The 55,812-nt window shown below is 70.8% G+C and carries 53 protein-coding genes and 3 pseudogenes; 14 read left to right on the forward strand and 42 right to left on the reverse strand.

What is annotated here, in order from left to right; genetic code table 11:
* Positions 1–289: 289 nt before the first annotated feature.
* Positions 290–703, reverse strand: a complete 414-nt coding sequence (locus tag ACFY2A_RS25480) for a DUF4440 domain-containing protein (RefSeq protein ID WP_363924180.1) — start codon at positions 701–703, stop codon at positions 290–292.
* 114 nt (positions 704–817) lie between these two features.
* On the opposite strand from ACFY2A_RS25480, the pseudogene ACFY2A_RS25485 reads away from it, so the two are divergent.
* A pseudogene (locus ACFY2A_RS25485) lies at positions 818–1,138 on the forward strand (winged helix-turn-helix transcriptional regulator); the annotation flags it as partial.
* A pseudogene (locus ACFY2A_RS25490) lies at positions 1,126–1,440 on the forward strand (IS5/IS1182 family transposase); the annotation flags it as partial. The pseudogenes ACFY2A_RS25485 and ACFY2A_RS25490, both read left to right, overlap by 13 nt.
* A gap of 20 nt (positions 1,441–1,460) precedes the next feature.
* Here ACFY2A_RS25490 and ACFY2A_RS25495 read toward each other — a convergent pair.
* Together ACFY2A_RS25495 and ACFY2A_RS25500 are read right to left on the reverse strand one after the other, a co-directional pair.
* Positions 1,461–1,868: a RidA family protein gene (locus ACFY2A_RS25495; protein WP_387175175.1), complete on the reverse strand. Its 408-nt coding sequence runs from the start codon at positions 1,866–1,868 to the stop codon at positions 1,461–1,463.
* A gap of 43 nt (positions 1,869–1,911) precedes the next feature.
* Positions 1,912–2,110: pseudogene (locus ACFY2A_RS25500) on the reverse strand (transposase); the annotation flags it as partial.
* A gap of 93 nt (positions 2,111–2,203) precedes the next feature.
* Between ACFY2A_RS25500 and ACFY2A_RS25505 the strand changes: the two are divergent.
* Positions 2,204–2,812, forward strand: coding sequence for a class I SAM-dependent methyltransferase (locus ACFY2A_RS25505; protein ID WP_363924023.1), 609 nt, complete (start codon positions 2,204–2,206; stop codon positions 2,810–2,812).
* Between the two features lie 54 nt (positions 2,813–2,866).
* On the opposite strand, the gene ACFY2A_RS25510 is transcribed toward ACFY2A_RS25505, so the two are convergent.
* The 3 genes from ACFY2A_RS25510 to ACFY2A_RS25520 all read right to left on the reverse strand — a co-directional run bounded on the left by ACFY2A_RS25510 (position 2,867) and on the right by ACFY2A_RS25520 (position 4,668).
* Entirely contained in the window at positions 2,867–3,244 is a 378-nt protein-coding gene (locus ACFY2A_RS25510) for a nuclear transport factor 2 family protein (RefSeq protein WP_387175177.1), read from the reverse strand.
* A gap of 79 nt (positions 3,245–3,323) precedes the next feature.
* The gene (locus ACFY2A_RS25515) at positions 3,324–4,127 is read right to left on the reverse strand and encodes a CPBP family intramembrane glutamic endopeptidase (protein WP_387175179.1); all 804 of its coding nucleotides are present in this window, start codon (positions 4,125–4,127) and stop codon (positions 3,324–3,326) included.
* 232 nt (positions 4,128–4,359) lie between these two features.
* Positions 4,360–4,668: a hypothetical protein gene (locus ACFY2A_RS25520; RefSeq protein ID WP_387175181.1), complete on the reverse strand. Its 309-nt coding sequence runs from the start codon at positions 4,666–4,668 to the stop codon at positions 4,360–4,362.
* Between the two features lie 76 nt (positions 4,669–4,744).
* Here ACFY2A_RS25520 and ACFY2A_RS25525 point away from each other — a divergent pair, with 76 nt between their 5' ends.
* The gene (locus ACFY2A_RS25525; RefSeq protein WP_387175183.1) at positions 4,745–5,530 is read left to right on the forward strand and encodes an ArsR family transcriptional regulator; all 786 of its coding nucleotides are present in this window, start codon (positions 4,745–4,747) and stop codon (positions 5,528–5,530) included.
* Entirely contained in the window at positions 5,527–5,937 is a 411-nt protein-coding gene (locus ACFY2A_RS25530) for a VOC family protein (protein ID WP_387175185.1), read from the forward strand. The genes ACFY2A_RS25525 and ACFY2A_RS25530 overlap by 4 nt, the downstream gene beginning before the upstream one ends.
* Before the next feature lie 12 nt (positions 5,938–5,949).
* Here ACFY2A_RS25530 and ACFY2A_RS25535 read toward each other — a convergent pair whose 3' ends face one another.
* Positions 5,950–6,495, reverse strand: coding sequence for a hypothetical protein (locus ACFY2A_RS25535; RefSeq protein WP_387175187.1), 546 nt, complete (start codon positions 6,493–6,495; stop codon positions 5,950–5,952).
* Between the two features lie 220 nt (positions 6,496–6,715).
* On the opposite strand from ACFY2A_RS25535, the gene ACFY2A_RS25540 reads away from it, so the two are divergent.
* Positions 6,716–7,282, forward strand: coding sequence for a TetR/AcrR family transcriptional regulator (locus ACFY2A_RS25540; protein WP_387175189.1), 567 nt, complete (start codon positions 6,716–6,718; stop codon positions 7,280–7,282).
* Complete coding sequence (locus ACFY2A_RS25545; RefSeq protein WP_387175191.1) at positions 7,282–8,028, forward strand: class I SAM-dependent methyltransferase; 747 nt, start codon at positions 7,282–7,284, stop codon at positions 8,026–8,028. The genes ACFY2A_RS25540 and ACFY2A_RS25545 overlap by 1 nt, the downstream gene beginning before the upstream one ends.
* Positions 8,029–8,156: 128 nt before the next feature.
* Here ACFY2A_RS25545 and ACFY2A_RS25550 read toward each other — a convergent pair whose 3' ends face one another.
* Positions 8,157–8,912: an isocitrate lyase/phosphoenolpyruvate mutase family protein gene (locus ACFY2A_RS25550; protein ID WP_387175193.1), complete on the reverse strand. Its 756-nt coding sequence runs from the start codon at positions 8,910–8,912 to the stop codon at positions 8,157–8,159.
* Positions 8,909–9,571: a hypothetical protein gene (locus tag ACFY2A_RS25555; protein ID WP_387175195.1), complete on the reverse strand. Its 663-nt coding sequence runs from the start codon at positions 9,569–9,571 to the stop codon at positions 8,909–8,911. Before ACFY2A_RS25555 ends, ACFY2A_RS25550 begins: the two co-directional genes overlap by 4 nt.
* A 64-nt stretch (positions 9,572–9,635) precedes the next feature.
* Between ACFY2A_RS25555 and ACFY2A_RS25560 the strand changes: the two genes are divergently transcribed.
* A complete protein-coding gene (locus ACFY2A_RS25560) occupies positions 9,636–10,331 on the forward strand; it encodes an ArsR/SmtB family transcription factor (RefSeq protein ID WP_387175197.1) in 696 nt (231 codons plus the stop codon).
* Between the two features lie 92 nt (positions 10,332–10,423).
* On the opposite strand, the gene ACFY2A_RS25565 is transcribed toward ACFY2A_RS25560, so the two are convergent.
* Genes ACFY2A_RS25565 through ACFY2A_RS25585 form a run of 5 tightly spaced genes read right to left on the reverse strand, consistent with a single transcriptional unit; the run spans position 10,424 to position 15,503 of the window.
* On the reverse strand, positions 10,424–11,386 hold the full coding sequence (locus ACFY2A_RS25565) for a carbohydrate ABC transporter permease (RefSeq protein WP_387175316.1): 963 nt from the start codon (positions 11,384–11,386) through the stop codon (positions 10,424–10,426).
* A 13-nt stretch (positions 11,387–11,399) separates the two neighbouring features.
* Positions 11,400–12,341 (reverse strand): carbohydrate ABC transporter permease, encoded by a 942-nt coding sequence (locus ACFY2A_RS25570; protein ID WP_093407322.1) that lies wholly within the window; start codon positions 12,339–12,341, stop codon positions 11,400–11,402.
* Between the two features lie 23 nt (positions 12,342–12,364).
* A complete protein-coding gene (gene ngcE, locus ACFY2A_RS25575; protein WP_387175199.1) occupies positions 12,365–13,768 on the reverse strand; it encodes an N-acetylglucosamine/diacetylchitobiose ABC transporter substrate-binding protein in 1,404 nt (467 codons plus the stop codon).
* Between the two features lie 26 nt (positions 13,769–13,794).
* Positions 13,795–14,544 carry a sugar isomerase domain-containing protein gene (locus tag ACFY2A_RS25580; RefSeq protein ID WP_387175202.1) on the reverse strand — a complete coding sequence of 250 codons (750 nt, stop codon included), beginning with the start codon at positions 14,542–14,544 and terminating at the stop codon, positions 13,795–13,797.
* Complete coding sequence (locus tag ACFY2A_RS25585) at positions 14,541–15,503, reverse strand: MurR/RpiR family transcriptional regulator (RefSeq protein WP_363924006.1); 963 nt, start codon at positions 15,501–15,503, stop codon at positions 14,541–14,543. The genes ACFY2A_RS25580 and ACFY2A_RS25585 overlap by 4 nt, the downstream gene beginning before the upstream one ends.
* Before the next feature lie 310 nt (positions 15,504–15,813).
* Here ACFY2A_RS25585 and ACFY2A_RS25590 point away from each other — a divergent pair, with 310 nt between their 5' ends.
* Positions 15,814–17,178 (forward strand): acyltransferase, encoded by a 1,365-nt coding sequence (locus ACFY2A_RS25590; protein WP_387175204.1) that lies wholly within the window; start codon positions 15,814–15,816, stop codon positions 17,176–17,178.
* On the opposite strand, the gene ACFY2A_RS25595 is transcribed toward ACFY2A_RS25590, so the two are convergent.
* The 5 genes from ACFY2A_RS25595 to murD all read right to left on the reverse strand — a co-directional run bounded on the left by ACFY2A_RS25595 (position 17,150) and on the right by murD (position 23,201).
* Positions 17,150–18,640, reverse strand: coding sequence for a CoA-acylating methylmalonate-semialdehyde dehydrogenase (locus ACFY2A_RS25595; RefSeq protein WP_387175206.1), 1,491 nt, complete (start codon positions 18,638–18,640; stop codon positions 17,150–17,152). The two genes, ACFY2A_RS25590 and ACFY2A_RS25595, sit on opposite strands and share 29 nt — an antisense overlap.
* Positions 18,637–19,941 carry an aspartate aminotransferase family protein gene (locus tag ACFY2A_RS25600; RefSeq protein ID WP_387175209.1) on the reverse strand — a complete coding sequence of 435 codons (1,305 nt, stop codon included), beginning with the start codon at positions 19,939–19,941 and terminating at the stop codon, positions 18,637–18,639. Before ACFY2A_RS25600 ends, ACFY2A_RS25595 begins: the two co-directional genes overlap by 4 nt.
* A gap of 99 nt (positions 19,942–20,040) precedes the next feature.
* Positions 20,041–20,814, reverse strand: coding sequence for a hypothetical protein (locus ACFY2A_RS25605; protein ID WP_387175212.1), 774 nt, complete (start codon positions 20,812–20,814; stop codon positions 20,041–20,043).
* Positions 20,815–20,821: 7 nt separating this feature from the next.
* Complete coding sequence (locus ACFY2A_RS25610) at positions 20,822–21,679, reverse strand: hypothetical protein (RefSeq protein ID WP_387175214.1); 858 nt, start codon at positions 21,677–21,679, stop codon at positions 20,822–20,824.
* Between the two features lie 172 nt (positions 21,680–21,851).
* Positions 21,852–23,201, reverse strand: a complete 1,350-nt coding sequence (gene murD, locus ACFY2A_RS25615) for a UDP-N-acetylmuramoyl-L-alanine--D-glutamate ligase (RefSeq protein ID WP_363924000.1) — start codon at positions 23,199–23,201, stop codon at positions 21,852–21,854.
* 83 nt (positions 23,202–23,284) lie between these two features.
* Here murD and ACFY2A_RS25620 point away from each other — a divergent pair, with 83 nt between their 5' ends.
* On the forward strand, positions 23,285–24,640 hold the full coding sequence (locus tag ACFY2A_RS25620; RefSeq protein ID WP_363923999.1) for a hypothetical protein: 1,356 nt from the start codon (positions 23,285–23,287) through the stop codon (positions 24,638–24,640).
* A gap of 139 nt (positions 24,641–24,779) precedes the next feature.
* Here the strand turns inward: ACFY2A_RS25620 and ACFY2A_RS25625 are convergent, their stop codons facing one another.
* From ACFY2A_RS25625 to ACFY2A_RS25650, 6 genes are read right to left on the reverse strand one after another with little or no spacing between them, the layout of a single operon-like run.
* A complete protein-coding gene (locus ACFY2A_RS25625; RefSeq protein WP_387175217.1) occupies positions 24,780–26,819 on the reverse strand; it encodes a PucR family transcriptional regulator in 2,040 nt (679 codons plus the stop codon).
* A 27-nt stretch (positions 26,820–26,846) separates the two neighbouring features.
* A complete protein-coding gene (locus ACFY2A_RS25630) occupies positions 26,847–27,704 on the reverse strand; it encodes a TrmH family RNA methyltransferase (protein WP_387175219.1) in 858 nt (285 codons plus the stop codon).
* Positions 27,705–27,753: 49 nt separating this feature from the next.
* Positions 27,754–28,140: a VOC family protein gene (locus ACFY2A_RS25635; RefSeq protein ID WP_387175318.1), complete on the reverse strand. Its 387-nt coding sequence runs from the start codon at positions 28,138–28,140 to the stop codon at positions 27,754–27,756.
* A complete protein-coding gene (locus tag ACFY2A_RS25640) occupies positions 28,140–28,436 on the reverse strand; it encodes an ArsR/SmtB family transcription factor (RefSeq protein WP_387175221.1) in 297 nt (98 codons plus the stop codon). The genes ACFY2A_RS25635 and ACFY2A_RS25640 overlap by 1 nt, the downstream gene beginning before the upstream one ends.
* Before the next feature lie 32 nt (positions 28,437–28,468).
* A complete protein-coding gene (locus tag ACFY2A_RS25645) occupies positions 28,469–29,014 on the reverse strand; it encodes an RNA 2'-phosphotransferase (protein ID WP_387175223.1) in 546 nt (181 codons plus the stop codon).
* On the reverse strand, positions 29,011–29,874 hold the full coding sequence (locus tag ACFY2A_RS25650) for a LysR family transcriptional regulator (RefSeq protein ID WP_387175225.1): 864 nt from the start codon (positions 29,872–29,874) through the stop codon (positions 29,011–29,013). The genes ACFY2A_RS25645 and ACFY2A_RS25650 overlap by 4 nt, the downstream gene beginning before the upstream one ends.
* A 70-nt stretch (positions 29,875–29,944) precedes the next feature.
* Between ACFY2A_RS25650 and ACFY2A_RS25655 the strand changes: the two genes are divergently transcribed.
* Positions 29,945–30,469, forward strand: a complete 525-nt coding sequence (locus ACFY2A_RS25655; RefSeq protein WP_363925265.1) for a hypothetical protein — start codon at positions 29,945–29,947, stop codon at positions 30,467–30,469.
* 15 nt (positions 30,470–30,484) lie between these two features.
* Here ACFY2A_RS25655 and ACFY2A_RS25660 read toward each other — a convergent pair whose 3' ends face one another.
* From ACFY2A_RS25660 to ACFY2A_RS25695, 8 genes are all read right to left on the reverse strand, one after another.
* Positions 30,485–30,862 (reverse strand): hypothetical protein, encoded by a 378-nt coding sequence (locus tag ACFY2A_RS25660; RefSeq protein WP_387175320.1) that lies wholly within the window; start codon positions 30,860–30,862, stop codon positions 30,485–30,487.
* 389 nt (positions 30,863–31,251) lie between these two features.
* Positions 31,252–33,504, reverse strand: a complete 2,253-nt coding sequence (locus tag ACFY2A_RS25665) for an ATP-binding protein (RefSeq protein WP_387175227.1) — start codon at positions 33,502–33,504, stop codon at positions 31,252–31,254.
* A 149-nt stretch (positions 33,505–33,653) separates the two neighbouring features.
* On the reverse strand, positions 33,654–35,114 hold the full coding sequence (locus ACFY2A_RS25670; protein WP_387175229.1) for a hypothetical protein: 1,461 nt from the start codon (positions 35,112–35,114) through the stop codon (positions 33,654–33,656).
* The gene (locus ACFY2A_RS25675; protein WP_387175231.1) at positions 35,111–36,475 is read right to left on the reverse strand and encodes an MFS transporter; all 1,365 of its coding nucleotides are present in this window, start codon (positions 36,473–36,475) and stop codon (positions 35,111–35,113) included. Before ACFY2A_RS25675 ends, ACFY2A_RS25670 begins: the two co-directional genes overlap by 4 nt.
* The gene (locus ACFY2A_RS25680; protein ID WP_363925261.1) at positions 36,430–37,170 is read right to left on the reverse strand and encodes a hypothetical protein; all 741 of its coding nucleotides are present in this window, start codon (positions 37,168–37,170) and stop codon (positions 36,430–36,432) included. Before ACFY2A_RS25680 ends, ACFY2A_RS25675 begins: the two co-directional genes overlap by 46 nt.
* 4 nt (positions 37,171–37,174) lie before the next feature.
* The gene (locus ACFY2A_RS25685; RefSeq protein ID WP_387175233.1) at positions 37,175–37,651 is read right to left on the reverse strand and encodes a glycine-rich domain-containing protein; all 477 of its coding nucleotides are present in this window, start codon (positions 37,649–37,651) and stop codon (positions 37,175–37,177) included.
* A gap of 82 nt (positions 37,652–37,733) precedes the next feature.
* Positions 37,734–37,865 (reverse strand): hypothetical protein, encoded by a 132-nt coding sequence (locus ACFY2A_RS25690; protein WP_275410415.1) that lies wholly within the window; start codon positions 37,863–37,865, stop codon positions 37,734–37,736.
* 272 nt (positions 37,866–38,137) lie between these two features.
* Positions 38,138–39,229 carry a DNA glycosylase AlkZ-like family protein gene (locus ACFY2A_RS25695; protein ID WP_387175236.1) on the reverse strand — a complete coding sequence of 364 codons (1,092 nt, stop codon included), beginning with the start codon at positions 39,227–39,229 and terminating at the stop codon, positions 38,138–38,140.
* A gap of 172 nt (positions 39,230–39,401) precedes the next feature.
* Here ACFY2A_RS25695 and ACFY2A_RS25700 point away from each other — a divergent pair, with 172 nt between their 5' ends.
* Positions 39,402–40,004 carry a DUF998 domain-containing protein gene (locus tag ACFY2A_RS25700; protein WP_387175237.1) on the forward strand — a complete coding sequence of 201 codons (603 nt, stop codon included), beginning with the start codon at positions 39,402–39,404 and terminating at the stop codon, positions 40,002–40,004.
* A gap of 91 nt (positions 40,005–40,095) precedes the next feature.
* On the forward strand, positions 40,096–41,946 hold the full coding sequence (locus tag ACFY2A_RS25705) for a thiamine pyrophosphate-requiring protein (RefSeq protein ID WP_387175239.1): 1,851 nt from the start codon (positions 40,096–40,098) through the stop codon (positions 41,944–41,946).
* Between the two features lie 144 nt (positions 41,947–42,090).
* On the opposite strand, the gene ACFY2A_RS25710 is transcribed toward ACFY2A_RS25705, so the two are convergent.
* The 9 genes from ACFY2A_RS25710 to ACFY2A_RS25750 form a co-directional block, all read right to left on the reverse strand.
* Positions 42,091–44,280 (reverse strand): transglycosylase domain-containing protein, encoded by a 2,190-nt coding sequence (locus ACFY2A_RS25710; RefSeq protein WP_387175241.1) that lies wholly within the window; start codon positions 44,278–44,280, stop codon positions 42,091–42,093.
* A 95-nt stretch (positions 44,281–44,375) separates the two neighbouring features.
* Positions 44,376–44,765 (reverse strand): hypothetical protein, encoded by a 390-nt coding sequence (locus ACFY2A_RS25715; protein WP_363925255.1) that lies wholly within the window; start codon positions 44,763–44,765, stop codon positions 44,376–44,378.
* On the reverse strand, positions 44,762–47,494 hold the full coding sequence (locus ACFY2A_RS25720) for a hypothetical protein (RefSeq protein ID WP_387175244.1): 2,733 nt from the start codon (positions 47,492–47,494) through the stop codon (positions 44,762–44,764). Before ACFY2A_RS25720 ends, ACFY2A_RS25715 begins: the two co-directional genes overlap by 4 nt.
* Before the next feature lie 65 nt (positions 47,495–47,559).
* Positions 47,560–49,059, reverse strand: coding sequence for a class I SAM-dependent methyltransferase (locus tag ACFY2A_RS25725; RefSeq protein ID WP_387175245.1), 1,500 nt, complete (start codon positions 49,057–49,059; stop codon positions 47,560–47,562).
* A 13-nt stretch (positions 49,060–49,072) separates the two neighbouring features.
* Positions 49,073–49,927 carry an L-histidine N(alpha)-methyltransferase gene (locus ACFY2A_RS25730; protein ID WP_387175247.1) on the reverse strand — a complete coding sequence of 285 codons (855 nt, stop codon included), beginning with the start codon at positions 49,925–49,927 and terminating at the stop codon, positions 49,073–49,075.
* A 364-nt stretch (positions 49,928–50,291) separates the two neighbouring features.
* Positions 50,292–51,305 (reverse strand): hypothetical protein, encoded by a 1,014-nt coding sequence (locus ACFY2A_RS25735; protein ID WP_387175249.1) that lies wholly within the window; start codon positions 51,303–51,305, stop codon positions 50,292–50,294.
* A 281-nt stretch (positions 51,306–51,586) separates the two neighbouring features.
* Positions 51,587–52,396 (reverse strand): hypothetical protein, encoded by an 810-nt coding sequence (locus ACFY2A_RS25740; RefSeq protein ID WP_387175251.1) that lies wholly within the window; start codon positions 52,394–52,396, stop codon positions 51,587–51,589.
* A gap of 410 nt (positions 52,397–52,806) precedes the next feature.
* Positions 52,807–53,916: an SPFH domain-containing protein gene (locus ACFY2A_RS25745; RefSeq protein WP_363925249.1), complete on the reverse strand. Its 1,110-nt coding sequence runs from the start codon at positions 53,914–53,916 to the stop codon at positions 52,807–52,809.
* A 4-nt stretch (positions 53,917–53,920) separates the two neighbouring features.
* Positions 53,921–54,391 (reverse strand): NfeD family protein, encoded by a 471-nt coding sequence (locus tag ACFY2A_RS25750; RefSeq protein WP_387175253.1) that lies wholly within the window; start codon positions 54,389–54,391, stop codon positions 53,921–53,923.
* A gap of 83 nt (positions 54,392–54,474) precedes the next feature.
* Here ACFY2A_RS25750 and ACFY2A_RS25755 point away from each other — a divergent pair, with 83 nt between their 5' ends.
* A complete protein-coding gene (locus tag ACFY2A_RS25755) occupies positions 54,475–55,794 on the forward strand; it encodes a serine hydrolase domain-containing protein (protein ID WP_387175255.1) in 1,320 nt (439 codons plus the stop codon).
* Positions 55,795–55,812 lie beyond the last annotated feature (18 nt).

Below are 55,812 nucleotides of genomic sequence, written 5' to 3' on the forward strand. Positions count from 1 at the left end.
GTGAACGGGAAAATCCACTCCTGGCGGGCTACCGAGATCACCTGCACCCCGACATGATCCATCATGGACGGCCGACGGAGTTACGAGACGTCCCTAAGACAGGCTCATCCGGTCGCGGCCGACCGTGACGACGCGTAGCGGCCGGATGAGGGATCCCACCGACACGCTGATCTCGGCCGCGTCCGGGCCGCGCTGGGCGGCGGGTGCCCGACGACGATGCCTTGCCGTTCGAAGCCGGCCACACCTCGCGACGTACGGTCAGCGGCTGTGGCAGGGCGTCGGCGTCGGCCTACAACCTCGCGGTGCCGAATGGATTGTCGATGACGTACCGCCAGCGGCCGTCAGGGCCGCGGCGTGCCACGTCGGTAGCGGTGCCTTCCAGGTGCACGGGCTGCCCGTCGGCGCCCCGGCCGTCGATCGTCCAGTCGACGATCAGTAGGGCGATATCGTCGGCCACGTAGACGTGCCGTGGACGAATGTCGATCGGCAGACCCAGATCGAGGAAGCGTTCGTTGGCCGCCGCCCTGGCCGCACCGGTGACCGCTTGGCCCGGCTCGGCGACAAAGACGCCCTCCGGTTCGTAGACCTGCTCGACAACAGCGGCATCACCGGTATTGAAGGCCCGAGCGAAGACCCAGGGATGCTGGCTGACGTCGTCGGTCAACGGGACACTGTCGGGATGGATGCTGAAGTCGGCGCTCATGCGGCCAGTCAAACCGAGCCCGCCGCAGGTAACCAAACGGTAAGCAGCGGCTGGGATCGTGATCTGGTCCCGGACACCCGCGGCGAGACAAGACATCCCGAGCCCACCTGTCCCGTGGAAGTTGCGCTTGCTGTTGTCGGCGGCCGATGGACGACGCTGCTCCTGCGAGAACTGATGCACGGACCCCGCTCGTTCGGCCAACTGCGGGCCGCGTTGCCAGCGCTGAGCGCGAAGGTCCTGAGCGAGAGGCTGGCCAGGCTGGCGATGAACGACCTGATCGAGTGGCACCGTCAGAAGGGCTTCCCTTCCCACACCGTCTACCGGCTCACCGTCGCCGGCCAGACGCTCAAGCCACTACTGATCGAGCTTTACCGGACCGGAGACGCGCTTCTCCGCGAAACCTCAGCACAACGCGGCCCCAGCGGCATGTCTTCGCCGACACCGGCTTCGCCGGCCGCCTCGTCAACTGGGTCCGCGACCTGCTGCGCACCACCGTCGAGATCGTCCGCAAACCCGCCGACCAGCGCGGCTTCGTCGTACACCCCCGCCGCTGGGTCGGGGAGCGAACCCTGGCCCGGATCACCGCCCACCGCCGCCTGGCCCGCGACTACGAGACCTACCCCAGCACGTCCGAGGCCATGATCCGATGGGCCGCCCTCGGCGGCATGCTCCGCCGTCTCACACGAGGCGAACCCGCCACCCGCCACCAATGCCGCACCTTCAACACACCTGACTGACAGCAATGTGAAACGCGCCCTCAGTCCATGACGGCGGTGGCCTCGACCTCGACGAGGTAGTCGGGGCCGGCGAGGGCGCTGACGCCCAGCCCGGTGAACGGCGGGACCGGAGTGACTTCGAGTTTCGCGGCGGCCCGGGTGATGCCGTCGATCAACGGCGTCATCTTGTCCGGGGTCCAGTCGACGAGGTACACGGTGAGGCGTACCACATCACCGAAGGACCCACCGACCCCGGCCAGGGCCTTGGCGACGTTGAGGTAGCACTGCTCGACCTGCGCGGCGAGGTCTCCGGCGCCGACCGTGCCCCCGTCCGCGTCGACGGCCACCTGGCCGGCGATGAAGACCTGCTTCGCGCCGGTCGCGACCGCGACGTGACGGTACAGGTCGGTTGCCGGTAGTCCTTCGGGATTGACGAACGAGACGGCCATGGTGCGCTCCTTCCGGAAGATTCGCCGATCGGTGGGATTACCCGGTCTGCCAGGGCGGCAAGTCCACCGGCAGGTACCGCCACGCGCGCACCCGGTCCGCACTACATACAGGACGCCGTCGACGACCGCCCGGCGGAGCGCTTCTCCGGTTTGCCCATCCACTGCGGCGACGGCAGCATCGGCTCCACGATCTCCCACTCGGCATCAGTCAGATCAGACGGGTACCGCCGCATTCGATCCATGCCCGTCTACCGGCCCAGTCAGGCTCATCGATCGGACCGGCTGTGCGACACGCCCAACCAACCCACAACCCAAACGCGCTCTAAGGTGTCGCCGTGAGCAACCAGCCGGTGCGTGATGCCTATTCGTCCATGTCAGCGCAGTACATCGCGCTGCTCGATGGTGGCGGGCAGGCCCACTTGGACGACACGGCTCTCATCCGGGGCCACCTTGCCGGTCTGCACGGCACGGTGCTCGACCTCGGTTGCGGCCCCGGCCACTGGACCGCCTACCTGCATTCGCTCGGCGCCGACGTGACCGGCATCGACCTGGTTCCCGAGTTCATCGACCACGCCCGAGCGAACTTTCCCGGGCCGGTGTTCCGGCTCGGCTCGATGACCGAACTGGACATCCCCGACCATTCGGTGGCCGGCATCCTCTCCTGGTACTCGACCATTCACCTGCCGCCACCGAAACTGGACCACGCGCTCACCGAGTTCCGCCGGATGCTGACCCCCTCCGGGAGGTTGGTGATCGGCTTCTTCGACAGCGACGACGAGGTGGCCGAGTTCGACCACAAGGTCCTCACCGCGTACCGCTGGCCGGCCAACGAGTTCTCCGTCCGCCTGGCCAAGGCCGGGTTCACCGAACTCCAGCGCCTGCGACAGCAGTCCCCGGACCGCCCGGACCGCCGGTACGCGGCCATCGCCGCAAGCGCCACCTGATCCCACCGCGCAGAGCCCGACATCTGGACGATGCCGGCGGGCCGGCCGCTTCGATCAGGTGGCCGGCTGCTGGCCCGGCCAGAACGGCCACTCCTCGAACGAGCGACAACGTCCGTCGTCCGCGAATCGCATGATCCAAAGGTCGCGGTACTCCTGCTCGACCGGGTCGCCGTAGCGGACCTCCTGGCGCGACACCGCGGTGTCGCCATCGACCGCGACGATCTCCGTGGTCATCTGGAACACCTCGTCTGGGCCTTTGCGCTGCTGGTCCCACATCTGGGCGATGGCCGGCAGGCCAACGACGGGCGTCCAGTACGGCCCCTGCTGATAGCTTGCATCCTCGGTGAAGAGCGTGACCAGCACCTGCGTGCCCGGCGTCCGCCACACCTGCTCGTAGGCAGCGATCCAGTCGGCGACCTGCTTCCTGTCCATGGACAACACCATGCCATTGGGGGCTCGCCTGGCGACGGGATGCGCCGAAAAGTTCCGCTGTGCCGGACTGAAAGCGAGGTCAGCCCCGGGCCCCGGTTCGTCGCTCGCGCAGCCAGACGAGCACCACCATGCCGACGTTGACGACGGCGAGGATCAGCAGAGACGCGTCGCCGGTGTCGGTGGACCTGTCGATCGCGAAGCCCTCGCCGCCCGCCATCACCGTGTTGACGGTCGTGAACAGGACGTTGTTGGCGACGTGGAACGCCACCGGCGCCTCGATGCCGCGGCTGATGATCGCCATCAGCCCGGTCGAGATGCCGAACACGGCGTAGTAGCCGAACAGCCAGGGGTCGGTTGACCCGTGCACCACGGCGAAACCCAGGCTGGAGACCACGAGCCCGACGACCAGGGCCGCGCGAACCGGACGCAGCCAGGACGCGGCGGCGGGCAGCACGGCGCTGCGGAACATCAACTCCTCACCAGTGGCCTGGATCGGGGTGCTCCGCATGACGATCACCAGCATGGCGATCGTCGTGCCGGTGACACCGAAGCTGGTCCAGCCCGGCGCGGCGGGTGCGACCAGCGCCACGACAGCGATCCCGGCCGACACCAGCAGCGCCGCGCCGATCAGGTATCGCACCAGGCGGCGTGCGTCGAACGCTCGCGGTGCGCTGATCAGGCTGCGCCAGGGCACCTTGGCGATCCGGGTCAGGAGCAGGATCGCCAGTACGCCGGCTACGCCCACACTCACATTGACGGCCAGGAACTTCAGCGGCGTGAAGGTGGGGGCCATCGGGTCGTCGCTGCCCTCGATGATGCCGACCACCTGGTAGAGCAGAACCTGCAGGATCAGCATCGCCAACGGCGGCACAACGATGACCACGAGCGGTTTTCACCAGCTCATCCGCAGGTGGGCACCGAAGGGGCGGGAGTTGTCGACCGCTTGCCGAGACTGCTCCGGGGTCAGTCGCGTGGTGGGCATGTCATCCATTGCAGCGCGCACCGCTTACTCCGGAAAGTGCCGCCAGGTCACCACCTGACCATGACATTCTGCGGGCGGAGATATGACGCGTTGCCACTGGTGAGCCATTCGCAGGGGCGGCGGGACGACCTGGTCAGGGCTCTCGGTGGTCAAACGGTCCTGCCGGTCGTTCCGTCGCGATCCGGTCGAGGAGGAACAGCGCCGTGGCATCGATCACGTCGTCGAAGTGCCTGCCGCCGCTGGGGTAGTGGAATCCGTGTCCGGCGTGTTCGTACTCAATGAGCACGCACTCGTTGCCGGAGCGCACCATCGCGTCCCGCAACTGCCGCACCGATTCGATCGGCTCGACCTCGTCGCGGGTTCGGGTGGACTGCACCGCCTGCCGCACGAGGTCGGCCACGGTGATGGGCCGGTGCAGGTTGGCCAGCGCCCAGTCCGTCACGCTGCTGAGCGGACGAGCGACGCCGACACCGGCAGTTCAGGCAACCCATCAAATAGATTTGATGTAAAGTCGGGTCGTGGCGTCATCGAGCCGTACCACCCCAGCGTTCCTGCACCTGGCCGCCCATCCGCTGCGCTGGCGACTGTTGACCGAGCTGGCGACCGGCGACCACCGCGTCCGGGAGTTGGTGGCGCTGGTCGGCGAGCCGCAGAACCTGGTCTCCTACCACCTCCGACTACTGCGTGACGGCGGGCTCGTCACTGCCTCGCGCAGCAGCTTCGACGGCCGTGACAGCTACTACCACCTCGATCTGGACTCCTGTGCACACGCGCTGGCCGATGCCGGCAGGGCCCTGCATCCCGCGCTGCTCGGGGGGACGGCGCCTCCCCCGGCGGATCAGCGGCACTCGCGGAAGCTCGGTGTGCTCTTCGTGTGCACCGGCAACAGCGCCCGCTCACCGATCGCCGAGGCGCTGCTGCACCACCGCTCCGGCGGCGAGGTCAGGGTGGTCAGTGCCGGCACCCGGCCCAGGTCGAGCCTGCATCCACACGCCGTACGCGTACTGCACGACAGCTTCGGTGTCGACGTCGCCGGGCAGCGGCCCCGGCACCTCGACACGGTCACCCGCCGCCGGTACGACTACGTGATCACCCTGTGCGACAAGGCCCGCGAGGTCTGCCCCGAGTTCGCCCACGAGCCCCGACGGGTCCACTGGAGCATTCCCGAGCCCGCCACGACCGTCGACGCCACCGACGCCGACTACCCCGCCTTCCAACGCGCCGCGAACGACATCGACATCCGCGTCAGACATCTGCTACCCGTGCTCACCGCTGCCCCGCCCACGAAGGAGATCCGGCCATGACAGAGCCCACCCAGTACGCGAGCGTCCGCTACCTGGTCGACGACGTCTGCACCGCCGTCGACTTCTACACCACGCATCTCGGGTTCACCCTGCACACCAGCGCCGCCCCCGCCTTCGCCGACGTGGTACGCGGCCCGCTACGGCTGCTGCTGTCCGGGCCGGCCAGCTCCGGCGCGCGTGCCACCCCCACCGACGTCGCCACCGCCGGCCGCAACCGCATCCACCTCGTCGTCGACGACCTGGACGTCGAGATCGATCGACTCCGTCGCGGCGGAGTGTCGTTCCGCAGCGAGGTGGTAAGCGGCCCGGGCGGACGCCAGATCCTGCTCACCGACCCGGCCGGCAACCTGATCGAACTGTTCCAACCCGCCCGCCGCCTCGCCGCCGGCGCAACGGCCACGTCCTGAGCGGAACCACTGTCACGGGCGGGCCGGCCCGGCGGTCTCGGGGGTCGACGAGCGGGTCGATCCCGCCGGTTCGGCCTGCTGCAACTCGATCGCCCGGATGTGCCGGTACGCGAACCACAACGGCGGGAACGCCCCGACGGCGAAGGACAGGTCCACCACCGTCCAGAACCACGGGATCTCCCGCAGCGGCCCGCAGATCAGCGCCAGCGGCACGATCCCGACACAGGCGATCATGCCAAGTTGGACCACCCAGACGTTGCGCACCGGGTCGCGTAGCGGCCCCCAGAACGCCACGGCCAGCACCAGGTGGGCGTAGGCGAGCCAGTCGGTCCCGTACCGCATGAACGGGTACCGGTCCCCGGTTTCGACAAGTCCGACGTGGACCCGCTCGATCCAGCCGACCAGAGCCGGGAACTGCTCGGCGAACGGGTCGGCCGCCCGCAGCAGCCAGCGCACCTCGATCTCCAGAGGAAACGCGGTGACTCCGCTCAGAAACAGGCCCACCACCACGATCCACAGCCAGCCTCGGATTCGCCGCAACCGCTCATCGACGCCCATCCCCGCAGGGTAGTGATGAGCTTCAGGCGCCCGTTGCCGGCCACGGGCGCCGTGAGCTGGCCCACGGATCCGAGGGTGGACCGGCGATCACGAATGCCGTCGTTGCCGGACGATCAGCAGGACGCCCCGATGGATCAGCACGCCGACTGCGGTGTTGACGACGGCGAGGCCGGCCGCCCCGGTCTTGTTTGTAAGTGGTTACTAGTGTCAGGCTCCGGCTGTGGTGGAACAACGGAGCACGGCCCGACGGCGGCGTGCGGACGCGATCGACATCGGCATGCGGGTCTTCGCGGACCACGGGCTGACCACAGCCTCGATACAGCAGGTGGCCGACCAGATGGGCGTGTCACAGCCGTACGTCTTCCGGTTGTTCGGCACTAAGCGTAACCTCTTCCTGGCCTGCCTGGACGAGTTGGAGGCCCGGATCCGGCGGGTGTTGCACGAGGCGGCGTCCCAACATCCGGATGACCCGCTGCCGGCGATGCGTGCCGACTTCCGGACGCTGATCGCCGACGGCGTCATCACCGGCCTGTGGTTGCAGGCCTGCGCGGCGGCCCGCTCCGACGAGGCGGTCGCGGCGCACTGTCGGGCCGTGGTCGGCCGGATTCTGGACCACGCCGGGCGGTTGTCCACCGCCGGACCGCAGGAGTTGCGGGGGACGCTCGCGCTCGGCGCGTTGGTGGTGATGCTCCAGGCGTTGGGCATCGACCTGAGTGGGGGCAGCCAGGCCGCGATCGACTCCTTACGCGACGCGTATGCGACGTCGCGACCGGAAGGAGTGCGGTGATGGACGTCTTCGGGCCGGCCGCCGACCTGTACCAGACCGTCCGGCCGGGCTACCCGCCCGAGATCGCCGATCGGGTTGTCACCTACCACGGCGGAACTCCGGCGTCCGTGGTCGAGATCGGCGCCGGCACCGGCAAGGGAACCGACGTGCTCGCCCGGATCGGCGCACCCATGACCTGCCTCGACCCCGATCCGCGGATGGCAGCGCTGCTGGCCACGCGACTTCCCCAGGTACGCATCCACGGCGACACCTTCGAACGGTGGGTGCCACCCGCCGGTGGGGTCGACGTGCTGGCCTGCGCCATGGCCTGGCACTGGCTGGACCCGGCCACCCGCAACGCGCGCGCCCGGCAGGCACTCACGCCGGGCGGCACCCTGGCGATCTTTGGGCATCGATACGACTACGTCGAGCCCGACCAACGAGCGGCGATCGGCGCCGCACTGCGCGCGATCGACCCGACCGTACGGGAACGGCCGGCGGACTGGTTCCATCAGGACGTCGTCGAGCACGGGCAGTTTCTCGACGTCCGCACGGAGGTCTTCGGCCACGAACTGCCCCTGGCCAAGGAACGCTACCTCGCCCTGGTCCGGACCTTCGGGCCGTTCCTGACCCGCTCGCCGGAGCAGCAGCAACGCGGTTTGACCGTGCTCGGCCGGCTGGTCGACGAGTTCGGCGGCACCGTGACGCTCGACCTGCGCACCACGCTGGTGCTGGGCCGGGCCGGACGAGGGACCGATGCTCGCTGACCGGTGGGAGTGACCGAGCACGGTCATGGCCCCACGGCAGCTCCGCACCTTCAAGCACCTCGCCGAAGGTCGTCCCGCCGTGAGATGAGACGTCCGCTGGCCCCTCTGCGACCGCCGGGCTGGCGCCGTCAGGGGACGTCCCGGGCGACGCGCTCGCCGGACTCGACGTTCACCCGGGCGTACGACGGGAGGTCGGGGCGTACGGCGTGCCCCGCGCGTACCGCTGTCGCGGTGTCCACGACGGCGGCCAGGGCCGCCCGGAACAGCAGAGAACCGGTGCTGACCCGCCGCACACCCAGCTCGGCCAGGGCGGCCACGGTGTGCCGGTCCGGCAGGAACAGGATGTTGACCGGTACGTCGACGGCGGCCACCACCGCCGCGATGTCGGCGGGCTCGGCCAGACCGGGGACGAAGACGCCGTCCGCACCGGCGTCGGCGTAGCGTTGGATCCGGTTGACCGCCTCCGTCAGGTCGCCGGGACGCTGCCAGTGCGTGTCGGTACGGGCGTTGACGAACAGCCCCGGTACCTCCCGCTTCACCGACCGGATCAGTTCCGCGTGCTCCGGCGCCGGACCCATGGCGTCCTCCAGGTTGACGCCCACCGCGCCGGCCTCGGCCACCGCGACCGCCGCGGCGACCGATCCGGTCTCGAGGTCGGCGGTGAGGTGTACCGGCAGCGCCGCCAGCCGGCGGATGAGCGACAGGGTCGCGCCCCCGGTGACGGCCGCGCCGTCGGGCAGGCCGTTGACGGCCGCGACGCCGAGGCTGGTGGTGCCGAGCGCGGCGAACCCGGCCTCGACCAGGAACCGGGCCGACGCAAGGTCCCAGACGTTCGGCAGAACCAGCGGGTCGCCGACGCGGTGCAGCGCCGCGAAGCCGCTCATCCGCGTGCTCCGGCCACCAGCGCGAGCGCGTGGGCGCGGCCGGGGCAGCGCCGAGGTCCCGCACCGAAGGCCAGATCACCGGCCAGTGGCACCCGCACGACCTCACCGGCCTCGACGGTCATGCCGGCCACGGTGGCGGTGACCGTCGCCTGCCGCCTGGTCGCCGGCACCGGCGGATCGTCGCGCAGCACCTCGTCGACGCGACGGTGCCGGGTCCGGTCGATCAGGACGGCCGTTGCCTCGCAGGCCTGGACGAGCACGCCGATGCGGGCGGCGGCCGGTTCGTCGAACCTGCCGCCGAAGAGCGCCACCAACCGGTGCACGGCAGTGTCGGCCCGCGACTCGTCACCGGTGCCGGGCTGGTACGCCTGCGCCACGTCGCGGATCAACTCCACCACGGGATGGGTGACTCCCAGCCGGTGGGCCAGGACCGCCACCGGGTGGGAGCCACCGGCATGGCGTAGCGGCTCCAGCGGGATCGCGTCCAGGATCGCGACGGACAACCCGCGCCGCCGCTCGTACTCGATGCCCGAACTGAACCGGCCCACCGTGGCGCGCAGCCAGGCGACGCCGGTGGACGCGGGTGGGACGGGCGGCACGACGAACGTCGGGTCGGTAAGCACCGCGAGGGCGGCCTCGCGGCCGTGTATCTCCTGCATGCGGCGAAGGCTACGGCCACGATCCTTCGGTGAGCGCCGAACTGTCGTACCCGACAATGGGTCGGTGACCTCCGCTGCCGACCTCGCCGGGCTCGCGGCGCTGCTGGCCGACGAGACCCGTGCGGGAATCTGCCTCGCGCTGCTCGACGGCCGGGCGTGGACCGCGAGCGAACTCGCCGCACACGCGGGTGTCGCGCCCTCCACCGCCACCGGTCACCTGCACCGCCTCGTCGAGGGCGGCCTGCTCGTCCAGCGGCGCCAGGGCCGGCACCGGTACGTGCAGCTCGCCGACCCCTCGGTGGCGCAACTGTTGGAGGACCTGTCGGCCCGGTTCGAACCGCGTCCCGCCCGGACCGGTGGTCTGCGGGCGGCCACCGCCAGCGCGGCCCTGCGCCGGGGCCGTACCTGCTACGACCACCTGGCCGGACGGCTCGGTGTGGCGGTGACCGAGGCGATGATCGGGCGGGGGCTGCTGGACTGCGGCGGCGGCTTCGCGCTCACCCCGACCGGCCGGTCCTGGCTGATCGACCTGCTCGGCTGGGATCCGGCGCAGCCCCGGCCGGGCCGCCGGCCGCTGGTCCGGGGCTGCCTCGACTGGACGGAACGGCGGGAGCACCTCGGCGGATTGGTCGGCGCGAAACTGTGCGAGCGGTTTCTCGGCCACGGGTGGGTGGTACGCATCGGGTCCGGCCGCGCCGTACGCCTCACCGCTGCCGGGCAGGCGGCCCTGCGCGACCAGTTGGGGATCACCCTCGACTGACGTGCCGCGGGCTCGGTCCGGGACCGGTCGAACTCGGGTGGAGGCCGTTGGTTCCCGGACCGAGCACGTCCTGCGCGGCGGTGTGCCGGTGGTTACTTGCTGACGCCGGCGGTGAGGCCGGACTGCACCTGACGCTGGAAGACGATGTAGACGATGAGCACCGGCAGCATCGCCATGGTGACCCCGGCGAACAGGCCGGACCAGTCGGAGCGGTAGCCCTGGTTGACCGACAGCTCGATCAGGCCCTGGGAGATGACCTGGTTCTTCGGCTCGCCGGCCACCGACTGCATCAGCAGGGTCGGCAGGTACCACTGGTTCCACTGGCCGAGGACGTTGAAGATGCCGATGCTGATCAGGCCCGGTTTGGCCATCGGCAGCATCACGCTGAAGAACAGCCGGCTGTGCGACGCGCCGTCGACCATGCCCGCCTCGGCGATCGCGTTGGGCAGGGTACGGAAGAACGAGTGCATGAAGAAGACGGTGAACGACAGCGACCAGGCCACGTAGACCAGGATCAGCATGAGGTGGCTGTTCGGGCCGAGGAACGGCAGCACCACGCCGGTGTTGTAGACGCCCTTGAACAGCGGGACCGCAGCGAGGTAGATCGGCAGGGTCAGCCCGGACAGGAACATGTAGTAGATCAGCCGGTTGCCGGGGAACTCGTAGCGGGCGAGCACGTAGGCGGCCATCGAGCCGAGCAGCATGGTGAGGAAGACGCTGCCGGTAAGCACCAGGATGGTGTTGAGGAAGAACGACCCGATGTGCCCCTCGGTCCAGGCCCGGGCGAAGTTGTCCCACTGCAACTGCTCGGGGATCAGCGACAGCGGCTTGCGGATGACCTCGGAGTCGGTCTTGAGCGCCGACATCACCACCCACAGCAGCGGGTAGACCACCATGATCGCCCAGACGGCGAGGAACAGGTGCGAGAAGCCGTTGAAGAACCGTGCACCGGCCCGGCCGCCGCCGACGGCGGCGCGCTGTGCCGGCGTACGGCCCGGTGGTGGAGTCTGGTCGGGGCCGGCCAGGCCACCCGGGGTGTGGGTCACCGTGCTCATCGTCCAGGTCTCCTCAGTACTCGATCCGCTCACGACGGGTGATCCTCAGCTGGAGGGCGGCCAGCAGGATGGTGAAGATCGCCAGTGCCACGCCCATGGCGCAGGCGTAGCCGAACTGGCCCTTCTGGAAGGCGGTGAAGTTCAACACCGACGCGAAGATCTCGCTGGCGTGGTTGGGGCCACCCTGGCTGGGCGTCATGACGAACACCAGGGCGTACATGTCCAGGGCGATGAAGCCCAGGTAGACCCAGGCCACCGAGACGGTGTCCCGCAGCAGCGGCAGGGTGATCCGGAAGAAGGTGTGGAATCGGCCGGCACCGTCCAGGATGGCCGCCTCGTAGACGTCCTTCGGGATGGACTGCATGGCCGCGGAGAAGAGCACCATGTAGAAACCGGCGCCGCTCCAGACCGCGATCAGCAGCAGCCACCACAGCACCGCCGGTACGCCGAGGAAGGGCTCCGGGTCGTACATGAAGGTGATCGGGTCGTCCTCGCTGACCAGCCCGATCTTCATCAGCATGCCGTTGATCAGGCCCTGGCCGTCAGCGCGGTAGATCTGCTGCCACATCACCGCGATGACGACCAGGGACAGCACCTGCGGGAAGAAGAAGATCACCTTGTAGAGACCGGAGCCGAACACTCCCCGGATGCCGGCCTTGTCCTCGCGTCCGCCCACGTTGAGCAGGAACGCGAGGAACAGGGCCAGCGCGATGGTGAACAGCGGCACGGTGATCAGGAAGAAGACGTTGTGCCAGAACGCCTTCCTGATCAGCTCGTCGGAGAAGAGCCGGAGGTAGTTGTCCAGCCCGACGAACTGCTGCCTGTCGGAGTAACCTCCCCAGTCGGTCAGCGAGTACCCGGCCGCCTGCAGGAAGGGCCACACCACGTAGAAGAGGTACAGCCCGACCGGCAGGGCCAGGAAACCCGTGACGAAACGCGCAACACCGTGCCGCATGGGACTCACTCTTTCCGTTCGGATCAGGCGTCGCGGGTCTGCTTGGTGATCGACGAGTCCTTGGCGACCTTGTCGGCGGCGGCCTGCATCTTGTCGACGAACTGCGCGGCGGTCAACCGGCCGGCCATCAACTCGGCGGACAGGTTCTGGCTCTCCTTGTCCAGGTCGGCGTAGAAGTTCCAGAGCTTGATCGAGATCAGGTCCGAGCTGGCGTTCTTCATCAGCTCGTTGGCGCTGGCGAGGGCGGCGTCCTGCACGTTGTCACCGGAGCCCTTGGTCGACGCCAGCGACTTGGTCAGCTCGGCGAACTTCGCCGAACCGGCCTTGGAGAGCACCGCGCGCAGGAACTCCTTGGCCGCGGCCTTGTTCGGCGCCTTGGCCGGAACGACGATGCCCTCGCCGGCACCGGCGTAGACGTCGTTTGGCGCCTTGTCGGTGGCACCCAGGCCCCAGTAGTCGGAGATCTTCATCTCGAAGCCCGGCGGGATGGTCGCCGCCATCTCGTTCTTCAGCCAGGTGCCGACCTGGATGAAGGCCGCCTTGCCGTCGAGCCAGGCCTGCTGCGACTGGGTGTGGTCGAGCTTGCCGGGCAGCAGCAGCTTGTCCTTGACCAGCTTCTCCCACGCCTCCAGCGCCGGCAGGACGCCCTCGGCACGCCAGGCGTTCTCCTTGAGGTTGTCGATGTCGATGACGGCCTGCTTGCCGGCGGACTTCCAGACCGTCGCCATCAGCGCCCAGCGCGGGTAGTAGCCGTGCACGGCGTCGTACACGTACGGGGCCATGCCCTTGGCCTTGATCTTCGGGGCGAGGGCGAAGAAGTCGTCGAAGGTCTTCGGCGGCGTCCAGCCCTCCTTGTCGAACAGCACCGAGTTGTACCAGTTGCCCCAGACCGTGTAGGCCACGTTCACCACGAAGAACTTGCCCTGGTAGGTGCCGTCACCGACGGTGCCCGGCAACAGGCTGTCCCCGACGGTGCCCTCGCCGTCCCAGGCCGGGGCGGCGAGCAGGTCGTCCAGCGGCTCGATGGCGCCCTCGTTGACCAGGGTGCTGATGTCCATCATGTCGGCGCCGGAGTTCATGACGACGTCGCTGGGCTGCGTCGCCATCTTGGGCTGCTCTTCGGTCTTGATCTTCTGGGTGGAGCTCATGTTGACGGTGACGTTCGGGTACTTGGCGTTGAAGATCGCCTGGTCCTCCTTGGCCCAGGCATCACCCAACCCACCGTTGAAGATGACCACCTTCACGGCGCTGCCGTCCTGCACGCCGAAGGGGTTGTCGTTGCTCTTCTCCCCGGCGTTGTCGTCGTTCTGGCTCGGCGTGCTGCCGGCGCAGGCGCTGAGCAGACCGGCGGCCGGGGTCACCAGGAGGCCCGCGGCCGCCGCGCGGCGCAGCAGGGTCCGGCGGTCGAGATCGGGGGTAACAGACATCGTGAGACTCTCCTTGTGATGTCGGGTCAGGCGGTGCGCCGGAGTCTCCCGGCGTACCGCGACTCGAGGGCGAGGTTGTGCTCGTCCCCACCGGGGACGTTGGCGGAGAGGTAGATAGGGGGCACCTCTCCGGCCTGGTGGAACCGTCGTACGACCTCCGCGGTCAGCAGCTGCGCCAGCAGCGCCGAGGTGACCGAGGAGACCGCACAGACCGCGCCGCCGCCCTCGAGCGGCAGCAGTGCGTCACCGTACGGCGCGCCGTTGTCCAGCACGACGTCGGCGAGATCGACGAGCCGCCGGCCGGAGGGGTGCCGCGGGGTCACCCGTCCGGTGTGCTCGACCGAGGTGACCGCGATCAACGGGTGACCGCGTCCGGTGGCCAGCAGGGCCAGTTCGATCACCGAACCGTTGATGCCGGACTGGGACGCCACCACGAAAACGTCCTGCGGCTGGGGTGCGGCGATCGCGTAGAGCTGGTGCGCGACGGCCGGGTCACGCTCCAGCTTCGGGTCGGCGAGCACCTGATGCGAGACGCCGCCGTGCAGCACCAGGTCGTGCAGGGAGATCCGGTTGGTGGGTACCAGCCCGCCGGCCCGGGCGACCAGTTCGGCGGCGAAGGCCTCCGAGTGCCCGGCGCCGAACGTCTGCAACACCCCACCGTCGCGCAGGCTGGCGGCGATCAGATCGGCGGCCCGGCCCAGCGACTCGGATCCCCGCTCGACCAGCCGGTCGAGGACCGGCCGGACCGCGTCGGCGTACCCCTGGGCGCTGATCATGCGCTGGCCTCCCTCGCGGCCTTGTGCCCGTCGACGGCCTGGGCGGTACGCCGGAAGGCCGCGTGGGCGCGGTCGTGGGTGCGCTGGGCGACGGCGATGTAGAGCAGGTCGAGGACGACCAGTTGGGGGTGCCGGGCCGACAGCGCGTCCGGCCGGAACGTGGTGGCCTGGCTGGCGGTGAGCAGCACGATGTCGGCCAGTTCAGCCAGCGGCGACCGGCGGAATCCGGTGAGCGCGATGGTGGTGGCGCCCCGGCTGCCGCCCTCGGCGAGCATCTCGATGGCCTCGCGGGTCTGCCCGCTGTGCGAGATGCCCAGCGCGACGTCGCCGGGACGCAGCAGCGCGGCGGCGGCCAGCCCGGAGTGCACGTCGTTCCAGGCCCACGCGGCCACGCCGATGCGGTGCAGGCTGAACTGCATCTCCTCGCCGACCAGCGCGCTGCCGCTGGCACCGAAGATGTTCACCCGTTCGGCTCCGGCGATGGCGACGGCGGCCCGTTCCACCTCGGTCAGGTCGAGCAGGGCGGCGGTGTCGTGCATCGCCCGGGTGTCGGCGGCCATGATCTGCTCCAGCACCCGCTCCAGCGGGTCGCTGGGCTGGATCTCCCGGCCGATGTCGACGGTCCAGCCGGCCGAGCGGGCCCGGCCGGTCTCGGCGGCGATACCCAGCCGCAGGTCGGCGTAGCCGTCGAAACCCATCGCCCGGCAGAACCGGGTGACCGTGGCCGGCGAGGTGCCGCTGCGTTCGGCCAGTTCCACGATGGTGGCGCGGGCCGCCGCCTCCGGGTCGCTGAGCACGTGCTCGGCGACCCGGCGCAGCGCGCCGGTCAGTTCGGCGGCGCCGGTGCGGACCCGGGCCAGTGTCCCGTCGGAGGCGACGCCGAGGGCACCCCGTCGGTCGATCCCGTCGGCGTCGGCCACCGCGGTGCCCGCGGAGGTGTCCGACTCGTGATCAACCATGAGGCGCCTTTCGGAAAAGACTGTTAACTGTTAGTGGTAAAAGTTCTTACTAAAGCCCCCTCCGTGTCAAGACTGTGGGCGAAGTTTTCAAACTGTTACCTGGCGCACAAGCCGCCGCCGACCCCCCACCGTGGCCGGAATCAATGCCGTGACCAGCACGAACGCCAGCCGGACCGCAGGGGTGCGGTGGGGTCGGGCCGGCCCCGCCGTTACCGGCCCGACCCCACCGGGGCTGACCCCCGGCCGCGTTCCCTGAGGCTCACCGGTGGAGCCCGGCACGGTCCCGTGAAACGCGGCCTAGGCTCGGAGGATGCGCCGCCTGGCCCGCCTCGCCGCCCGCACGCCGCCAGACCGGGAGCGCTACCTCGACCTGCTCCGGGCGCTGGCCATCGTCCTGGTGGTCCTCGGGCACTGGGCGATAGCGGCGGTCGAGTACGACGAGAGCGGACGACCCGACGGGCACTCGGCGCTGACCGCCCTGCCCTGGGCGTACCCGCTGACCTGGGCGGTCCAGGTCATGCCGGTCTTCTTCCTGGTCGGCGGGTACGCCAACGCCGCCTCGCTGGCAGCCCACCAGCGCCGTGGTGGCGACGCGATCGGCTGGCTGCTCGGCCGCAGCGCCCGCCTGCTGCGCCCGACCAGCGCCCTGGTGCTGGTGCTCGCCGGTGGCGCGCTGGTGGCCCGACTGGGCGGCGCCCAGCCGGACGAGGTTCGCCCGGTCGTCTGGTTCGCCACCATTCCGCTGTGGTTTCTCGCCGCCTACCTGGCCGTGGTGCCGCTGACCCCGGTCATGTACGCGCTGCACCGACGCCTCGGGCTGCTGGTGCCGCTGGCGCTGGTACTGCTGGTCGCCGCCGGTGACCTGGGCCGCGCGCTCGGGCCGGCCGGCCTGGCCCTGCCCAACTACCTGCTGGGCTGGCTCGCCGTCCACCAGCTCGGCTTCGCCTGGTACGACGCCCGCCGGGGGCACTGCGGTTCGGCCGGCCTGCGCACCCGGTGCCTGCCGATGTCCCGCCGGGCCGCGGGTGCCATGCTGCTCGGCGGCCTCGCCGTGGCGGTGCTGCTCACCGTCCCCGGCCCGTACCCGATAAGCATGATCAATCTTCCCGGTCAGCGGCTGGCGAACGCCGCCCCACCCAGCGTGGCACTGCTCGCGGTCGCCACCGCCCAGCTCGGGCTGATCCTACTGCTGCGGGAACGGGCGGAACGGTGGCTGCACCGCGACCGCCCGTGGCAGGCGGTGATCGCCGTCAACTCGGTCGTGCTGACGGTCTTCCTGTGGCACCTGAGCGCGGCCGTGCTGCTCGTCGGTGCGCTGCACGGGCTCGGCCTGCTCCCCACGCCGGAGGCCGGTACGACGGCCTGGCTGGCCTGGCGGGTGCCGTGGGTGCTGATGCTGGCGGTGGTGCTGGCCGTCCTGGTCGCCATCTTCGGTCCGATCGAGGCGTCCACCGGTCGCCCCCGGCACCTGAGAGCGCCGGCCAGGCGGACGGGTGCCCGCGCCGCGCTCACCATCGCCGGATACGCCGCCGTCGGGTACGCCCTGGCCGCCAACGGCGCGGCGGCCAAGACCGCACCGGAGCCGCTCGGATGGCCGGTGGCCGCGCTGGTGGCCTACCTGGCCGGCGCGGGCACCCTGCGCCTGCTCAGGTCTGGGTGGGGAAGCCGAGATTGACCCCGCCGTGGCGCGGGTCCAACCACCGGCTGGTGACCACCTTGCCCCGGGTGAAGAAGGCGACACCGTCGGCACCGTGGGCGTGCAGGTCACCGAAGAGCGACGACTTCCAGCCACCGAACGAGTAGTACCCCATCGGCACCGGAACGGGCACGTTCACGCCGATCATGCCGACCTCCACCTCGTGCTGGTAGCGCCGGGCGGCACCGCCGTCGTTTGTGAAGATCGCCGTGCCGTTGCCGTACGGGTTGGCGTTGACCAGGGCCACCGCCTCGTCGTACGAGTCGACCCGTAGCACCGACAGCACCGGCCCGAAGATCTCGTCGGTGTAGATCGACATCTGCGGGGTGACCCGGTCGAACAGGGTCGGCCCGAGCCAGAAACCGTCCGGGTCGCCGTCGACGGTCACGTCCCGCCCGTCGACCACCGGCACCGCCCCGGCGGCCACGCCCGCCTCGACGTAGGAGCGCACCCGGGCCGCGTGCGCGGCCGTGACCAGCGGCCCCATGTCGCAGCCACGCCGCCCGTCGCCGGTACGCAGCCCGGCCATCCGGCGGGCGATCCGGGCCACCAGTTCGTCGGCGACCGGCTCCACGGCGACCAGCGCCGAGATCGCCATGCACCGCTCCCCCGCCGAGCCGAACCCGGCGTTGACCGCCGCGTCGGCGGCCAGGTCCAAATCGGCGTCGGGCAGCACCACCATGTGATTCTTCGCCCCGCCGAGCGCCTGCACCCGCTTACCGGCCGCCGTGCCGCGCCGGTACACGTGCCGGGCGACCGGGGTGGAGCCGACGAACGACACCGCCCGGACCACCGGATGGTCGAGCAGCGCGTCCACCGCCTCGGCGTCGCCGTTGATTACGTTGAACACCCCGTCGGGCAGGCCGGCCTCGACGAACAGTTCGGCCAGCAGCAACGCGGCGCTCGGGTCCTTCTCGCTGGGCTTGAGCACCACCGTGTTGCCGGCGGCCACCGCCACCGGGACGAACCAAAGCGGGACCATCACCGGGAAGTTGAACGGGCTGACCACCGCGACCACCCCGAGCGGCTGCCGCAGGCTGTAGGAGTCGACCTCGGTGGAGACGTTCTCGCTGAAGCCGCCGCGCAGCGCCGAGGGGATGCCGCAGGCGTACTCGATGACCTCAAGGCCGCGCTGCACCTCCCCGGCAGCGTCCGCGAGCACCTTGCCGTGCTCGGCGGTGATCAGCGCGGCCAGTTCGTCCCGCCGGGCGTGCACCAGCTCACGGACGGCGAACAGCACCGCCGTCCGCTTCGCCAGCGACGCGTCGCGCCAGGTGCGGGCCGCGCGCTCGGCCACCTCGACCGCTGCCGCGACGTCCGCGGCGCAGGCCAGCTCGACCTGCGCGGTACGCCGGCCGGTGGCCGGGTCGAACACGTCGCCGCGCCGGGTCGAGGTGCCACCGGTGCGCTTGCCGTCGACGAAATGCCCGATGAGGTTCATGAGGTTGCCTCCGCCACGCCGGAGTGGATCGCGTCGACCAGGATGGCCAGGCCCTCCCGGGCCTCCTCCTCGGTCAACGTCAACGGCGGTCCCATCCGCAGCACGTTGCCGTACAGCCCGCCCTTGCCGGTCAGCAGGCCGCCCTCCCGGCACGCCTCGAAGACCCGCGTGGCCAGCGCCGCGTCGGGCTCGCCGGTGCCCGGGTGGACGAACTCGACGCCGAGCATCAGGCCCTTGCCACGGACCTCACCGACCCGGTCCAGGTCGGCGAGCGCCGCGCGCAGGCCGTCGCCGAGGATGCGGCCGACCCGCGCGGCGTTGGCCTGCAGGTCGTGCTCCAGGAGGTAGTCCAGCACCGCGTTGCCGACGGCGGTGGACAGCGGATTGCCGCCGAAGGTGGAGAAGCTGATCCCCGACACCGAGTCCAGCACCTCCGCCCGGCCGACGACACCGGCCAACGCGAACCCGTTGCCGATGCCCTTGGCGAAGGTGAGCAGGTCCGGGGTGACACCGTGGGCCTGGTAGCCCCAGAAATGCTCGCCGGTGCGCCCCCAGCCGGTCTGCACCTCGTCGGAGATGAGCAGGATGCCGTGTTCGTCGAGGACCTTCTGCCAGGCGGCGAAGAGACCGTCGGGGCCGTGCACGAAGCCGCCCACGCCCTGGATCGGCTCGGCGATGAGGCAGGCCACGTCCCCGCTGGTCTGCGTGGCGAGCACCTCACGCAGATCCTCCACCGCCGCCTCGACCCGGTCGGCCTCCGGCAGCCGGGCCAGCAGGCCACGCAGCCGGTCACCGGAGTGCAACCAGGCCACCTGGAGCGGGTTGATCGACGTCGGCGACCAGGTGCGGTTACCGGTCGCGCCCATGGTCGCGTACGTGCGGCCGTGGTAGCTGTTACGCACCGCGAGGATCTGGTGCGAACGCCGGTGATTCGTGGCGACAAGCAACGCCGCCTCGTTGGCCTCGCTGCCGGAGTTGGTGAAGAAGACCCGCGCGTCGGGAATGCCGGACAGCCGCGCCACCTTCTCGGCCAGCTCGACCTGCTGGCGGATCAGGTACAGCGTCGAGGTGTGCACGATCCCGGTGGCCAGTTGCCGCTGTACCGCCTCGCGGACCTCGGCGATGTCGTAGCCGAGCGAGTTGGTCAGCACCCCGCCGAAGAAGTCCAGGTAGGTGCGGCCACGCGCGTCGGTGACCCGCCGCCCCTGGCCACTGACGAGTTCGATCGGCTCGGCGTAGTAGAGCGTCATCCAGGACGGGAGCACGGCCCGGTGCCGGGCCAGCAGGTCGTCGGCGGTCATCGTCGCCCCTTCGGTCGCGTTCCCGCACGCTTTCACCACCGTCACTGCCGGGACAAGTGTCAGACTGTCCGGCGATGACCCGGGATCGTTGACAACACGTCAACGCTTTCCGTCGCTGTCACGCGGTGTCGCCACGCTTCCGGTAGCCGAACGAGCAGCTGAGCGATGTTTTCCGTCCCGGTACCGGGGAAGGTGCAGCGCCGCCGCGACCAGTCCGAAGCCCGCCCAGCCGGCGACGAGCGCCACCGCGGCCGAGACGTCCTGGCCCAGGCGGACCCCGACCAGGAACCCGAGCAGCGCCAGGCTGTTGCCGGCGAAGTGGCGGCAGAAGACCGGCAGGTCCCGCCGCACCTCGACGGCGACCAGCACCCCGGCGTACGGAAAGGTCACCACCAGCCCCCGCAGCACCTGGCCGAGCAGCCCGGTCAGCACCGCACCGGCGAGGACCAGCAGCAGCCGGGCCACCGCCGGCATCCGCGCAGCGTGTCCCGTCGGTGGGTCGGGTGCGGGGACGCGGTGCAGCACCAGCATGGCGAGCAGCCAGAGGGCGACCGTGGCGGCCAGCGTCGGCCAGAACGGCAGCGCGACCGGGCGCAGCGCCACCGCGAGCGCGAGGTAGCCGGCGACCCCCGCCAGGTCGGCCAGCAGAATCGGCCAACGGAACCGGTGATGCGTCAGCGCCACGACGCCGAAGAACAGGTTGAGCCCCACCACCCCGACGAGTTGCGCGCCGTCGACGGTGTGACCGGTGGCCAGCAGCGCGGCCGTCATGGGCAGCGGCAGCGCGGCCACGAGGGCCCGCCACCGGACCGGACGGATCAGGGTCACCGCCCAGACCACCGCGGTCACCAGCAGTACGCCCTGGGCGGTCATCCTGTCGTTAGGTGTCGAAGGTGGCCCGGCTGAGGCACATCTGAAACGCCTCGCCGGCCCGGGCAACGTCGGCGGCGTTCACCGAGAACCGGTTCTCGTTGATCTCCCCGTGCGGGCTCATGCCCGCCGTCCAGCACGCTGTGCCGTCCCAGCGGATCAGGTTGACGTGCAGGTCGGCGGGGACCGCGACTGTCGACAGCAGACCGACCCGTACGCCCGCCCGCCGCTGTGTCGCCACCAGCTCCGCCAACTCGTCGAAGAACTCGGCATAGGTGAAAATCCGGGTGATCCGCACCCCACGAGCCAGCGCGGCAAGGTTCTCCGACCAGTACCGCCGGCCAATGTCGCTGCTCCACCAGGCCAGCCGAGGCAGCACGTTGGACAGCGCCTCCAACTCTCCTACGCAGTCCCGGGTGGCGGCGAGCATGTCCTGGTAGTCCTCGCCGGGCCGGATGATGCGTCCCTGCCGGAGTTGCGCGAGGTCGGCGTGGAACCGCTCGAACCGGCGCTGGGCCTCCTCGGCGACCCGGGTGCCCGGATGGCGGTCCACCGCCTCGGTCGCGGCGGTGGCGAGTTCCGGGATCGCCCGCACCAGCCAGTGCGGGCCGGCCAGCAGCACCCGCAGGTGGAACCGACGCTCGGCCCGGGCCATGGAGTCCACCAGCAACGAGATGGTGATGCCCATCAGACCGGCCAGCAGCGACTCCACGCCGGTGGCGGCGCCGGTCAGGTCGAGCGTAACGGAGAGCGAGATCGACAGGGCGACACCGATAAGTGCGACCGGGTCGGTGTGCGCCATCAGCCGCGCGACGCCGACCGCATGCGCACGCGGGCCGGTACCCGGACGACGCAGCAGTTGAACCATCAACCACCTCCAGCTACCGACTCCCCTCAGCGTAAAACCCCCCAACCACACCCCGATGCCCGCCGTGATCATGAAGTTGTTGCCCCGAAATCGGACGAAAAGTGGCAACAACTTCATGATCAACGATGGGAGGGCGGGGGTGGATGGGGGTGGATGGGGGTGGATGGGGGTGTTAGGCGGGGGCGGTGGTGCGGATGGCTTCGGCGAAGACCTCGGAGCGGTGCTCGAAGTTGCGGAAGCGGCCGTAGCTGGGTGCGGCGGGCGAGAGCAGCACCACTCCGCCGGCCGGAGTCACCTGGCGGGCCAGCTGGACCGCGTCGGTGAGGTCGTCGACGAGTTCGGTGCGTACCTTCGGCAGCCCGTCGAGCGCCCCGATGATCCGCGGGCCGCTGTCCGGGATGCCGATCACGGTCAGTTCCCGCTCGGCCAGGTGCTCGCGCAGGGGCGTGTAGTCGACCCCCCGGTCGTTGCCACCGACGATCACGGTCAACGGCCGCCCGTCGTACGCGTCGATGGCGTGGATGGCCGCGTACGGGCTGGTGGCCAGGGTGTCGTCGACGAAGGTCAGGCCGGACGGGTCGGCGATCTCGGTCAGCCGGTGGGCCAGTCCCTGGAACTCGGCGACCGCCACGGCCAGGGCGTCCTTGCGGTCGACCAGGTCGATGCCCAGCGCGTCGAGCACGGCCAGGGCCACGCAGAGGTTGCCCTCGTTGTGCCGACCGACAAGCGGCAGCACCGCCCGGGGGAAGAGCGGCTGGTCGACCCGGTGGAACCAGGGCGTACCGTCCGGGCCGGTGGCGACGTTGACCGAGTCGGCGGTGCCGGCGCGTACCGCCGCGCGGTCGCCCAGCTCGAACGCCAGCCGTGGGTCCGCGCCGTTGACCACCACGGTGCGCGGCCCGTACGCGAGCAGGTTGAGCTTGTCCCGGTAGTACTCCCGTTCGCCACCGTGCGCGTCGAGATGCTCGGGGAACAGCGCGGTGACCACCGCCACCCGCGGCGAGTCGGTCAGGTCGCTGCACTGGTAGCTGGACAGCTCCAGCACGTACAGCTCCGCCTCCGGCAGGTCCAGCGTCGGCACGCCGATGTTGCCGCCGAACACGTTCGGCCGGTCCACCGCGGCCAACAGGTGGCTGATCAGGCTGGACGTGGTGCTCTTGCCCTTGCTGCCGGTCACCCCGATGGTGCGGTCGCCGTGGTCGGCCATCCACAGCGAGGTGCCCTGGGTGACCGTCGCGCCCTGGCGTCGCAGTTCCATCAGCCAGGGGTGCGTCTGCGGCACACCCGGCGAGCGGACCACCACGTCGGCCGCGGCCAGCCGGGCGAAGCCCTCGTCGCCGGTGACCAGTGGGGCGGCCTCCGCCAGGGGTCCGTCCCAGGGCAGGGTGAGGAAGTTCGCGCTGTCGTCGACGGCCACGAGGTCAGCCGGGCCGTGGGCGGCGATGGCGGTCACCGCGGCCCGGCCCTCCCGGCCGGCCCCCCAGACGGCGACTTTACGTCCGCGCAGGTCAGACAGGCGCACAGGCTCTCCTCGGGTACGACGGCGGCACGGCACGGTCCGGCCGAGCCGGGCACGGCCGGACGAACCAGGGCCTAGTATGGCGTGTGCTCAACACGCAGCTGGCGCGGATGGACGCCTTCACCTTCCCGTCCTACTCGATCGACCTGTCCACCGGCGAGGCGTTGTTCGACTACGCCCTGACCGGGCCCGACGGCGAGCAACGGTTCACCGAGGTGGTCACGTTGCCGGTGCCGGAGGAGTCCCCGTCGGACGCCGCCGTGGCGGCGCTGGGCCGGGTGCTGGAGCTGCTGCACGTGGTGGCCGGGGTCAGCTACTACAAGACGGCCGCGCCGGGGCAGTTGGTGCTGCCGGCACCGCTCGGCCCGGCCGCCGTCGAGTTCGTCACGGCCGTCTACACCAAGGGCCTCGCCGAGTACGCGTACCGCAACCAGCTGCCGCACGTGCTGGAGCTGGCCCCGCGGGTGCCCGACGGGCGGGTGAAGCCGGCCGCCGAGTACGACAACTCCGACCGTCGTCCGTTGTCGGCGGTGGGCGGCGGCAAGGATTCGATCGTCAGCCTGGAGGCGCTGCGCCGGGCCGGTCTCGACCCGGTGCCCTTCTCGGTCAACCCGAACCACGTGATCAACGCGGTGAACGCGGCGTCGGGGCTGCCCGCGCTCGCGGCCCGGCGGCGCATCGACCCGGTGCTGTTCGAGCTGAACGCGGCCGGCGCCCGCAACGGGCACATCCCGGTCACCGCGATCAACTCGCTGATCGCGGTCGCCACGGCGGTGCTGCACGGCCTGGGCCCGGTGGTGATGTCCAACGAGCGCTCGGCCTCGGACCCGAACCTGATCTGGAACGGTCACGAGATCAACCACCAGTGGTCCAAGGGCGTCGAAGCCGAGGGGCTGCTCCGCGCGGCCCTCGCGGAGCACGCCGGGCTGGCCGAACCGTACTTCTCGCTGCTGCGCCCGCTGTCGGAGCTGCACATCGCCCGGCTGTTCGCCGGCATCGACCGCTACGACGACGTGGTCACCAGTTGCAACGCCGCGTTCAAGCTCCGCGACGCCAGCGAGCGGTGGTGCCGCGACTGCCCCAAGTGCCGCTTCGTGTTCCTGGCCATGGCTCCGTTCATGCCCCGTGAGCGGATCACCCACATCTTCGGCGGCGACCTGCTCGCCGACGAGGCACAGATCCCGGGTTACCGCGAACTGCTCGGCATCGACGGCCACAAGCCCTTCGAGTGCGTAGGCGAGGTGGAAGAGTCGGTGGTCGCGCTGAGCCTGCTCGCCCAGCAGCCCGACTGGCGCGACACCCCGGTGGTCACCGCCCTCGTAGCCGCCGTCCCCGACAGCGCGTGGGCGACGGCCGCCACCTCCGACACCTTCACCCCCGCCGCCGCCAACCACCACATCCCCCCCACCTACCAGAAAACCCTCCAAACCCTCACTCCCTAACCCCACCCCACCCCACCCCACCCCCACCCCCATCCTCTCGGCGTTGATCAAGAGGTTTTGGTCCTCAGGGAGATCGAAAATGACGCAAACTTCTTGATCAACACGGCAGGTGGGGGCCGGCCGGTGGGGGGTGGGGTGCTCAGGGGGTGCGGATGGCGTCCAGGGCCAGGAGGGCCACGTGGAGGGAGAGGCAGGCGTCGACCGAGTCGAGGTCGACGTCGAGGATCCGGCCGATCCTGGCCAGCCGCTCGTAGAACGCCGGGCGGGACAGGTGCGCGGCGGCTGCCGCCGCCGACTTGTTCCGGCCCTGCTCCAGGTAGGCCCGCAGGGTACCGAGCAACTGCTCCCGGGGATGCTGCGCGTCGTAGGCCAGCAGCGCGCCGAGTTGCCGTTCGACGAAGGTCTGCACCCGGGGCTCGTCGCGCAACAGGTGCAGCAGCCCGGCCAACCCGACGTGCGGCAGCCGGAAGATCGGCAGGTCACGTCGATCCCGGCGGGCCGCGTCGGCGACCTGACGAGCCTCGATCAGCGACCGGCGTGCCTCCCGCAGGCTGCCCACGCCGGATCCGGCGGCGATCAGCAGCCCGGCGACGGACCGTCGGCCAGCACTGGGTGCCGGCGCGTCGTCGGAACGGCTGGACGCTCCGGGGCGCCCCCGCGGGTCAGCCCGACCAGGCAGGTCCGCACGACCAGACAGGTCAGCGCGACCAGCCAGGTCGGAGCGACCGGGCAGGTCGGAGCGACCGGGCAGGTCGGAGCGACCGGGCAGGTCGGGTCGGGACCGGCGCAGCGCGGCGGCGAATGCTGACAATGCCCGCTCCTCCGCTGCCGCATCGGGCAGGGCGAGCAGGACGCCCACCGTCTGGTCGTCCACCGCACTGGTCAGCCCGGTCAGACCGGCCTCGCGTAGCGCCTGTCCCACGGCCTCGGCGAGGTCGCGCAACCGGACCGGCCCGGTGTCCGGGACGTGGTCGAGCGCCTCGCCGGGGTGTCCCGGCTCGATCAGCGGCCCGCCTCCCGCCGACTGTCGGTGGCGCGCGGTGTCCTCGCCGCCGTTGTCGGTCCGATGGCGGACCACCACGCCGATGAGATGACGGCGCTCCAGCACCACCCCGAGCGCCCGTGCCCGCAGGGCCACCTCGTCCACCGGCCAGGAGTGGTCGAGCAGAGCGGTGAGCAGGGTCCGGTGAAGCTGACGTTCCAGCCCTTCGGCGTCCCGTCGGATCAGCCGGCCGAGGGCGAGCGTGGACGCCGCCCGCTCCACGAGGATGGTCAGCCTGGTCGGCGGCGCCGAGGACGAGCCGCCGCGCCCGGCGGGGGCCGCGACGGCCCGCCCAAGGTCCAGCACCGGGACCGACCGCCCGTCGACCGACGCCGGCAACGGCTGCCCACCGGCCAGGTCACCACCGGGCGGCCAGCGGAGCAACAACCGGCCCCAGTCCTGCCCTCGGGCACCCACCATGGTGACCAGCCAGCCCCGGTCCGGGTCGTACGCCGTGCGGCCCTCGGGCCGGATCCGCCGTGAGTGCTGCTCCCACCCGTCCAGCAGCAGCTCGGCGTTCTCCCCCGCCGGGTCGTACGCCAGCACCTGGCGGGACAGGTTCTCCAACACCACCGGGCAGCCGGACAGCTCGGCGGCCTGCCGGACCACCTCCCCCGGGTCGGCGCCCTCCACCGACAGCTCGGTGAACCGCTGGTGGATCTCCTCGGTGGCCCGCAGCTCGGTGAGCTGGGCGTCCACGATCAGGGCGTGCACCGCCTCGGTGATCCGCACGAACGGGGTGGCCCGGCGCAGCTCCACCAACGGCAGCCCGTGCCGTTCGGCGGCGGCCACCATCACCCGGGGTACGCCGTCGAGGTAACGCCGGCCCAACTCGACCACCAGCCCGGAGACACCGACGCCGGCCAGGTCACCGATGAAGGCCCGCAGCCCGGCGTCGTCGCTCGGCAGTCCGATACCCGTGGTGAGGACCAGCTCGCCGCCACCGAGCAGGGTGGCGATGTCGGGTACCTCGGCGACGTGCACCCAGCGCACCCGACGGTCCAGCCCGGCCTCCGCCGCGACCAGGCGTGGCGCGCCGTGGCGGACCGGGTCCAGGGCGAGGACCTCACGCACGGTAGGGAACACCCGCGACACGCTACCGTCCGTGACCCGGGGGGATGCTCGACGGTGCCGCAACGGCTGCCGGGGTCTCCCGGCAGCCGCTCAGAGCGGGTCGTCGCGGCCCAGCTCCCAACAGGCCACGGCGGTGGCGGCGGCGACGTTCAGCGAGTCCACGCCACGTCGCATCGGGATCACCACCCGTGCGTCGCTGGCGGCCATCGCCGCGCCGGTCAGCCCGGCACCCTCGGCACCGAGCAGCAGCGCGGCCCGGGACCGCTGGGCCGGGTCCAGCCGCTGGATGGGCACCGCGTCGGGCGCGGGCGTCATCGCCAGCACGGTGAACCCGGCGGCCCGCACGTCGGCCAGCGCCGTCGGCCACGGTTCCAGCTTCGCGTACGGCACGGCGAAGACCTCACCCATGCTGACCCGTACGCTGCGCCGGTAGAGCGGATCGGCGCAGGTCGGCGAGAGCAGCACGGCGTCCACCCCCAGCCCCGCCACCGCCCGGAAGATCGCACCCAGGTTCGTATGGTTGTTGACGTCCTCGAGGATCACCACCCGACCGGCGGTGGCGAGCACCTCCGCGGCGGTCGGCAGCGGCTTGCGCCGGAACGAGGCGAGCACCCCCCGGTGCACGTGGAATCCGGTCGCCTCGCGCAGCACGTCGGGGGTGGCGGCGTACACCGGGGCGTCGCCGGTGTCGAGGTCGGCCAGCTGGTCGACCCGCTTGGCGTCGACCAGGAAGGACCGGGCCGGGTAGCCGGCCCGCAGCGCCCGCCGCAGCACCAGCTCACCCTCGGCGATGAACAGGCCGTGCGGCGGCTCCCAGCGGGTACGCAGCTCGACGTCGGTAAGCGCCCGGTAGTCGGCGATCCGCTCGTCGCCGGGCTCGGTGATCAGGTGGACGGGCACCCGCCGATTCTGCCGGACCCCCCGACACCCGACATCGCAGGTGCCCACGGTACGCCGGCACCTGCGATGTGATCGTCCGGCAGAATCGGCGGGAGGATTACTTCATGGTGGCGATCTGGATCAGGTTGCCGCAGGTGTCGTCGAGCACGGCGGTGACCACCGGGCCCATGTCGGTCGCCTCCTGGGTGAACTCGACGCCCAGTCCCTTGAGTCGCTCGACCTCGGCATACACGTCGTCGACGACGAACGAGGTGACCGGAATGCCGTCGGCGACCAGGGCCTGTCGGTACGGACCCACCGCCGGGTGGCCGGCCGGTTCCAGCAGCAGCTCGACGCCGTCGGGGTCGGCCGGTGAGACGACGGTGAGCCAGCGGTACTCGCCGGCGGGCATGTCGGTCTTCTTGGTGAACCCCAGCTTCTCGGTGTAGAAGGCGAGCGCCTTGGCCTGGTCGTCGACGAACACGCTTGTGACGTGGATACGGATCACGTGTCTGGTGCCTCTCGGTCGATGGGCCACCGCTCGACGATCGAACGCAGCGGGCTCGTGTCGATGTGGTGGAACTTGTACCGGCCTTGTCGCCGGGTGCGGACCAGGCCGGCCTGTTCGAGCACCGCGAGGTGCTGTGAGATGGCCTGGCGCGAGGAGGTCAGGCTGTGTTTCATGGTCAGTCGGCCGCAGATCTCGAAGAGCGTCTGACCGTCCCGGTCGACCAACTCGTCCAGGATCGTGCGGCGCGTCGCGTCACCGATGGCCTTGAACAGGTCAGGGTCTGCGTCCACGACACAATTATAGGCAAGTGGCTACTTGCCTGTCAAGCCGACCCGCCGACGATGATCCAGCGGGGTGGGACGTGGTCGGTGAGCCAGACACCGTTGACGGCCCGGTAGAAGACGAACCCGTGGCGGTGCATGCCGGCCGCGTCCACGGTCAGCACGACCGGGTCACCACGCCGGGCACCGACCGTGGCGGCGGTCTCCCGGTCCACCGACAGGTGGACGTGGGTACGGCCACGTGGTCGCAGTCCCTCGGCACGGATGCCGGGCAGGTGGCGAGCCACCGTGCCGTGATGGAGGAGCGACGGCGGCACGACGGGCTCGAGGCGCAGGTCGACAGCGATCGAGTGGCCCTGCGCGGCCCGGATCCGCCCGGCGTGCAGCTCGAAACGCTGCTTGTCGGTGCCGGCGACCAGCTCGGTCAGCACCTGCCGGGTGACCGGACGGCCGTGCCGGGCGAGCGCGGCGAGCAGCACCTCCACCTCGACCCACCCGCCCTCATCCAGGGCGATGTCGACGGCGTCCGGGTGGTGTCGGAGCACGTACGCGAGGAACCTGCTGGCGGAGGTGAGCCGGTCGGTCACGGGCCGGTGCCGAACTGGTCGAGCAGGTCCTGCACCACGGCCCGTCGAGGTGGCCGCCAGGTGGCCCAGTACCGGATCTCCGGCAGGCCGTGGATCGGGACCGCACATAGACCGTCGGGAAGCCCGACACAGCCGTTGACCACGGTGGCTCCGACCCCCAACGCGGCGAGGTGCACCAGCAGGTCCCACCCGTCGACCTCGGCGGCGACCTGCCAGCGCACACCCGCGTCGAGCAGGGCGCGGTCCAGCGCCCTGCGGTGCGGGCGCCCGGCCGGGGGTACGACGAGATCCAGGCCATCGAGATCGCCGAGCCGGACCTGCCGGCGCGCGGCGAGCGGGTGCCCGTCACCGAGGACGAGTACCTGTCGATAGGCGGCGATCTGCCTCGCCTCGATCTGCCGGCCGGGCGGATCGTGGGCGACCACGGCCAGATCGGCCCGCCCGCTGGTGACGGCGGTGAGGGCCGCGTCCCGGTCCGCGGTGATCACGTGTACCCGCCGCCCCTGGCGCCCGACGCGCTGGATCGGTTCGCCGATCACCCACCGCAGCGCACCCCGCCCGGCCGCGATGGTCAGCGTCGGCGCGGACTCGTCGTGCAGCTCCCGCAGGAACTCCTCGGCCCGTCGGCGGGAGTCCAGCGCGTACGCGGCAAGACGTTCACCCGCGGCCGTCAGCGTCAGCCGGCGACCGTCGCGTTCGTACAGCTCGACGCCGAGCGCGGCGGCCAGCTTCCGGATCTTCACGTGCAGGGAGGGCTGGCTGATGTGCAGCTCCTGCGCGGCGGTGGTGAAGTTGCGGTGCTCGGCGAAGACCGCGAACGAGCGCACCGCGTCGGCTTCCAGCAGGTCTCGCTCATCCATAGCTCTGAACTATAGAGGCGATGCCAAACAATAGTTCCACCTCGGGCCAGCGCGTCGCATTCTGAGTCCCATGACGGATACCCATCCTCGGCTCGGCATCGACATCGGCCGGGTCATCATCGACGGCCCCGCCCACCCGGGCGGCGGCGACACCGCCTTTTTCAGCGGGGACGAGGCGACCATGCTGGCCACCCCCGAGGTGCCCGGTGCCGTCGAGACCATCGCCCGCCTCGTCCCCCAGTTCGGCGGCCGGGTGTGGCTGGTCTCCAAGTGCGGCCCGCGCGTCCAGGCCCGTACCCTGCGCTGGCTCGCCGCCCACGACTTCCACCGACGCAGCGGCATACCCCACGACCACGTCCGGTTCTGCCGCGCGCGGGCCGACAAGCGGGCCCACTGCCTCGACCTGGCGCTCACCCACTTCGTCGACGACCATCGCGAGGTGCACGCCGCCATCCGGGGCGCCGTCGCCCACCAGTACTTCTTCGGACCCCAGCGCCGATCGGTGCCCGCCTACGGCCGGCCCACGCCCACCTGGGCCGATGCCGAGCGCCACATCGTCGCTTCGCTGCGCACCGCGAGCCCGGCCCGCCCCTGAGAAACCGCCTGCGCGTCAGGTCGGCGGGTCGACCGCAGGCCGACGGCGCGCCCAGGCGAGGAACCGGTCGAACAGCACCCCCGGCTCGGGAGCGTCGTGGGCGTCGAGGTGGTACAGGTCGCGCATGGCCTCGTACATCAGGCCGGCCAGGTAGATCGACAGCCCGGGGCGGTCGGCGTCGTACTCCGTCCGCAGGCGCAGTCGCGCCAGGCCGCACGGCCACGGCTGCCCGCAGGCCCGGCAGCACCACATCGGTCGCAGCGGTTTGTGCGGGGCCTCGCCGCTGCCCGCACCGACGCGCCGGCTGGCCGCCGTCCGGCCGCCACGCTCGCGGGTTGCGGCATGTTGCGCCTTCCGGCTCCGCTGATAGCCCGAGATGCCGCAACCCGCCAGCGCAACCCGCCAGCGCGAACCGGCGAACCACGAGCATGAAGCGCATGTACGAACCCGCGAACCGGAGCCCACAGACCCGAGCCGCGACGCTGGCCATCCGATGAGCGGCCATGCTCGCGAGATACGGCATGTTGCGCCTTCCCGCTCCGCTGAAACCCCAAGATGCCGCAACCCGCGATCACACACGCGACCCGCGACACGCGACACGCGAGCACAGCCGCAACCCGCGAGCACGTCCGCCGCGCGCACAGCACGTCCGCCGCGCGCACAGCACGTCCGCCGCGCGCACAGCACGTCCGCCGCGCGCACAGCACGTCCGCCGCGCGCACAGCACGTCCGTCGCGCGCGCAGCGCGTCCGTCGCGCCGTTGCGCCCAGGCAGCGCGGCGGTCAGCGGGCGGTCAGGGTGGTGGTCAGGCGCGACAGGACGCGGTGGGCGTGCTCGGCCGCCGGGTCACCGAGATCGTCGAGAATCTGCGCCGCTCGTCGCCAGGCGTCGACGGCCCGGGTGACGTCGCCCGTCGCCTCGCGCGCCTCACCGAGCCGCTGCAGGGTCTCGGCCTCGTGGTAGCGGTCCGCGGACTCCCGGAACAGCGCGATGGCCTCCTCGTAGCGGTCGGCCGCCCGATCGTGCTCGCCCAGCCGGGCGTGGGCGAAACCCAGGCTGTCCAGCGTCGCCGCCTGGCCGTTGTGGTCGCCGCTGGCCCGTTGCTGGGCGAGCGCCTCGGTGCAGCTCTCGATCGCCCGTGGGTAGTCCCCGGTGGCGGCGTAGAGCCAGCCGACCGCGTTCAGGGCCCGGGCTTCCCCGGCACGGTTGCCGACCGACCGGTACAGCCGCAGCGCTTCCTGACCGTGGCGCAGCCCTTCCTCGGGTCGCCCCCGCATGTAGCAGACCTCGGCGTGGTTGTGCAGCGTCAGCGCCTGGCCGGTCGGGTCGTCGAGTTGCCGGTGCAACTCCAGGGCGCGCAGCAGCCGCTTCTCCGCGGCGTCGAGGTCGCCGAGGCGGGTCTCCGCGCGGGACAGCAGGCGGTTCGCCACGGCCTGACCGGCGAGGTCGTCGACGCGTTCGGCCGCGGCGAGGGCGACCTGTTGGGCCGCGCGCTGATCCTGCCAGAGACCGCGCGGGGCGAAGAACGTGGTCAGCGCCCAGGCCAACTGCCAGGCGTACGCCTCGAAGCCGGTCTCCGCGGCCTGGCGCACCGCCCGCAGCAGCACCTGGTGCTCCGCCGCGAACCAGCCGAGCGCCGCATCGTGGTCCTCCGACGGCGACCTGACGTTCGACGGCACCGCGGGGACCGGGTCGATCGCCGGCCACTGTGGCTGGAGCAGCACCGCCGCCGGGTAGGAGCTGTGCAGGTAGTAGTCGAACAGCCGGTGACGGGCCTCCCGCGACTCGTCGGCCTCCCCGGTCGATCGGGTCAGTTCGGCCGCGTACGCCCGGAGCAGGTCGTGGAAGGCGTACCGGCCGGGCAGGTGCTCGGCCAGCAGGTGCAGCCGGGTCAGCTCCCGCAACGACGACCCGACGCTCGCCGGGGTCTCCCCGGTGAGCGCCGCCGCGGCCTCGGCGGTCAGATCCGGGCCGGGGTGTAACCCCAGCAGGCGGAACAGGCGGGCCGCCGGCCGGCTCAGCGCCAGGTAGGACCAGGAGAAGACGGCTCGTACGTCGCCGTCGGCCAGCGCGTCGAGCATCGCCTCGTCGGGGCGCAGGCTGGCGGCGAAGGCGTCGAGCGGGAAGCCTGGGTGCAACGCCATTCGCGCCGCCACGATCGACAACGCGAGTGGCAGCCGGCCGGTCGAGTCGATGATGTCCGCCGCGGCGGTCGGCTCGGCGGCCAGCCGGTGGGCGCCGAGCCGACTGGCGAGCAGACTCATCGACTCGGTGCTGGTGAGCACGTTCAGCCGGATCGGGTGCGCGCCTTCCGCCGCGATCAGCCCGGACAGTTCGTCCCGGCTGGTCACCACGACCACGCAGCCGCCGGCACCGGGCAGCAGCGGCCGGACCTGCGCCGTGTCGCGCGCGTTGTCGAGCACCAGCAGCATGCGACGGTCGGCCAGCAGGCTGCGATGCAGTCCGACGCGGGCCTCCAGGCTGGCCGGTATGCCGGTGGTCGGCACGCCGAGCGCCTCGAGGAAGCCGCGCAGGGCGTCGCTCGGATCGACGACATCGGCCTCGTCGTAGCCGCGGAGATTGACGTAGAGCTGACCTTCGGGAAACCAGCCGGCGGCCCGGTGCGCCCAGTGCAGGGCGAGCGCGGTCTTGCCGACCCCGGCCATCCCGGAGATCGTGAAGATGGCCACCGCCGTCCGCTTCGCCGATTCCGGGTGACGACCGGAGTCGAGGATCTCCAGTTCGGCGCAGCGGCCGACGAAACCCGGTACCGCCAGCGGCAGTTGCTGTGGTCGTTCCCCCGCCGGCCCGGCCAGGTCGGGGTCGGCGGCGTGGATGAAGTGGACCCGGTCGGCGGCGGACAGGTTGAACGCTTCGGCGAGCAACCGGACGGTCGAGGCGCGCGGACGGGCCACCCGCCCGCTCTCCACGTCCCGGATGCTGCGTACGGCCAGGCCGGTGGCGGCCGCGACATCCTCCTGGGTCAACCCGAGCCGTCGCCGGTGGGCCGTCACCATCTGACTAAACCGGGCCATGCCCATCCACTCATGGCTTATCGGTCCGAAGTGGACCGGTCGGCCTCTCGACGGGGAAATGGATGTCCGGTGATGGTTTCTACTGGATGGCGTTGCCGTTGTCGAGCCGTGGCCCGACGGCCGGGATGGCGTGCGGGCAGCCCGGGTCGTCAGGAGTTGAGCATGCTGTCGGTCAGGTTCTCCGCCACCGCGTCCAGGCTCACCGGCGGCGCGGCCCACCGGTCGATCGCCTCGGCCGCGGTGTGGGTGACCCCGACCCGCCAGTGCTCGCGCAGCCACCGTCCGGCCCGTGGGTCGCCCGGCCAGTCCGGACCGATCTCGTGCGCGAGGAGCTCGGCGAGGGAGGTGCCGAACTCCCAGGAGCGCAGCCGGGTGGCGCTGACGAAATCGCCGCAGAGCACGTCCAGGTACTCGATCGGTCCGGGTCGCGCGCCGAGGTGCTCGGCCGCCAACTGGTCGTACCGGGACCGCAGTTCCGCCGGGGCAGCCGGACGGCGGGCGGCGTCGACGGCGAAGAGCAGCCGGACGCACTGGGCGCGGGTGACGATCAACAGTCGTTGTGCGGTGTCGTGGCCCAGGGCCGCCGCGGTGCGTGCGGGGAAAGACCGGTGGAGCCAGCCGTGATGCAGGAACATGTTCTCGGTGACCACGCCCCAGCCCTCGACCAGTCCCTCGTCGCCCATCCGGCGGCCGTCGACCGGCAGTTCCGGGCCGGTGTACGCGAAGTGCAGCGCATGCCCGACCTCGTGGAACAGCGGTCGGCAGTCGCCCACGCCGCCGGCGGCCGACACGGCGACGACGATGTCGTCGGGCACCCGCACCGGCAGGCAGTACGCGCCGGGCACCTTGCCGGGGCGGGCGTCCAGGTCGAGCCGGATCCGCGGGGTGAACTCCAGCCCCAGCTCGCCGACCAGGGCGTGCAGCAGCGGCAGGCAGGTCGCCAGGTCCACCGGGTCGGCGAAGGTGGTGCGCGCCGCGCCGATGAGCTGGGCGACCGTGAAGGAGCCGGCGGCGAACAGGGGACGCCAGATCGACTCGTACCGTGCCCGGGTCGCGTCGAGGAATCCCCGCGCCTCGCGCTCCAGCCGACCGAGGTCGTGCCGCTGCACCCGGTCGGCGTAGTCGATCAGATCCCGGTAGCCGGCCGCGGTGACGACGGCCAGCCGCCGCTGTTGCGCCTCCAGCCACAGCGGAGCGACCTCGCGGTCGTACAGCTCGTACAGCTCGTGCAGGTGGTGTCGCGGGGCCGTGGCGTCGCGTGCCGCGAGACGTCGAGCGCGGGCGAGATCGACGTGTGCGCCGCTGGCGTCGGTGACGGTGACTGCTTTCTCCCGCTCGGCGATGCGGGCGTGCAGCCGAGTGGTCTCCGCCTCGATCAGCGCCTGGAGCACCAGAGCGACGAAGGGGCGCCCGGCATCCTCCGCGATGCCGGCGGCCCGCAACGCGTCGACCGTCTCCGACCGGAACACCTCCGGCCACGCCGCGTGGATCTTCGCTGGCTCGAACGTGGTGGCCTCGCCGAGGCAGTACCGCGCCTCGGCGGCGGCGAGCGTGTCCAGGATCGTGGCCACCGGGGGCCGCAGCGACTCGATCAGGGGGTGGGTACTCATCGGGATGGCCCTTCTGCTTGCGCCCGCCGCGACAGCATCGCGATCGCCACCGCGACCGGCACACCGGCCAGCATCAGTAGCTTGTAGGCGTCGACGTGGATCGGGCCGTACGAGGCGGCGCCGAGGGTGGCGGTCGCGGCCAGCACCGCGCCGCCGGCCGCCGAGTAGAGCTGAAGCTTGGACGAGGCGATCACGTCGCGCAGCGTGAACATCGCGCGGGAGTGGTGGTCCGGCACCGCGTCGTACCAGGTGGTCAGGTTGGCGTTGCCGTAGCCGGCGGCGCAGACCGCGGACACGACGACGATGCCGGCGAAGCAGGCGACGCTCGCCCCGCTCGCCGTGCCCTCGGTCGTCGGCACGAAGACCCACAGCAGGCGGGTGAGCACCGTCCCGGCCATGGTGTAGACGATGAGGCGGTACGTGCCGAGCCGGTGCGCGGCCCGACTCCAGACCAGCAGGCTGATCGGCGCGGCCAGTCCGCGTACCGCGAGGATCACCGCCACGGTGCCGGCGGGGATGCCGAGGTGCAGCACGGCGTAGATCGCCAGCAGCGGCGTCACCAGCACCGTGTCGAGTAGGAAGATGACGCTGAGCCGACGGAGCGGGCCGTCGGCGACCAGGCCGGTGGCGGCGGCGCGCAGCTCGCCGAGGGCCTGCGGGTGCGCGCCGCCCGGCACCGGCGTGCGTGGCATGCGGCCCAGCGTCGTGATCGACACGATCAGCAGCACCGCAAGCACCCCGAGGAGGATGCGGTACTCGTTGCGGTCGACGACGGCGCCCGCAAGCAGGCCGAAGCCGAGCAGCAGCACCACGTTCAGGATCTGGGTGGCGAACTGCATCCGGGCGACGAACCGTGGTCGACGACCGGGTGACACCAGTGCCCGCATCCACGGGTGCCACGCCACACCCCAGCTGACCGAGATCGCCACCTCGATGGCGAGCAGCACCGCCACGAACGCCGCGAACACGGCCGCTGTCCCCCACCGGCTCAGCTCCGGCACCGCGGCCAGCAGCACCAGCAGGAGCAGCACGCCCGCGTATCCGAGCCGCATCGTCCGTCGGAAACCGAGACGCCGGGGCAGCCGCACCGCGAGCAGCTGCGCGGGCACGCTCAGCACCAGCAACCCCAACGCCGTGCCGACCTGCGCCGGCGTGAGGCCGAGTGTCTGCACGCCGTACAGCTGGACGAGGTCCGCGCTGAGTCGTCCGGTGGCGAAACAGAGCGGGACGATGACCATGTTCGCCACGATGGCGAGGCGTTCGACGCGCGGCTCGCTCGGCGGGGTGACGTTGGCCGGGGTGGACGTGCCGCCGGTCAGGTCCGCCCGAGAACCGACGGCAGGTAGCTTCGCGTCAACCATTGATAGAGTTCCATATCCCGGGTGTTCGCGGCACGGAAGATGTCGATGGCCTCGGGCGGCAGCAGCCGGTGGTCGCCACGGTCGCCGCTGTTCAGGTGGAACGTGGCCGGCCGTTTCCAGGACAACATCTCGCCGAGCCGGGCCTGGCACTCGGCGAACCGCTCGACCGTACCGACGAAGGCGAAGTGTTCCTCGACGGCCTTCTTCGCCAGCGCCAGGTCGTCGTCGGTGGTCTCGACGTTCGTCGTGCCGGACAGGAAGCGCACCTGGTCGTCACGGAACTGCAGCGGCAGCCCGGCCACTCCGTCGGGCAATCCGGCCTGGAGGGCGGCCCAGAGATTGCCGGTGTCGCGCTTGCGGTACGCCCAGTACCAGTAGGAGACGCAACGGTCGACCGGCTCGCGCAGCATGGTGACGTACCGGACCGGTCGACCGATCCTGCGGTGGACGCCGACCGGCAGGTTGAGTGCGATCGCGTCATGGCGGTGCTGGTTCTCGACGATCTCCGAGACGATCTGCCGCACGTCCTCGTCCGGACTGTCGACGGTTTTGGCCCCCGGCCCCCCGTTGCTTCTCCGGCCGGACACGAGGTACTGCCGGAACTGGCCGGGGTAGTTGTTCAGCAACGCCTCGATGATGCTGTTGCCGGCGTTCTTGTTGATGTGGACGTAGCACACCAGCGGGTCCGACGTCACCGTTCTACTCCACGAAGTCGTAGATGTACTCGCCGAACTCGGCGTGGTACCGGTCCTGGGTCTGCTGCCAGGCGTTCGAGAGGTTCGTCCGGTCGGCCGACCCACGGGTGCCGAAGTAGGGAAAGTGGTGGAAGTAGTAACCGAAGATCCGGTCACAATGGGCGAAGTACGCGTGCGTGTCGAGGATGTGCCCGTGCCAGAACTCGTCGATGTCGATGTGCGGCGGTAACAGTTCACCCTCGTACCGACGACGTAGGTACAGCCAGTTCTTGTAGAGCCGCTCGTAGTAGTCCGCACGTGCCGGGCTCCATTCACTGCCCAGTACGTCGCGTCCCTGAGTGAGCCGGTGCTTGAGCGGACCGAAGTCGATGGCGTCGATGTACCGCCGCACCTCGGCGAGGTCGGCGATCCGGTTGGCGGAGGTGTCGTGGGGAACCTCCCAGCGAAGTTCCTCGGCGGGTTTGACGACGATTTCGGTCATGTCGCAGCCAATCTCGATCGGTCGAGCGGATCGTGCGGCGGTGGTCCGGGCCGGCAGCGCCGACCCGGACCACCGGTTCGCGTCAGACAGCCTGGTCGCAGCACATCACGCGGGTCGACGGCTGGCGGACCTCGGCGGCCTCGGCCGAGTCCTCGACCTCGGGGGTGGCCTGCTCGGTGATTTCGGTCTCCACGACCTCAGTGATCTCCGACATTGCGCTCTCCCTTCCTGTTGCCCGCACCGAGGTCGCTGACCGGTCGGCACGAACAGGTGTTGGATGGCCCGTTGCGAGAGGGTCCCGTTGACAGAAATGTCACCCGCAGCGGTTACCAGGAACGCTATTTGCACGCCCTGGGGTCATCCAGGAGATTGACCGGCAGTTGACCGGCAGGTCCCGGTTGGACCGCAGCGTGCGGGAGCGGTCACGCGGTACCGGGCCAGGGCCAGGGCCAGGGCCAGGGCCGGCCGGCGTGATGCTGGCGGCGACTACACCGCCTGGGATCGGGTGGTCGTCAGACCCAACCAGGTTGCGAGAGCCTCGATCTCGGCGTCGACCTCGGCGGTCATCGCCCGGGTGAAGGGGACGTCCTCGTGCAGGGCGTTGACGACGAGGACGCCCGCCTTGCGGTCGGCGGTCGCGTCGAGCTTGCCGACAAGCCGGTCATGATGGAGTACGGGCAGGGCGAAGTAGCCCCACCGACGCTTGTCCCGAGGCTTGTACATCTCCAGGAGATACTCGTAGCCGAACAACTGCTCCGTGCGTACCCGGTCGTGGATCAGCCGGTCGAACGGCGACAGCAGCGCGGTGCGCCCCTCGAACGGCAGCCCGAGGTACGCCGGGTCGACCCGCCAGGTCCCGGGCACGCCCTCGACCACGGCCTCCTCCCCCGCGGCACCGACGAACGGCGACTCACCCGGGGTCAGCGTGCCACCGGACCGGGCGATGCCCAACGCGGCGAGCCGGCACTCGTCGCGCCGCCGGGCCGCCTCGTCCGGATCGAGGTCGGGCAGTTCGACCGGGTACACCCGCTCGGGCAGATCCCAGTAGCGCTGCCGCCCCTTACGGCCGGCGATCGCCACCTGGCCATGTCGCGCCAGCAGTTCGAGCATCTTGGTGACGTTGCGGTTGTTGGTCCAGCCGCTCGACGGCCAGGGCACCACGCTGGTGTCCGGAATATCCCGGGACAACAGTGGTCCGTTCGCCGCCAGCGCCGCCAGAATGTCCCGGCGGAACGACGCGTTCTGCTCCAACCAGGCTCGGGCGGACGGATGGGTCACGGCGCGGGCCTCGGCGATCACGGCCGGCAGGTCACCCGGTGTCCGGATGTAGGCGACGGTTTCGACCAGGCTGCGCTCGACCTCGATCGCCCTGGTCAGGTGCGCGGGATCGTAGGCCGGACCAAGCCGGCTCCACAGCACGAGATCGGCGCTGGGCGCGATGGCCGCCGTCGGGTCGAGCTGCAGAATCGTGAGACGCTCGACGACCTCCACCAGGTCACTCGGGCGCGGCGCGGCGAGCAACTGGGCCCGGATCGCGATCCGCCGGGCCTCGTCCCGCGTCAGTCGATGAACGACCATGCCGCCGACCCTACCCAGCGGAGCGTCGCCGGGTGGGACGCGACCGCCCCGCGCGGTGGCCACCCCAGCCGGGCACGACGGGCCGCATGACCATCGGCACTGGGCCCGCCGCCGGCTCGACGGGTGTACTGAGCCGACGGGGATTCCGGCCCGCCTCGGGAAGAAGGCTCGCGTGACCTTGTGGATGGGTGCCGCCGGTGCCGCGCTGTTCGTGCTGGTGTTCCTCGTCGACGGCGGGAGCCGGCCGGACTACTCACCGGTGCGTCATCCGGTCAGTGCCCTGGCGCTGGGCCGACGAGGCTGGGTCCAGACAACCAACTTCATCGTCTCCGGCACCGCGATCACCGTGGCCTCGCTCGGACTGGTCGTCGCGGGTCCGAGCGTCCTGATCGGTGTGGTCCTCACGGTGTTCGGGCTCGGCCTCGTCGCGTCCGGGGTGTTCCGGATGGATCCGATGCTCGGCTACCCGCCGGGCGCTCCGACCGGGATACCGGAGCAACACAGCACTGCGCATCGGCGCCACGATCTCGCCGGGGCCGTCGTCTTCCTGTCCCTGCCGGTCGCCGCGGCAGCCGGTGCGTTCACCCTGCCCGGGATGGCCTGGAGAGTCGTCTCAGGTGGTCTCGCCCTCGCCCTGTTCATCGGGTTCGGCTGGTTCGGCAGGGCGTGGGAGCAGACCTCGCCGCGCCTCGGCCTCATCCAGCGCGCCGTCATCGTCACCGGGTGGGGCTGGCTCGTCGCACTCTTCGTCTGGCTGGCCCTGCGGCCAGGCTGACCGGAACATGTCCCGATTGGGTGGTTTCGTTCTGGTCGGGCCGGGGATGCCGGGCCACTCCGTTCGCAGCCCGACCCGGAAAGGCGCACCGATGAGCGCAGACCACGTCGGCACGCTCGTGCCGGCCGACCCGTGGCCGCTGCCCCGCGACGCCACGGTCGCGGACCACATCGTGCAGCGGCTCGCCTGCTGGGGCGTACGCCGCTACTTCGGCTTCCCCGGCGACGGCATCAACGGGATGACCTCGGCCCTGCAACGCACCACCGAGCAGACGCAGTTCGTCCAGGTGCGGCACGAGGAGACCGCCGGGTTCGCCGCCTCGGCACACGTCAAGTACGGCGGTGGGCCGCTCGGTGCGGTGCTGGTGACCAGCGGTCCCGGCGCCATCCACGCGCTCAACGGTCTCTACGACGCGAAACTGGATCACCAGCCGGTGGTCGCCCTGGTCGGGCACACCGCGCTCACCGCCGAGGGCGGCGGCTACTACCAGGAGGTGGACCTGCTCGCCCTCTACAAGGACGTGGCGGCGGCGTTCCTGGCCCAACTCGACCACCCGTCCCAGGTACGCCACCTGGTGGACCGGGCGTGCCGGACGGCGCTGGCCCGGCGTACCGTCACCGCCCTGGTGCTGCCGCTCGACGTGCAGGACCTGCCGGCGGTGCCCGACCCGCCGCACGCGCACGGCTTTTACCACACCAGCAGCGTGCCGAGCAGCGGCCCGACCGTGCCGCCGGAAGCGGACATCCGGCACGCCGCCGAGGTGCTGGGCAGCGGCGAGCGGGTGGCCATGCTGGTCGGTCAGGGTGCGCTCGGCGCCGAGATCGAGGTACGCGAGATCGCCCACCGCCTTGGCGCGGGCGTGGCGACGGCGCTGCTCGGGTTCACCACCGTGGACCACCGGGAGCCGTGGGTGACCGGCGCCATCGGACTGCTCGGCACCCGACCCAGTTGGCAGTTGATGAACCAGTGCGACCGGCTGCTCATCGTCGGCAGCAACATGCCGTACTCGGAGTTCTACCCGCCACCCGGGCAGGCGCGGGCGGTGCAGATCGACCATGACGGCACCCAGCTCGGTCTTCGCTACCCGACGGAGGTGAACCTCACCGGTGATGCCGCACCGACCCTGCGGGCGCTGCTGGCCGCACTCGGCCCGGGACCGGGGCCGACCCGCTGGCGGGAGACCATCGCCGGGGCCACCGCCGCATGGCGGCAGTCACAGCGGCAACTGGCCGAGCAGGACGCCCAACCGGTCAACCCGCAGTTGCTCTTCGCCAGGCTCAGCGAACGCCTGCCCGACGACGTGATGATCGCCGTCGACTGCGGCACGACCACCGCCTGGTACGCCCGGCACGTCAAGGTGCGTCCGGGGATGCTGGCCAGCCTGTCGGGCACCCTGCTGTCCATGGGCGGTGCCATGCCGTACGCCCTGGCGGCCAAGTTCGCCCACCCGGACCGCCCGCTGGTGGCCCTGATCGGCGACGGCGCGATGCAGATGAACGGGGTCAACGAGCTGATCACGGTGGCGAAGTACTGGCAGGGTTGGGCCGATCCCCGGTTCGTGGTGCTGGTGCTCAACAACCGGGATCTGGCCTTCGTCAGCTGGGAGCAGCGCTCCACCGAGGGCACCCCGATGTTCCCGGACAGTCAGCAACTGCCCGACATCGCGTACCACCGCTGGGGTGAGGTGCTGGGCCTGCGCGGCGAGTTGGTCGACCACCCGGATCAGGTGGCCGACGTCTGGGACCGGGCCCTGCGCGCCGATCGCCCCACGGTGATCAACGCGCTGGTCGACCCCGCCGAGCTGATGATGCCCCCACACTTCACCGCCGAACAGGCCCGCAAGACCGCCGCCGCGATGCTGCGCGGCGACACCGACTGGGCCGGCATCATTCGCCGCGGCATCCCCAGCGTCGTCACCACCTACCGCCCCCGCCGCCCCTGACCCCACCCCCACCCCACCCCCACCCCGCCTCACCCGCTTCGCTCTGTTGATCATGAGGTTAGCGGCACTCACAGAGATCGAACTTGCCGCCAACCTCATGATCAACGGGGGGGTCATCGGGGTGGGGTCATCGGGGTGGGTGGGTTAGCCGCGGTTTTGGAGCCAGCGGCGGAAGTCGGTCAGGGGGTTGTCGGGGGTGCGGCGGGGGTCGGGGAGCGGGTCGCGTTCGACCGGGCGGCGCGGGGTGCCGACGAGTTCGCGGCTGGGCGGGGTGAACGCCTGTGCCGGCTGGCCCTCGACCGCCGTGCCGATGATCCGGGCTACCGCGTCGATCACCCGGGCCTGCACGGCGGCGCCGACGGAGTCGGTCGGATCGTCCGGGTTGGCGGCGATACCGGCGACCGCGACCTGCGGGGTGTACCCGACGAAGCTCTCCGTGGCGGCCTGGTCGGAGCTGCCGGTCTTGCCGGCCACCGGGCGGCCGTCGAGGATCCGGTTCACGGCGGTTGCCGTGCCGCCGTTGCACTGCCCGAAGGCGGACTGCTGACCCACCGGGCAGCGCGCCGCATCGGTGGCGGCGCGGGCCACGTCGGGGTCGAGCACCTCGCGACAGTCCGGCTCGCCGACGGGCAGCCGCTGACCGTCCGGCGCGGTCACCGACACCACCGGCAGCGGCGAGCAGTACGTCCCCTCGGCCGCCACCGTGGCGTACGCGTTGGCCAGGTCGAGTGGGGTGGTGGCGGCCACTCCCAGGGTGAACGCGCCCCAGTCGGCCGCGTCGTTCTCGGCGAAGTCGGCGTCGGACTCGGCGCGGAAGGTGATGCCCAGCCGCTGGGCCATCTCGACCACCTTCTCCGGTCCGACCTGCTCGGCCAGCCAGACGAAGTAGGTGTTGACCGAACGGCCGAAGCCGTCCCACATCATCCGGTAGCCGTCCATCCACTCCGGGTTGGCGTTGGCCGGGCACCAGCGGCCGTCGCAACTGCCCTCCCCCTCGGCGGCGTACCGGGTGGGCAGCCGGCTGGGCGCGTCGAAGCCGGTGGACAGGGTCCGGCCGGACTCCAGCGCGGCGAGCATGGTGAACAACTTGAACGTGGAGCCGGCCTGGTAGCCGGCGACACCGGCACCACCGGAAATCAACGGGTTGACGGTGTTCGGGTAGTTGACCTGCCCGTCAGGGTTGCTGTCGAGGCTGTAGTGCCGGTTGACCGCCATCGCCAGGACGCGACCGGTGCCCGGCTCGACGGCGGCGATCGGCACGGCCCGCGGGTTGTCGTAGCCGTAGATGCCGGTGGCCTGGCGCTGCGCGGTGGCCTGGGTCTGCGGGTCCAGCGTGGTGACCACGCGGTAGCCGCCGCGTCGTAGTGCCTGCTCCCGCTCCTCCACGGTGTCGCCGAACCCCGGCTGGGCGACCCACCAGCGGCGCAGGTAGTCGCAGAAGAAGCCCCAGCCGTCACGCCCGCTGGTGGTGGCGGCGCAGCCGTTGGCCTGCTCGCTCGGGTCCAGCGTCAACTTCTCGGCCCGGGCCTCGGCGGCCTGATCGGCGGTGATCGCCCCGGTCTCGACCATGGAGTCCAGCACGTACCCCCGACGCTCCAACGCCGCGTCGACGTCGCCGTCGATCGGGCTGTACGCCTCCGGCGACTGCACCAGGCCGGCGAGCAGGGCCGCCTCGGCGAGGGTCAGGTCGGCCGGTGCCTTGGAGAAGTAGCGCTGGCTCGCGGCGGCCACCCCGTACGCCCCGGAGCCGAAGTACGCGATGTTGAGGTAGCGGTTGAGGATCTCGTCCTTGCCGAGGCGCTGCTCCAACGCGTTGGCGTACCGGATCTCCTGGAGCTTGCGCCCGATGGTCGGTTCGGTGGCCGCGGCCCGCTCTTCCGCGGTGCGGCTCGGGTCGGTCTTGAGCACGTTGCGGACGTACTGCATGGTCAGCGTCGAGCCGCCCTGCCCGGTGCCCTCGGTGACGTTGCTGACCACCGCCCGGAGCATGCCGCGCAGGTCGACCCCGCCGTGGTCGTAGAACCGCCGGTCCTCGGCAGCCACGATCGCCTGGCGCATCACCGGCGCGATCTCCGCCAGCGCCACGTCGGTCCGGTTGACGTCGTAGAACGTGGTGATCAACGTCTTGCCGTCGCTGGCGTAGAGGTAGGACCGCTGCGGGGTGGCCGGGGTCCGCAACGCGTCGGGCAACGCGGCGTAGTTGCCGAGTGCCGCCTTCGCGGCGAACCCGAGCAGCAGGTTGCCCGGCAGCGCGGCGACCGCCAGGACCAGGCCGGCGAGCACGCCGGCCAGCACGACGGTGAACAGCCGCGACAGCGGCGTAGGGGTGGCCATGGTCCCCAGGATTGCCGCGAAAGCCACCTTCCGGCCACCACAATCGGCCAGTTGTCAGGCAATTCACCGCTATTTGCCAGCCACCGCCGTGCTGCTCAGCCCCCGAAGACCCGATGCCAGCTGATCAAACCCGGCAGCAGGAGCACCGCGCCCACCAGGGACAGCACGGTCGAGACCAGCGGCAACCGGGCACGACGCAACGCGCGGCTCAGATACTCCTGCCGAATCTCCTGTTTCTCTGCCTCACTGAAGTCACGGTCGATGTAGAGGTCCGCCTCCCGCTCCGCCGCCTGGAACAGGTGCGCCGCCCAGGTGGTGAAGGCCGCGGCAACCACCCAGAGCGCCGCGTCCAGCGCCACCTTCGCAGTGGACACCTGCGGGTCCGGTGGCCCCGTCGACACCGACGTCAGCATGTTGATCCCCGCTCCGGCGAAGAGCCCGGCGAGGAAGTTCAGGGTCGACGGGGCCGGGATCGCGACGCTCACCGGCCCGCCTCCGACGGCGCTTCGGGCCAGGGCAGGTCGGGCCAGGCCGTGCCGCAGATCCGCTTGCCCAGTGCCTCGATGCGTTCCAGGAGGTCCACGCTGACGTTGTTGTCGAGCTCGGTGGCGAGGGCGGTTAGCTCTGCCCGGTAACCCAGCAGTTCACGGAGCTTCTCCTGTACCGCCGGCGTCTGCACCGTCCCGTCCCGCTTGGCGATCTGCTCGCGGATGGTGCCTTCGATCTGTTCGACGCCACGCCGCCAGGCACGCAGTTGCTGGGTGGTCAGCGGTACACCGGTCGGCGTCAGGACAGTCTCGGGCAGGACGGGTTGCGTCCGGGGCTCAGCCGGGTCGGGCCGCCCGTGGTTGAGCACCTCGCCGATGAGCTTGAGGCTCTCCATCTGCACGATCCGCCAGACGATGTCGGCCAGTTGCGCGGCCACGAACGGGATCCGCAGCCGCTCCTCCGGGGCGGTCGGCAGCAGGGTCGGGGTCCGCATCGCCCGCAGCACCCGCTGGAACAGGGTCTGGAGGTGGTCGCGGGTGCCGGCGGCGGCTTCCGTGCAGAGCAGGTTCGCCTCCAGCACCTGCGACAGGTCGATCTCGCGACCGGCCACGGTCCACTCCTGCTCCCGACCCATCAGCCAGGTGTGTGCGGTCTCCATCGCCTGGTGCATCGGCGTGCCCGCGCGGACCAGGGCGCTGAGGCACATCGCGGTGGTGGCCTCGTCGCGGTTCCAGGTGCCCGTGCCGCTGCGCCACCAGTTGTCGAACGGCCCGCCCTCGGCCACCCGGCGCAGCAGCCAGTTGCAGGCGTCGCGCACCACCGGATGGTCGACGCGCAGGTTGGCCTGGCACAGACCGAGGACCACCCGGGCAGTCACCCAGGGCACCCGGGCCGGGTAGAAGTTGCCGTCGGCCTCCTGCGCCCGGGCCGCCACCTCCACGAGTTGGTCGATCCGGTCCTGCTTGCGAAAGCGGGCCGGCGCGGAGCCCTCGAAGCCGAGCAGCAGACCGAGCACCCAGTTGCGGTACATCCGGTCGGGGTCCAGCTCGTCAGCGGTCATGCCGGCCAGGTGCGGCGCCCCGCCCAGCAGCGCGTCCTCCTGGGCCATCGACCGCTGGATCTCCTCGAAGTCGGCGAAGTCGGCAGTCACCGCCCCCACCGGTTCGGGAAGCGCACAGCCCGGGTCGTGGTAGCTCCACCGCTCCCGCACCCAGTCGGCGATCGCCTGCCACGCCTCGTCGTGACTGAGCTGATGCAGGGCGCTGGCGGCGAAGACCCCAGCCCCCAGGTTGTCGCTCCAGGTCGAGTCCTCGGCGCTGCGCTGGCTCAACGAACGGCCGAGCCGGGTCAGCGTGTCCCAGGTGGTCACCAGGTAGAGGCTGTCCCGGCGGACCTCGTCGGGCGAGATGAGACTGTCCAGCCGACTCAACGTGGCCTTCATCAGCCGGTCGCCGCCGCGTTGCAGGTGCAGCCAGACGATCCGCTCCGGACGACTCCACCGCCGGTCGGCGTCCCACTGGTTGCGGGCCCGGTTCATGACCAGTTGTGCTCGTCGCCGCGAACCGATCTGGTACGCGCCGTCGATCTGGAACACCAGCCCGGCGTCCCGCAGCTGCTGCAACGGCTCCCGCAGGTGCCCCGCCTCGCGGACCGCCATCTGCAACTCCAGCATGCCCAGGCAGGCCAACCGGTACAGGGCCTCCTGCCGTCCCGTCCCGGTCACCTCGCGGGTGTAGTACTCCTCCAGGTCCGATTCCGTCGGTACCCGGCCCAGAGCGTCGGACAACTCGATCGCGGTGAGCGCGATGTGGGCGTCCTCGCGGGCCAGGGAACGGATCCTCGGCCAGCGCTGTTCATCGATGCCGCTGTCCACCAGGAGTTGGTTGACCAGTTGCCGTCCCTCCGCCAGCACCGGTGTGAGGGCTCGGGCCGGCTCGCCCCGACGCAGGATCTCGGCGGCGGATTTCCAGCTCGTGGCCAGCACCTGCAGGTGCAGACCGAAATCGCTGCGCAGCCGCTCCACGCAGTCGAACAGCTCGTTGCGCACCGGCAGGTTCGCGTGCAGATTTTCCATCACCACGAGGTACGTGCCGGACCGGCTGCGCTCCTGCTCCAGCATTGCCAGCACGATCGACGCCGGCCCGTCCGCCGGGTCGCTGAGATTCAGCCACACCACCCCGTCGCCCTGGGCCAACCGCTGCTCGACGACATTGGCCACCAGCGCCGACTTGCCACAACCGTGGTCACCGACCACGACCACGTCCTGCCCCGCCTCCAGCATCTCGTCGACCTTGATCGAGCTGGGGGTGATCCGATGCAGACGGGCGTAATAGTCCATTGTGGTCTGGTTCGGAAGCTGTGCGTGCCCGACCCGCTTGGGCTGCCACCAGTCGCCGAGCGTCTCTCCCCACTCGACCAGGGCGTAGCTCAGCAGCACCAGCGGGGAGACGCCGACCGACACGGCGGCGACCCGGACCGCCGCTTCGGGAAGCCACACCTGCAACGGCTCACCTGGAGTCTCGACCCGCACCATCAGGCCATGCACACCGTTGACGAACTGCCTGGTCACCTCAGTGGAGACGTGCAGCGCCGCGCGCCTGCCGTTCGGCAGCGCCGTCTGCGCGAGCAGATCCAGCCGCGCGGCATCGAGAAGTTCGAGGATGGTGGCGTCCGAGCCGAGGGCGCTCACCGCTTTCCAGCCGGCGGGTGGTTCGACCGTCGTCACCGGCGTACCCCCTCCTCCGGCGGCTCACCCTCGGTCAACCGGCGGTCACCGGGACACTTTCGATGCTAACCGCCGAGTCGGGCACTGTCGTCATGGGACAGCGCGGCGCAGAGCCGGAGGTACTTGGTGCGTACCAACTCGCCGTCGACCTCGCCGACGTCGGTCTCGGCGAGGGTGAAGCCCCGATGGCCGAACGCCGCACGAACGTCGTCGGCGTCGCCCAGATCGTGACTTACCATCCGGGTGGCGTACCGACGCACCGCCACGGACAACTCCTCCAACTGCACCTGGAGCAGCCCGCGCCAACTGGCGGCACGCTCACGGAACCGCAACTCGAAGTCGTCGACCAGGTCGGTCACCTGGTGCCGGTTGTCCAGCTCGTCGGCGCTGGGCCACTCGTTGCCGGGATGCAGCCGCACAGTGGTGACCACCGTGCCCCCGGGGCGCAGCAACGCCGACCAACTGTCGATCACGGTAGCCGCCGTGGTCCGGTCGAAGCGGGTCAGAAAGGCGTCGGCGACCACCAGATCGTACTTTCCGTCCGCCGTCAGCTGACGCACCGCCTCCGGGCAGGTGATGTCGGCCTTGTGTCCGTGGATCTCGGTACCCAGTTGTCTGGCGTACCACTGGCAGGCCAGCAGCGGGGTCTGGCACTTGTCCACCACGTGTACGTCCAACTGGCCCGGCAGCTCGCCGGTCGCCGACCGGATCGCGTCCAGCACGAACGCGAGCGTCGTGTAGTCGGCCGTGCCGCTGATCAGCACCCGCCGGGCGCCACCGCGTACGGCCTCGATAAGCCGTCGGCTGTAGAACTCCGCGTGCCACTGCGGGCTGCTCACCATGTCGAAGAGCCGCAGATACTGCCAGGCCGAGTGGTACCAGGAACAGTTGGCGCTGTCCTGGTGCGAGGGGCCGCACGACATGGGTGCCATCGCGTAGAGCATCTTGGCCGACTGGAGCAGGGAGCCGGTGAGTTCCGGTCCGGGCGCGGGCTGCTCCTCCCGGTTCGCCGGAACCCGGCGCATCAGGGCCTCCCAGAGCAGGCTGGCCCGTTCCACGTCCTCGGAGTGCCGGCTGACCACCCAGGACGTCATGCCGTCGCGGCCCAGTTCCTGACGCACCACCACCTGGCGGTCGATCAGCCACATGCCGGTCATCGGGACCTGGGTGGCCTCACCACCGATGCGCACCGCGACCTTCACCGGGTGCAGGTGATGCTGGCGGTCCTCGTCCACCTGGCGGTCGACCTCGGCGCTACCCACGTCCTCGCCGGGCACGAGGTACATCCGGCGGATCGTCGCGCGCCGCGCCAACTGCCCGAACACCGCCCGGGAGAACAGGTCGGCCGGCCGACCGACCGCGGAGTAGGGCACGATCTGGCACAGCTCCCGGTGCACGCCGGAAGCCAGGCCCTGGATCAGTTCGTCGACCGCGGCGCCGGGCAGCCGTACGCTCTGCGGGTCGGTGCCCTCGTAGGACGCCCGGAAGAACACGTTCGCTCGACGGGCCCGCTCGATCAGATCGGCGGGCGACACCTGTGCCGTGGCATTTCCAGGCTCGGTCATCCCGGCCCCTCCCTCACCGCCACGACGCTGTCACGACCAGGTGGGTCCCACCCGGTGCTTGGACAGCGTCGCGGACCTGCCAACCTGCCTCCCCGACGGCAACGATGACGTCACGGGTACGGAACCTGCGGGACTGGAAACAGCGAATGCGGTGCCCGGCGGGCAGCGGCACGCCGTCCAGACACACCGACCGACGTAGCACCGCCTCGCCCACCACCACGTCGTCACGCCAGCTCAGCGCGAACTCCAGATCGGCCTCGGCGAGGCCGGCGGCCAGCAGCGGTTGCAGTGCGGCGTCGCGGAACTCCGGAGACCGGTACGGGGCGAGGGCCGTGTCCGGCGCCGGACAGCCCGCCGCACCGAGAGCGACGCTGAGCAGCAACACGTCACCGGTACGCAACGCGTCGTGGATGTTCGCGAGTACCTCGACGGGGCTCTCGACGTTGCCGAGGGTGTGCCCCAGCAGGCAGCCCACCACGGGGCCCGGTCCGACTCGCCACCGCTCCACGCTGCCGGAGGTGCCGTGCTCAATGTCCCACACGTGTGAGTCAACGCTCATCCGGTCGCCCGCGAAGCGGGCGAGCCGGGCGCAGGCGAGCCCGAGCAGGGTCTCGCTGAAGTCGAGTGCCAGATATCGCTGGCAGGGCAGTCCCCGGTCGGCCAGCCGGTCGAGGAAGGCCCGGCTGCGGCCGCCGTTGCCCGGCCCGATCTCGGCCAGCGCGAGCGCCCCGGCAGCCACCACGCCGGTGGCGACCAGGGCGTCCGCCTCGTGCCGGGCCGAGGTCAGCATGCTGAGGTAGCCGGCGGATCGGGCGTACGCGTCGTGGGTGTGTGCGGCGCTGCCGGCGTAGGCGAACTTGAGTGGCACCTGGCCGACCCGAATGGCCCGCACCACGGCCGCGCGATGCGGCTCGCGCTCGAAATAGGGCGGCGCGGAGCGGGTCGGAGAAAAGAGCCGGCGTCCCGCGAACGACGATGAACGAAGCGTCCCGGCGTCACCGGTCACACCATGCGCGCATCTCGCCTCTGCCACAACGTCCTCCGACGAGGTCAGAGCCAACCGCCGATTACCCGACAATAAGCGTGAGCCGCAACCTCACGCACCCTTTCTGGCGCCTCATTTCGCAATCTGCAATCCGTACGCCGACCAAGGAACTATCTAACACGATAATGCTGCAATGAGATCCATCGATCGGTTGAGCGGTTTTCGGCCGAACGGAGGATGGTTGATATCACCGCGGTTGGCCCGCGCCTTCCGGCGCATCTCCGCGCCCACAGCGTTCGAGCAGCTGGGCGACCGCGTCACGAGCCGCAGCCGTGAAGGTGGTCGGCGTGAACACGTGTCGCTGCCAGTCCCCCTGGAGCCCACCGATGTCGTCGACACCCTCCTCCACCAGCAGCACCATGTACTTGCGGTACGCGAGCGCGGCACCCTTCTCCTCGATCAGCCAGGCGCTCGTGGCGTACCTCTCCTCGTCTCCGGCGAACCGCCGGGCCCTCGTCATCAGCGACACGAAGAACTCGCACTCGCGGATCCGGTTGAGCACCGCCGCTCCCACGTACCCGTCGGCCCGGCGGCCGGTGACAACGGTGAATCCCCGATCTTCCAGCAGGCCGGACAGCCCTCGCACGTAGCCGTCCTCCTCGGCGAAGCGGTACGACAGAAAGACGCTCGCGGGTGTGCTGGTCGGCCGCACCAGGTCCGAGCGCGCCGCCTCCAGGCTGCGGGTCTCGTCGACGTCCTCGATCAGTTGTTCCAGAGTGTCGTCGCCGGTGTCGGCCGCGATGTCCCTGACCCGGTCGAGCAAGCGACCGGTGCGCGAGGTGCCGGTGGCCAGTAACCGAAAATCCCGGCACTTGACCAGCATCGCCTCGGTCTCCGCGGCCAGCATCTGCGCCGGGGTCCGCTTGTCCAGGGCGTACATCTCCTTCAGCCCGCTCCGCGCCCCCCGGTAGAACATGGCCGCGTGGTCCTCCACCGTCGCCAGGTCGACGTACAGCACGACGGCGATACCGGCCGCCGACCAGCCGAGCGCCAGGTCGCCGGTACGGGTCAGCCCGGTCGCCAGCGGATCGACGATCACCACGTCGAAGCTGTCGTTCGCGACGGCGCGTTCGGCCTCGTCGAGGCTCTCCTCCACCACCACCCGCTCCACCAGGGGGCTGTTGGTCAACTCCTGGTAGAGCTGCCGGACGGCGGGAACGGAGTCGCACAACAGCACGGTCAGTCGAGACAACGCAGGCACAGCATCGGCTCCATGAATATCTCACCAGCGGGAAATGAGCACCCATGGTGCCATGGCGATGAACGGGAACACCTCGGGGAAATGTCCGTCGACAACAGCCGAACGGCCCCTGCGACCACCGAACTGCCCGGTAGCCCGATCAAACGTTTCCGTTCCCGCCCGAAGAAGGGCGACGCCCGCCGATACGAATAGCCCTGGGTCCGGAATCCGACAGTTTCGCGCGTCGGGTTACCGTCGAATCCAGTCCCCGGCCACCGTCATTTCCTCTCCGGTCGACGCGGTCAGGCCGCGCCGAGCGGGCCGGTGCCGCCCGGGCCGAGCGGGCCGGACGGACCGACGGTGGCGACGCTGGCGCTGGTGGCGTCCTGGAGAATCTCCCGAGGCAGCAGCCGACCCGAGCGGTAGCAGATGCCAATGCCGGAGATCAACACGAAGATCGCCCCGAAGGTCTGCAACGAGCCGATCAAGGCACCACCGAGGCCGAGCAGCGGGCTCGCGATCATCAGCATCACCCCGTCACCGATACTGAACATCCCCGAGCGGGCCACCGCCCATCCGGTGAGCAGCCAGCCGGCGCTGTAGCAGGTGGCGCCGACCAGCACCAGCGACCGGGCGGTGGCGCCGAAGACCGGGGTCTGCTCGGACAACCCCGCGAAGGGCAGCATGAGCACCGTCCCGGCGATGCTGACCAGCAGGCCGGCCACCGCGGCGTGCCGGCTGCGGGTGGCGGCGAGCAGCCCGGTCAGCCCGAGCAGGGCCAGCAGGCCGAGCCAGACCGCGGCCACCCAACCGATCAGGTACAGCGCCCGGCCGTCGGCCGGGTACGGGTCGTTACCCACCCCGCCGTCGCTGGCCATCGCCACCGCGCCGTAGAGGATCGCGTACGCCGGCAGCAGCCAGACCGCGGCCCGGGCCAGCCGCCGCAGCGACCAGGCCCAGCTGGCGTTGGTGGCGGGTCCGGGTGGTGCCGGCTCGTCGATGAAGGGAAGGACGCCGAACCCGCCGCCGGTACGCCGGGTGCCGACCGGCCCCTTCGGGTCGTGGGCTCCGGGCACCTCCGGCGTGGACCACAGCCGCCGCACCGGCTCCATGCGTCACCTCGCTCACCTGCGGACGGTGCCGGGACACGCCGAGGCGCCCCGATGCCTGGTCACCACCCGCACTAGGACCGATGGTGGCAGGCACCGGGTCGCCTCATGAGCCTTTCTCGCATTTGTCGTCAGGTTCGAGCCCGGCCGGCGAAACCCGGTCCCGACGCCGCGCGAGACCACCGGTCAGACATCCCGCCGGGGCCCCGCCGGCAGGGTGCCCGAGTTGCGGCATCCCGGGCCGATCAGCCACGCGAAGACCGCGAGCTGCGGCATCCCGCACCCACCAGCCACGCGAAGACCGCGAGTTGCGGCATTTCGCGCCGTCTCGCGGAGGCGGAGGCGGCGAACCGGGCCAGAACGCCGAACCGGCCCGAACCGCCGGAGCGGTTCGGGCCGGGCACCGGATCGGGTCAGCCGCGCTCGCGCTGATCCGAGGTGTCGTTGAGCAGAGCGGCCGGAGAGACCGGCTCCGGCGCGGGCAGCCCCTGCGGGCTGTTGCCGCCGGTGGCCTGCGCCTCGGCCACGCGTACCTCGTTGTGGATCTCCTGGGCCGCCGCGGCGGCGGCCTGGGCGGCCTCCGCCGCCTCCCGCTCGACGGCGCTGGCGTCGTCGGAGGCCTCCTTGCTCGGCGCGTCACCAACCATCTGGCCCAGGCCGCCGAGTGCGCCGCCCATGCCCTCCAGGGCCTTGGTCAGCTCGGTCGGCACGATCCACACCTTGTTGGCCGTGCCGTTGGCGATCTGCGGCAGGGCCTGGAGGTACTGGTAGGCGAGCACCTTCTGGCTCGGGTTGGCCTGGTGGATGGCGTCGAACACGGTACGGATCGCCTTCGCCTGACCTTCGGCCTGCAGGATCCGGGCCTGCCGGTCACCGTCGGCGCGCAGCACCGCCGCCTGCTTCTCACCCTCGGCCGAGAGGATCTGCGACTGCTTGTGACCCTCGGCGTTCAGGATGGCGGCCCGGCGGTCCCGCTCGGCGCGCATCTGCTTCTCCATGGAGTCGCGGATGCTCGGCGGCGGCTCGATCGCCTTGATCTCCACCCGGGTCACCTTGATGCCCCAACGGCCGGTGGTCTCGTCCAGCACACCGGAGAGGTGCCGGTTGATCTCCTCCCGGCTGGTCAGCGCCCGCTCCAGGTCCAGCGAGCCGATCACGTTACGCAGCGTGGTGACGGTCAGCTGCTCGATCGCCTGGAGGAAGTTGGAGATCTCGTAGGTGGCCCGGACGGAGTCCACCACCTTGAAGTAGAGGACGGTGTCGATCGACACGACCAGGTTGTCCGAGGTGATCACCGGCTGCGGCGGGAAGCTGACCACCTGCTCGCGCATGTCGACCTTGGTACGCACCGCGTCGACGAACGGCACGAGGATGTTGAGGCCAGGGTTCAGCGTGCGCTTGTACCGGCCGAGCCGCTCGACGACGTCCTGACGCTGCTGCGGCACGATCCGCACCGACTTGGCCAGGGTGACCACCGCGATCAGCGCCACTGCTATCAATAGGGCGGGAACTACGAACTCCATCCGTTCACCTTTCCGCTTCGGGTAGCTCACCGGGAGTGGTGACGTCCCGCCAGACCAGGGCTACCGCTCCCTTGACCTGGATAACCTGCACCCGCTCGCCGGGTGCGAAAACCTGGGTGGCGTCGTAGGCGCGAGCGCTCCACACCTCGCCGTCGATCTTCACCATGCCCCGGTCAGCGTCCACGTGCTCAAGTACCAGGGCGGTGGAGCCCTCGATGGCCTCGACCCCGAAGGTCGTGTCGCCGCTGTCGGAGCTGGTCTGTTTGTGTCGTTGGATGACCGGTCGCGCGGCGAACACGGTCAGCGCGGAGACCACCGCGAAGACCACCGCCTGCACGGCCACCGGCGCACCCAGCGCGGCGGCACCCGCAGCGGCGAACGCGCCGACCGCGAACATGATCAAGAACAGGGTCGCCGTGAAGATCTCAGCGACCGCCAGCACCACACCCAGCACGATCCACAGCACGGCATCCACGTAACGATCGTGACATGTCCGTGCACGTGTCATCGAACTGTCATGATCTTAGAGCGATTCCACCCGACACCGAGGGAGACTTCGTGCCCCTGCGTCCCGAAACCGCCCGGCACGTCGACGCTCTGGTGGCCGACGCGCAGTCCGCCGGCCACGTACCTTCGCTGATCATCGGCGTGGTCCGCGACGGCACACTGGCCCATCTGGCCACCGCCGGCACACAGCCGCACCCCGACGCCGATCTCCAGTACCGCATCGGCTCGATCACCAAGACCATGACCGCCGTGCTGGTCATGCAGGAACGCGACGCCGGCCGGCTGGCCCTGGACGACCCGCTGCGCCGGCACCTGCCCGAGGCCGCCGCAGCCGACGCGGTCACCCTACGGCAGTTGCTCGGGCATGCCGGCGGTCTGCAACGCGAACCCGACGGCCCGTGGTGGGAACGCCGCGAAGGCGTCGACCTGAGCGCCCTGCTGGCCGGGTTCACCGCCGCGAAGGTCGCGCACCCGCCGCACCGCGTCTGGCACTACTCCAACCTGGCGTACGGGCTGCTCGGCGGGGTGCTGGAGCGGATCACCGGTACGCCCTGGGCGCAACTGGCGCAGGAGCGGATCCTGGAGCCGCTCGGACTACACCGCACCACCTACGCGGCCACCGAACCGTTCGCCCGGGGCTACGTGCTGCATCCCTGGCACCACACGCTGCGGGAGGAGCCACGAACCGACAGTCGGGCGATGGCGCCGGCCGGTCAGCTCTGGTCCACCGTCACCGATCTCGCCCGCTGGGCGGCCTTCCTCGCCGACTCGGATCCGGCCGTGCTCAGCCCCGCCACCCTCGACGAGATGTGCGCACCGGTGATCCTCAGCGACCTGGACGCCTGGCGCGGCGGATACGGCCTCGGCATCCAGCTCACCCGCGACGGCGACCGGGTCCACGTCGGGCACGGCGGCTCGATGCCCGGTTACGTCGCCACGCTGGCCGTGCACCGCCCCAGCCGCACCGGCGTCGTCGGCTTCGCCAACTCGTACGGCTTCCGCACCGGCGCGATCGGGCCACTCGGTCACCGGGTCCTCACCCACGTGCTCGATGTCGAGCCGGTACCGGTCCGGCCGTGGACGCCGGCCGAGGCCCCACCGCCGGCCGACCTGGCCCCGCTGACCGGCCGCTGGTGGTGGATGGGAACCGCGCTCGACGTCAGCTGGGACCGGGCGACCGGCGAACTGGTCGGCGCGCTGCGCGGCGACCGGATCAGCCGCTACGCCCGGGAGGGCCCTGACCTGTGGCGCGGCGTCAGCGGCGTCGAGCACGGCGAGGTGCTGACGGTGCGGCGCGACGAGGCGGGCCGCCCGGTCGCACTGGACATCGCCACCTTCGTCTTCACCCGTACCCCGGACGACGAACCCTGAGCGTCCCGCCGCGCCCGG

The organism is Micromonospora sp. NPDC000442 (assembly GCF_042898635.1).
Taxonomy (GTDB): domain Bacteria; phylum Actinomycetota; class Actinomycetes; order Mycobacteriales; family Micromonosporaceae; genus Micromonospora.

Bases quoted from the DNA above. Each gene is read 5' to 3' on its own strand.
- ACFY2A_RS25480 (WP_363924180.1), bottom strand. From the start codon at position 703: ATGAGCGCCGACTTCAGCATCCATCCCGACAGTGTCCCGTTGACCGAC.
- ACFY2A_RS25495 (WP_387175175.1), bottom strand. From the start codon at position 1,868: ATGGCCGTCTCGTTCGTCAATCCCGAAGGACTACCGGCAACCGACCTG.
- ACFY2A_RS25510 (WP_387175177.1), bottom strand. From the start codon at position 3,244: ATGGACAGGAAGCAGGTCGCCGACTGGATCGCTGCCTACGAGCAGGTG.
- ACFY2A_RS25530 (WP_387175185.1), top strand. From the start codon at position 5,527: ATGACAGAGCCCACCCAGTACGCGAGCGTCCGCTACCTGGTCGACGAC.
- ACFY2A_RS25535 (WP_387175187.1), bottom strand. From the start codon at position 6,495: ATGGGCGTCGATGAGCGGTTGCGGCGAATCCGAGGCTGGCTGTGGATC.
- ACFY2A_RS25545 (WP_387175191.1), top strand. From the start codon at position 7,282: ATGGACGTCTTCGGGCCGGCCGCCGACCTGTACCAGACCGTCCGGCCG.
- ACFY2A_RS25550 (WP_387175193.1), bottom strand. From the start codon at position 8,912: ATGAGCGGCTTCGCGGCGCTGCACCGCGTCGGCGACCCGCTGGTTCTG.
- ACFY2A_RS25555 (WP_387175195.1), bottom strand. From the start codon at position 9,571: ATGCAGGAGATACACGGCCGCGAGGCCGCCCTCGCGGTGCTTACCGAC.
- ACFY2A_RS25565 (WP_387175316.1), bottom strand. From the start codon at position 11,386: ATGAGCACGGTGACCCACACCCCGGGTGGCCTGGCCGGCCCCGACCAG.
- ACFY2A_RS25570 (WP_093407322.1), bottom strand. From the start codon at position 12,341: ATGCGGCACGGTGTTGCGCGTTTCGTCACGGGTTTCCTGGCCCTGCCG.
- ngcE (WP_387175199.1), bottom strand. From the start codon at position 13,768: ATGTCTGTTACCCCCGATCTCGACCGCCGGACCCTGCTGCGCCGCGCG.
- ACFY2A_RS25580 (WP_387175202.1), bottom strand. From the start codon at position 14,544: ATGATCAGCGCCCAGGGGTACGCCGACGCGGTCCGGCCGGTCCTCGAC.
- ACFY2A_RS25585 (WP_363924006.1), bottom strand. From the start codon at position 15,503: ATGGTTGATCACGAGTCGGACACCTCCGCGGGCACCGCGGTGGCCGAC.
- ACFY2A_RS25590 (WP_387175204.1), top strand. From the start codon at position 15,814: ATGCGCCGCCTGGCCCGCCTCGCCGCCCGCACGCCGCCAGACCGGGAG.
- ACFY2A_RS25595 (WP_387175206.1), bottom strand. From the start codon at position 18,640: ATGAACCTCATCGGGCATTTCGTCGACGGCAAGCGCACCGGTGGCACC.
- ACFY2A_RS25600 (WP_387175209.1), bottom strand. From the start codon at position 19,941: ATGACCGCCGACGACCTGCTGGCCCGGCACCGGGCCGTGCTCCCGTCC.
- ACFY2A_RS25605 (WP_387175212.1), bottom strand. From the start codon at position 20,814: ATGACCGCCCAGGGCGTACTGCTGGTGACCGCGGTGGTCTGGGCGGTG.
- ACFY2A_RS25610 (WP_387175214.1), bottom strand. From the start codon at position 21,679: ATGGTTCAACTGCTGCGTCGTCCGGGTACCGGCCCGCGTGCGCATGCG.
- ACFY2A_RS25650 (WP_387175225.1), bottom strand. From the start codon at position 29,874: ATGGATGAGCGAGACCTGCTGGAAGCCGACGCGGTGCGCTCGTTCGCG.
- ACFY2A_RS25655 (WP_363925265.1), top strand. From the start codon at position 29,945: ATGACGGATACCCATCCTCGGCTCGGCATCGACATCGGCCGGGTCATC.
- ACFY2A_RS25665 (WP_387175227.1), bottom strand. From the start codon at position 33,504: ATGGCCCGGTTTAGTCAGATGGTGACGGCCCACCGGCGACGGCTCGGG.
- ACFY2A_RS25670 (WP_387175229.1), bottom strand. From the start codon at position 35,114: ATGAGTACCCACCCCCTGATCGAGTCGCTGCGGCCCCCGGTGGCCACG.
- ACFY2A_RS25675 (WP_387175231.1), bottom strand. From the start codon at position 36,475: ATGGTTGACGCGAAGCTACCTGCCGTCGGTTCTCGGGCGGACCTGACC.
- ACFY2A_RS25685 (WP_387175233.1), bottom strand. From the start codon at position 37,651: ATGACCGAAATCGTCGTCAAACCCGCCGAGGAACTTCGCTGGGAGGTT.
- ACFY2A_RS25690 (WP_275410415.1), bottom strand. From the start codon at position 37,865: ATGTCGGAGATCACTGAGGTCGTGGAGACCGAAATCACCGAGCAGGCC.
- ACFY2A_RS25695 (WP_387175236.1), bottom strand. From the start codon at position 39,229: ATGGTCGTTCATCGACTGACGCGGGACGAGGCCCGGCGGATCGCGATC.
- ACFY2A_RS25705 (WP_387175239.1), top strand. From the start codon at position 40,096: ATGAGCGCAGACCACGTCGGCACGCTCGTGCCGGCCGACCCGTGGCCG.
- ACFY2A_RS25710 (WP_387175241.1), bottom strand. From the start codon at position 44,280: ATGGCCACCCCTACGCCGCTGTCGCGGCTGTTCACCGTCGTGCTGGCC.
- ACFY2A_RS25725 (WP_387175245.1), bottom strand. From the start codon at position 49,059: ATGACCGAGCCTGGAAATGCCACGGCACAGGTGTCGCCCGCCGATCTG.
- ACFY2A_RS25740 (WP_387175251.1), bottom strand. From the start codon at position 52,396: ATGGAGCCGGTGCGGCGGCTGTGGTCCACGCCGGAGGTGCCCGGAGCC.
- ACFY2A_RS25745 (WP_363925249.1), bottom strand. From the start codon at position 53,916: ATGGAGTTCGTAGTTCCCGCCCTATTGATAGCAGTGGCGCTGATCGCG.